We start from the raw sequence: 55,140 nt of genomic DNA on the forward strand, positions 1-55,140 counted from the left end.
TTTGAATCCCATAGAGCCTACTTTGCAAAAGTGACTTATCAAACACGGTTCAACTAAATTGAAGAAGAACCACAAGAGTGTACAATCTTGATATGCAAAAGTGTACATTCTTACATGATAAAAGTGTACATTCTTGTAGTTATTGATTATCAGTGCTTTATGGCAAGTTTTTTAATCGAATCTTCTGATTTACTTTATAAGTTCCGGTTTCTTGTATATCAGTTATTTTCTAAAGATGTATTCTTTGATATCTTTTCGGCTCTCTTTTTACTTTCTTAACTCCGAATGTTTCGTAAGAGGAAATAAACTACCTATTTTTGTCGCAACACTGTAAATAAAGACTATGACATCTGTCTTAGTAAACTATAAATTAGAACCGACAATAACATGAAAAGCAACTTACTACCATTATTGATGCTCTTTATTGTATCAAATGCAGTCTATGCACAAAACACGACATCTCCTTCTTATACACTAAAAGGTGTACTTCTTGACTCTTTAACTCTGGAAGGTGAACCCTATGCTACCATTAGGATTGTGAAAAAATCGCAGCCGGATAATGCAGTGAAGATGGCAGTTACCGATATGCAGGGAAAGTTTCAGGAAAAGATTAATGCTGCGCCGGGTATCCATACGATTACAATTACCTCTATAGGAAAAAGTACTGTGATTAAAGATTTTGAGGTGAAAGTGAATGAGAAGATTATTGATTTAGGCACTTTGTACACTTCGGAAGCCACCAATGAACTGGGGGGCGTTGAGATCGTTGCACAGAAACCGTTGGTAAAAGCTGATATAGATAAAATAGAGTATAATGTGCAGGATGATCCGGACTCTAAAACCAATACAGTACTGGAAATGCTTCGTAAAGTACCTTTGGTGACGGTGGATGGCGAGGATAACATTAAAGTGAATGGTAGTAGCAGCTTTAAGATCCATGTGAATGGGAAACCGGATAACATGATGAGTGACAACCCCGTGGATGTTCTTAAAAGTATGCCGGCCAATACGATCAAACATATTGAAGTAATAACAAATCCCGGTGCGAAATATGATGCTGAAGGAGTAGGCGGTATTCTTAATATCGTAACGATAGGAGGGAGTGGATTTAAAGGATATACGGCAACTTTTAGCGGTAATGTAAGTAATACGGGAGGTGGTGGAAGCTTGTACACTACTATAAAAAAGGAGAAGCTGACCCTTTCTGCACGTTATAATTATAGTGCTAACAATAATCCTCGTAGCTATTCAAGTTCTACTCAGCGGCAGAAACAGGGGTCTACCAATAAGGAGACGGTAATTTTGTCTGATGGCTCCAACAAGGGAAAAGGCAATTTTCAGAGTGGTAACCTGGAGGCAAGTTATGAGATAGATACTCTGCGTCTGGTAACAATGGGATTTGGCATGTATGGAGGCAATAATGATAGCAATGGATATAACGAATCAATAATGAGAAATGCTGATCCGGCTTCTTCGGAAAGTATTTATTATTCATACAAGAACGATAGTGAAAGTGATGGTTCGTGGTATTCTATCCGTGGGAATGTCGATTATCAGCGTACATCAAAAAAGGTAAAGGAGCGTATGTTCACCTTATCTTATAAAGTGAGTACGCGCCCTCGTACCTCTAATTCAAAATTAGGCTATACCATTAATCATGTTGAACCCGATTGGGAAGATTATGTGAATACTGTTCTTGACGGACATAGCTCTGATGAAAAGCAGAATAGTTCGGAGCATACTTTTCAAGCAGATTATACGACTCCGATAGCCAAAATACATACGCTTGAAACAGGTGCGAAATATATTATTCGCAATAATAAAAGTGATAATAACCGTTATGACAAGGTAGGTGAATATGATGCGGACCGCAGTAGTCACTACAAACATCTGAATGATATACTGGCCGCATATGCCGGGTATGCTATTAAGGTGAAGAAGTTTTCGGGCAGGGCCGGTATACGTTATGAACGTACTATGCAGGATGTGAAATATACAGAAAAGCCGGAAGAGAGTTTTAATGTGAATTTTGATGATTTTATACCTTCGGCAAGTTTGGGTTTTAAAATTACAGAAATGTCGAATGTCCGTGCAGGTTATAATATGCGTATCTGGCGACCAAGTATCTGGTACTTGAATCCGTATTTGAATGATGCTAATCCATCTTATATAAGTCAGGGAAATCCATCGTTGGAAAGCGAAAAGAGTCATTCTTTTAATATTAGTTATAGTAATTTTACGCAGAAGTTTAATATTAATATGGCACTAAACTATTCGTTTAACAATAATGGTATAGAGCGGATAACAACTCTGATGAATGATAATGATATTCCTGGATTGAAAGAACATACAGGCAAGGAGGTACTTTATTCTACTTATCAGAATTCGGGTAAGAATAGTAATCTTGGATTAAGTGGTTATGTTAACTGGAATGCTTCGCCTAAAACGCGTGTTTATATGAATCTGTGGGGAAATTATTCACGCATGGAGAGCCCTTCTCAGGGATTGAAGAATAGCGGATGGAATTTATTTGCATATGGTGGAGTACAGCAAACATTGCCGCTGGAGATCCGGCTGAGTATAAACGTAATGGGAAGTACTCCTTATGTTTCTTTGCAAGGCAAGGGAAGTAGTTATTATGACTACAGTATTAGTGTAAACCGCTCTTTTCTTAAGGAGAAGCGTCTGACAGTGAGTGCTTTCGCCGGAAATTTCTTTAAGAAATACATGACGAATAAAAATATGGTGAACGGAGATAACTTCTGGCAGGAGAGTGCTTACCGTTATTCCCGTCAACGTTTTGGTATGAGCATAAGTTACCGGATTGGTGAGCTGAAAGCCAGTGTGAAAAAGGCTGCCCGTACCATTGAGAACGATGATGTAAAAGGTGGTGACGGCGGCGGTGGTGGTCAAGGTGGGGCAAATTGAATAACAGAAATGCCTGCATTTTTTCGAAAAATGCAGGCATTTCTGTTATACGGTACAATCCTTCTGATAGAATCAGGTAGTAATTACATATCCTGACTCATCTTATTTTGTGGCATACACGGAGTATGGGGCTGTTCTTCTTTCTGTATATTTATTTTTTTTGCCATTTCAAATTTTACTTTCAACTCCGTCTTTTCTTCTATCAACCGTTCGATTTTTAAATCCTTCTCCCGTAGATATTGAATTAATTCCGCTAATGATGGACTGTTTTCGGTTTTCGTAGTTGTTTTTTGCTTGATCATCTCTCCTTTTCCGGTTATTAACCATTCTGCATCGATCCAAGTAAATGTTTGAAGTATCTTGGCCAGAATATCAAATCCCGGCTTATTTCTTCTTTGTACAACTATTCCTCTAATTGTTTGATCTACAACGCCTATCTTTTTCGCAAAAGAAGATACATTCAGATCTGAGTAGTTTATTATTTCTTGTAATCTATCAATTATATCCATACTATATTAAAAAAATAATCAATTAATTGTTTTGTTATATCAAATAAATGTTTGATATTTGCGCCGTAATAGGGCTATGCTACGGCTAAATTACTAAAAAAACGGCATTGATAATACATGTCGTCCAACTTTTAAATGATTGATGAGTAGCTGTTTGGGAAGAATTTACACAATAGCGGCATATACGAAACTTAGTGTTTAATAATATATTATTAATGTAATTTTTTAACTTATGAGAAAAAAGTTTGTAACTGTAGCGCTCTTAGGAACGCTAATTTTTACATCTACGAATTTCGTTGGATGCAAGGATTACGACGATGACATCAACAAGCTGCAAGAACAGGTTGATGCTCTGAAGTCTATTTCTATTTCAGATTTAGCATCTCAATTGCAATCACTGAAGGATGCCAATGGCAATCTGAGTGTCGCAAATGCTAAGATGGAAGCTGCTATTGCTGAGATTAAGACCAACATTGAAGCATTGAAAGAAGCAGATAAGACTCTCACCAGTCTGGTGAATGGGAAGGTGGATCAGGCTACTTATCAGGCGGCTATTAAAGAGCTGAATGAGAAATGTACTGATTTGGCTAATAAAGTAGCTGCTTTGGCTTCTTTGGAAACTGCCGTTAATGATTTGAAGGCAAATAAGGTTGACAAGTCGGTGATTGACGAGTTGAAAAAGACGATAGAGAAATTGCAGAGCCAAGATTCGGATTTTGCTACCAGAATCAGTAAACTGGAAAATACGGTTGAGAGTCTGAATACTGTGTTGGCAGGTAAGGCTGACCAAACTACAGTTGCTGCATTGTCAACAGCTATCGACGAGTTAAAGAAAAGTGTTGCTGGGGTTGATACAAAAATAGCAGCTGCACTTGATCCGATTCAGAAAAGCATAACTAAATTGCAGGAAGATCTTGCAAAGAAAGCGGATGCTGCTACCGTAGCCGCTGATATCGAAAAGGTGAAGTCGGAAATGACAGCTGTTACCGATGCTCTTAAAACAGAAACCGCTGCTAATCTGGCTGCTGTGAAAGGTGAACTGGCAGGTAGAATTGCTGCTTTAGAAACAGCTAAAGGACAGATGGATGTTCAGATCGGTAAGCTGGAAACAGATATTACTGCATTGAAAGAGCGTATTACTAAACTGGAAAATCAACCGGCTACAGATCTTAATGCTGTGAAGGCTGATATTGCAGCTAATAAAACAGCAATTGATGGTGCTTTGAGTACAATCGGTAGTATTCAGGGGACGATTACCGGCATTGAGGATAGACTTGATGGGCTTGGAACAGAAGTAGGAGCTGTAAAGAAATACATTGATGAGGCCAATTCTACATTGAATACTGCTATTACTACAAAAATTGCTACTGATATAGCAGCTGCTGTAAGTAGTCTGCAGAGCGAATATGCACAGGCAGATGCTGAACTTGCCGGACGTATTGAAACATTGGAAGGGCTTGATGTATTTGATAAATCTGACTACGACGAATTAAAGCAAAACTTCTCTTCTTTGAAGGAAACTGTAGGTAATGAAGAGTCCGGTTTGATTAAGCAATTGAATGATCTTGAGGTTACAGTTAGTAATTTGATTACGGATGCTCTTGCAAAGACGGGCCCTGGTACTATTGATCAGACTATTGCTAATAAGATTCAGGCAACTCTGGAGAACAGTGCCGTTATCAAAGCTGCTATTGAGGCTGCAATTTCTGATGTAACAGGCAAGGTTGATAAGATAGACCAGGAGTTGAATTCTGTATTGGAACGTATCCAAAGTATTGTATTTGTTCCTCAGTATAAAGATGCAAACGGTACTACCATTGTTCCTGCCTATACTATTAATGGCGTAAATGGTACAGTAGAAATGACATTCCGTATTGCTCCTGCTGAAAAAGTGGCGGATCTTGTTAAATTAGCACTTGCTAAACCTGAGATCTTCTCATTCTATCAGGAAGATGCATTGGAAACAAGAGCTACAAGTGAAAGCTCATTGAAAATTGTTGCTGGTGGTGTTAAAGTCGGAACCAATGCAGGTACAATTGTAATTAAGGCTAAAGTGAGTGATGCTTTAGTTGATAATCTTTATCCGGTTGCTTTGAAACTTGCTACATCTAAGGAATATGGTACGGAAGAAGAACCGAACAGTAGACCTGTAAATGACGTTACAACTGATTACTTTAATCTTCGTGTTAAGGGTATCACTAACGGAACTTATGCTCTTTCTCCTTCAGCAAAAGAGATAGCATATACAGATGTTGAAGAGAAACCTGTTAGTCTGTTTAAAGTAAACTATACGGATGGAAGCAGACCGTTGACGCTGGCTGAATGTGGATTTACTCAGAATCTGGAAGTATACTCTATCTATTGTACAGCAGAAAGCAGATGGGTGGTGTTGGCTTCTACAGCTTCAGCTGACGTGAACGCAATTAAGGCTGAATTAACGGCTAAAGGATTTGAAGTAACAAAAGCTGCTGTTAAATTGAAATCAGTGAACATTAATAATGTAGGTAATGAACTCAAGGTTAAACTGGTGGATAACAACGTATTTGGAGTTAATACACAAAGTGTACCTAATAAGCAATTCGAGGTAACTTATACTGTGACCAATAATACAGAAGGTGCTACTATTGCTTATGGATCAATTGCTAAAAAGGATCTTCAAACAGGGTCTTCTAATGCATTTACTGAGAAAAACGGTGCATTTATGTGGTCTGATAATGCTTCTAACGCGGCGCAAACCTTTATCATCAAGGCTAATAAAGCTAATAACTTTACAGATCAACTTATAGCCGGTGCTACTGCACAAGAGATTTTAGATGCTATCAAGAATCTGGCTTCTGCTAAGATTGAACATAAAGTGGGTAATGCTCTTGCAACTGCTGCTCAACCTACATTTAACTTCGATGTTGATGCTGATAAGATAACGGTTACTTTGCCTGCCAATGCAGAGCGTAAGACTTATGCAATGAGTACGATTTACCATACTGATCTTTATGGTGATATTACACTGACTGCTACTTTGAACCTGTCTTATCCTACAGCTGCTGACTTGTTGAAACATCAGGAAGTACGTTGGACGGATGCCAAGACTTATTTCTTGGAATATGATAAACCGGCCGGTGATGCTGCATATCTTATCAATAATGAATTGAGCATTGGTTACTTCTACTATTCAAATGATGTAGACTATATCTATGAGTTAGTTCCGACTAAAGACTTGAATGGTGACCGTACCATTGATGCAAGAGACATTCCTACAGGTGTGACATTGGATGCTGACGGTAATATTGAATTTACTGAATACGTTGATTTGTCAGAATTCAAAGTTAAACTTTCTGCGAAAATTGCATCGAATGTGGCTGCATCCGAAGAATTCAGTATCAAGATGTATTATCCGTTGAGCGAGCAGATTTCTTCAAAGGATCTGACATATAAGAAGGCTGATATTCTTCTTGGCAATACGCTGGATGTTGCTACTGCTCTTAACTTGAAGGATCGATTTGGAACAGATGTTATCACAAAAGGTGCGATTGTAACTTACGGTAAGACTGTATATACTATGGTAACAGGAACTAAACCTGCTTCAGAAACAGGACAAGTAACTTTCCCTGAAACAGATCGCGTTCGTTACATCGTTAAGGATGGTAAAGTAGGTACTACGGATCAGACATTGTCTGCTAAGGAATATTTCAATATTGCTGGTGGTAAATTCTCATTGAAGAAAGACATCAATCTGACTAAGCCTGTAACTGTAGAAGTTGAAGCAGCTGTTGATTATGTTTATGGTACTCAGAAGAGTGCGAAGTTTACTATTACTATTGAGCCAACCGAATAATTCATTTTAATAAATGGAGAGGTCATTTTTAGTTGAAAGAAGATGGCCTCCTCCTTTGGATATATTGTTTGTTTCTGAAATTACTTCTTGTGACAAGCCGTAATTTCCACAATCAGGCTGCTATATTTCATCTCTACCAGATGGCCTGATTGTATTTAGGCAAAAGGGTACTTCCTGTTCATCCCGGAAGTACCCTTTTATATTCATACCTGAATAGAAATGAGCGAAACTTACCACAGAGTATCACAGAGTACTATTTCTCTGATAAAACGCGGATTAACACAGATTAAAAGACTGTATTTCTTTATCTTAGATTTGTTTCCCTTTGCGAAAGTCTGCGTTCATCTGCGTTTCAATAAAGATTTAAACTCTGTGGAACTCCGTGTTACTCTGTAGTGAAATACATTCAAAACTGATGAACGAAGTAACGGCTATACCTTTTCTTTTTTTAAGCTGGCTTGTTGAATCCTAACTTTTTCAATCCTGCCTGAACGTCCGGATGACTCATGAAAAGTTTCCATAATAATCCGGTCCGGTAATTTTCAATCATTACTGCTATTGGTCCTTGATCTATAGCAAGATAGCGCTGCGGGTACCAGTTATCGGTTTCGCTGAATGCATCATAAAAACCGTAAGGGCCAAACACTTTGTCTCCCATGTTATAAAGATGTTGCATTACCTGCAAAGAATACTCCGGTGTATATACAATGGATGACAGGGCAGCAGTAGGAGAGATGACTCCTAAATCTTCCCGTTCATTGGGGGAGTGGGCGGCATAACCATTTACCGAATAACTGGCGGTCAGTCCCCAGCAGTCCGGACCAAATCCTTTGTAATGCTTTGGATTGCGGATGCAGTAAGCGCGGTTGACAAGCGTAAGGTTACGCATTTCATTGAAATAACTTGGGCAGTACTCGTCTTTCAGTCCTACGGGATCAAGCCCCAGGAAGGAATATTGCGCCCAGAAGAGCGGTCCGGCTTCGGTTCCCTGATAGCGTAGATGAAGGTCGATACCCTCTACTTTGTGCGGAGATACAATGGCTCCGTTCTGTGCCCATCCTTCGTGATATACAGCGGCAGGAACACCGTGGGTGGGTGATGCTGCAGCAAGTATGTACATTATGAGGCATTCGTTGTAGCCATGAACAGGGAAGTCCATGTCCCAACCGTATTCCGGGCTCCAGTGCCAGTAGAGCACGTTCTGTCCTCCTTTACGGTACCAGTTCCAGTCTACCTCCCGCCAGAGTTTATCAATTCTTTGTGCCAACGCTTTTTCCTGCGGAGTTCCGTCTATATAATACTGGTGTACTGCAAGTAGCCCTTGCATGAGGAATGCTGTTTCTACCAGATCCCCGCCATTGTCTTTTTGTCCGAAGGGTTTCACCTTTCCTGTTTCACCCTGCCACCAGTGCGGATAAGCACCTTTGAAGCGGTCGGCACGTTCAAGGAAGGAAACTATTTTCTCCATACGTGCCAATCCGTCTGTGCGTGAAACGTAGCCACGGTCTATACCTGCCAGGATGGCCATAATACCAAAACCACTACCACCGGAAGTGACAATGTCCGGTCCACCGGCGGGATACTTACCGTCCATATGGATACGTTCGGGAGCAAGACCACTGTTGGGCTCGGCTCCCTCCCAGAAATAGAGAAAGGTACGTCGCTGAACTGTATCCAGCAATGCGTCTGTAGTCAGACTGTCGGTGAGAGAAGCGTCTTTCTTATCACCTGATTTTTTATTGTTCTGACACGCCCCTGTTACCAGTAAGAGGCAACAGAAGAGTGTATAAAAAGAGATATGTTTCATGTCTTTGTTAATTGAAAATTGAAAGTTGAAAATTGAAAGTTGCTGTGCAGCGTGAAACCTTGTTTAGTTGACAGTTGACAGTTGACAATTGACAGTTGCTATGCAGCGTGATTGCGCAGCCAGTATACAGCGCAGCAACTGTCAATTGTCAACTGTCAACTGTCAATTAAACGAACGCTCGCCGTTTGTACATCTCTGCTATTAGGCCCTATCATTATGCTGAAGTCTCCGGGTTCTACTACATATTGCAGGTCGTAGTTATAGAACTTCAGCATTTCGGGTGCTATCTTGAAAGTAACAGTGCGTGTCTGGCCGGGCTGGAGATAGATTCTTTCGAATCCTTTCAACTCTTTTACCGGGCGGGTAGTACTACCCACAAGATCACGGATGTAGAGCTGTACAACTTCTCCGCCGGGGAATGCTCCGGTATTGGTAACGTTTACAGAAGCTGTCAGAACTCCCTGCATATTCATACTGGTCTGGCTCAAACTGATATCACTGTATGCAAAGGTGGTATAAGAGAGTCCGAAACCAAATGGATAAAGCGGTTCGTTCGTTACATCAAGGTAATTACTGCGGAATTTCTCGAACCATTTACCGTCATGTAATGGACGTCCTGTATTTTTGTGAGCATAGTACAAAGGTATTTGTCCTACATTTTGCGGAAAGCTCATGGTCAGTTTGCCACTGGGGTTAACGCGACCAAACAGCACATCACCAATTGCATAAGCAGCTTCACTTCCACCAAACCATACATTGAGGATGGCAGGTACGTTGGCTTGTTCCCAGTTCAGAACCAGCGGACGGCCTGTGAACAGTACTAATACGACCGGCTTACCGGTGGCGACCAATGCTTTCAATAACGTTTGTTGTACATCCGGCAGATCCAGATTGGTACGGCTACTGCTCTCGCCACTCATCTCAGAGGATTCTCCCAAAGCGGCCACAATAACGTCTGCTTTGTTGGCCGTTGCTATTGCTTCTTTTAGCAGTTCGGCATCCGTACGGTTGTCACGGTTTAAAGAACGGCCAAACATGGTAGCGCGTTCTTCGTAAGCAGCATCACTGATCAGATTGCTACCCTTGGCATACAGTAGATTGATGTCAGCTCCGTTTTCCATCAGAGGAATATACCACGGTTCATTCGGCTGGTTGAGCGGCATTTCATCCATCCGGCCTACCATTTCGCGGAGTCCTTCAATGAGTGACGGTGAACGGTCCAGTACGGCTGCTACACTCCATGTACCCGGCATATTCGTCCGGGTATCTGCCAACGGGCCGATAACGGCAATCGTTCCGGTTGCTTTCAGGGGGAGAGTCTGATTGTCATTTTTCAAGAGCACAAAGCTTTCTGAAGCAATGCGGCGGGCGGCATCCCGGTGTGAGCGGGTGAATATGTCGCGTGCCGGACGTTTCGGATCACAATATTTATACGGATCATCAAATAATCCCAGTTTATATTTGGCTTCCAGAATACGACGACAGGCGGTATTTAGGGTCATCATAGAAACCTTCCCTTCCTGAATCGACTTTTTCAGTGTACTGACAAAACCGTCACTCACCATATCCATATCTACTCCGGCATTGATGGCACGGGCTGAAACGGTTTGGAGATCACCGATACCATGATCGATCATTTCGGAAATTCCGGTATAGTCAGTTACTACAAATCCACCGAATCCCCACTGACCGCGAAGAACATCTGTCATTAACCACTTATTGGCTGTGGCGGGTACTCCGTCTACTTCATTGAACGAAGCCATCACACTGCCTACTCCTGCTTCAATGGCGGCTTCAAAGGGAGGGAAGTATTCGTTATACATCCGTTGGCGGCTCATATCAACCGTATTGTAATCCCGTCCGCCTTCTCCTGCTCCATAAAGTGCAAAGTGCTTGACGCAAGCCATAATTTCATCATTACGTTTCAGCTGGCTTGACGGCTCTTTTCCCTGATATCCGTTTACCATGGCCCGGGCAATGAGTGAACCGAGGAACGGGTCTTCGCCGGAACCTTCGGATACTCGTCCCCAACGCGGATCACGGCTGATATCTACCATAGGGCTGAAAGTCCATGAGATACCGTCTGCACTTGCTTCGACAGCAGCGATACGGGCCGATTCTTCAATGGCCTTCATATCCCACGTGCATGATAAGCCCAGTGGGATGGGGAAGATTGTTTCGTATCCATGAATGACATCCATGCCGAATAACAGAGGAATACCGAGTCGGGAATTCTCTACGGCAAGTTTCTGTACGTCGCGGATTTTTTCTACTCCTTTCAGGTTGAAGAGTCCGCCTACTTCACCCCGTTTTATTTTCCCGGCGATGTCGCTGCTCTTGGCCTGTCCGGTGGTGATATCACCGGTCACGGGAAGGTTGAGCTGGCCAATCTTTTCATCCACAGTCATCTTCTTCATCAATGCATCGATGAAACGATTCATGTCTTGTGGAGACTTTTGTGCCTGAACGCTGATTGTACCACTCAGGACAATTGCAAACAGAATACTTAGTTTCTTAATTACTTTACTCATATTTGTTTTTATTTATAATTGATTTGAACTGACAGGCTGATAATATCTTCTTTTATCCTATCCGGATATCACTGTATATGGCATATCAGTGTTGATATTTATAACTGTTTTTAGCGTCGCCATATATGACATGCTGATGTACCCTTCAGTGACATCGTGATGTCACCACCAGTAACATCAGGGATGTCATCACCCATGACATCGGGATGTCATTGAAGGTGACATCAGCATGTCACTGAAGCTGCCTTATTTATGTATCTATATCCCTTTAAAGGTAGAACTTTTTATGGGCGTAAGTCTATGAATGATAGGAGATTATTATAGGTTGGGTTTATACCCTTCGGTGTGCTGATACAGCTTGCCTCTTTCTTCTCTATTCTCCCTCTATTTTAAGATTTCATGGACTTTACACTAAATTAATTGATGTCATTAATAGTCAGGATTTTGTACCAATACTCCTTTCGATTTATCTATTTCCGTTTGTGGTAACGGCAATAGTGCATTCTTGGGCTGATAATTCAGCTTTCCTGCTGCATGAAGCACATCAGAAGCAATGCCCCATCGTACGAGATCATAGAAACGGTCGAATTCCATTCCAAGCTCTACCCGTCGTTCGTGCCGGATGGCGTCACGAAGTACAGTCTGATCCATCGATTCTATCTTTGGAAGAATATTCGGATTGTTGCCACGTGCCCGTGCCCGTACCATTTCAAGATCGGCATTGGCTTCTCCTGTCTTTCCCAACTCATTGGCAGCTTCGGCCGCCATTAGCACTACGTCTGCATAACGGATAAGCCGGATATTTACCCAAAAACCTTTATTGGTATATTCACGCCGCAAGGCCGGATCTGTATACGCTTTCTTGTTAAAGGCGCGTCCCATAGCCTGAGATACAGGCGATTCATTGTAAGGGGTATTTGTATTTTCAGGAGTGATCGGATCTGTCTCGTTCTTACGGAAGTAGAGGAGGGTTGCATCTCTACGTGGGTCTCCCGCTTCATAGGCATTATACAACTCTTCTGTTGCCATATTGAATCCCCAGCCAAGATCCCATTGACTTGCGCCACGCACTCCCTGTACTTCACAAAACTGGCTACCTATTACATCGCTGGCGGGCATTGCTGCTGTAGCTGTACATTGTAGTTCGAAAATAGAACCACTGTTATTCTCACCTTCGTCTGTAAATATCTTCTCGTAGGGAGTATTCAGATTATAAAGTCCGCTTGACATGACATCGTTGGCGGCTACATAAAGGCTGTCCCAATTATTGCGCATCATGAACGTACGTGCATGGAGTGAACGGGCGGCACCCCAGGTAAGACGACCTAAGTATTCTGTTGTCCATTGTTCCGGCAGTAGCTTTTCGGCTCCGGCAAGATCCTTATCTATTTGTTTGTAAAGATTCTCTGCGGTGGTTTTGGGCACATTTGCCTCCGAAGAATCATTCACTTTAAAAGTGATCAGAGGAACTTCGCCGAAAGCACGTACCAGGTTAAAGTAGCAGTAGGCACGGAAGAACATCGCTTCTCCGCGATTACGGAGATCTTCTTCCGTCAGCTTGCCGCTCGCTTCACTCTCTTCAATAGAGGTAAGGATGTCATTGCACTGGAAGATGATTGCGTAATTCTGACTCCAGTATCCACCCAATAAACCATTGGTAGGTGTGTAGATGAAATCGTCGTACATTTCTGCAATGTCCGAACCATCACTGCTTATACTGCCTTTTTGGGCATCTTCACTTCGGAAACTATGGATGGCGAATGCCGGTGTCCCTGCAGTTATGTTAAAGTTACGCATCATGGTGTAAACATTGTAAATCTTGCCATTTACCAATGCGTTCGGATCGTCGTCTTCTGTAAATTGTCCTTGTGGACTACGATCTAAAAAGTCGTTACAACTTGTCAGTGTCATCGCCCCGATAACTAATGACAAGGATAATATATAAATATATAGTTTCATAATTGCTTTCTTTGATTATTATTTAATTGACAATTGACAGTTGACAATTGATAGTTGCTATGCAGCCTGATAGCGCAGCTCACTTTCAACTTTCAACTTTCAATTTTCCATTCTCAAAAGGTTAAGTTGATGCCGAAAGTGTAAACGGCGGGCACAGGATAACTACCGTTATCTACTCCGAAAGCAATGGCGGAACCGCCTAATTCCGGTGTATATCCGGTATTATGCTTCCATGTTTTCAGATTCTGAACATTGAAGTATACCTTCAGCGCCTGCATGCGTGCTTTGGCAATTAACGCTTTATCAAAAGTATACGCCAGTTGCAGGTTGCGGATACGGAAGAAACGTCCGCTTTCAACGTAGTATTCCGAGTTTTCACGGTTAATGGAATGCTTCGTATTCAGCAATGGCTGGCTGTTTGATGTGCCTTCTCCATGCCAACGGTCGAGTCGCTGCGCCATATAGTTGAATTGAGCAAAGGTATAGTTATCCCAGGTACGGTATATCTGATTGCCCCCTTGTCCCATCATTTCGACGCTGAGGTCCCAGTTCTTGTAAGATACTCCTAAAGAAATACCGTAGGTGACGTCCGGCGTCGGATCGCCAATCATGGTACGGTCTTCCGGGGTAATCTTGCCATCACCGTTCACATCCTTGAACTTCAAATCACCCGGAGTTACGGTGGCCAAGGTATTGGTAGGAGAGGAGGCTATATCTTCCGGTGACTGGTACACGCCATCTACCTTGTAACCGTAGAAGTAACCTATCGGATAACCGGCCATTGTATAACTTTGACTCTTATCTCCGGCGATGATAGAATATCCTTCCTGTACCAGACTTTTTACTTTGTTGCTGATCGTAGTCAGGTTTGCACTTACTGAATATCCCCAATCCCCGATCTGATCACGCCAGGTTGCTGCCAGTTCTACACCACTGTTTCTGATTTCTCCCAGATTACCGATGCCCGGGATAGTACCGGAGATACCCGGAACTTCTGCAAGCAAATCTTTCGTATTCTTTTTATAGAATACTCCTTCCAGATGTAACCGGTTGCGGAGCATATTCGTTTCGAATCCCACTTCCCAGGCTTCCACCTTTTCCCAACGGAGATTGGGATTAGGCAAATATGCCAGTTGGTATCCCGGATAGATGATGGACGGTTTACCGAATATAGCCGAATATGCATTTTTCAGTAGCGGTTCGGCCGGATAGGCGGTACTCAGATTCTGATTACCCAATGTACCCCATGAACCCTTCAGTTTCAGCATGTCCAGCCAACTGATATCTTTCATAAACTCTTCTTCACTCATTAGCCAGCCTGCACCTACCGAGTAGAAATTTTGCCATTGGTTGCCTGTATATGAAAAGGCGGAGGAGCCATCCCGACGGAACGAACCGTTGAACAGGTATTTCCCTTTGTAATTGTAGATGACACGTGCCAGCATGGATACGGTTGTTCGTTCCCATTGCGTACTCCCATTGGTGGCAGTGGCTGCATCTCCGATACTGACAAACCATTTGTCCGGATCGTTGGGGATAACGAGTCCCACTCCTTGTTTGCGGGCGCCATCCAGTCTGCTCAGTGAATTGTAATAGGTGGTAAAACCGGCAGTGGCTGTCAGATTATGTGCACCGTCAGCGAAACTATTGGTATACGTCAGTACGTAATCGCTCTGTACTTTTGTTTCGTTCTGTTTGAACTGGCTCACCTCTGTCTTTCCAGTTCCCAAAGTTGAAACATTACCCTGCACGGTAGGGTCATATACTTTGATAATTGGTGTGTAAGTTCGTCCGTTGTCCGAAGCATAATCCATAGAGAATGTGGCACGGGCTGTGAAATGTTTCAGGAAATCAATTTCACCATATATACTGCCCGAAGCACGGTAGTTTTCAGCTTTGGTAGTATTGGCTTTCAGATCTACATCCACCATCGGGTTGTTCATCTGTGCTTTCTGAAATTCCGGCAGGGCTGTGTAAAGGCCATACTCTGTATTGTATACAGGGGCAACCGGTGTGGTACGTATAGCGCCCAATACCTGTTTGGCATCGGCGGGTAAGATACGTGCGCCGTTCAGTTGGAAACCAACCTTGAAAAAGTCTGTTAGCTTATACTCGTTACTTGCATTGATGGTTACTTTACTGAACTTCTCATGCTTGATATTGCCCTGTTCGTGGGAATAGCCTACACCCAGATAGAAGCTATGCTTCTCGGAAGCACCTGTAATGCTGATATTGTTATTGGTAATGAATCCGTTCTGGAAGATTTCGTCTTGCCAGTCTGTATTAGCGTTCCAGTTGCTGAAGTCAAAAAGAGCAGTCTCTTCATTGGTCAGCTGTTCATTGTATAATTCTTTAAACTGGTCGGCATTGGTCATCGCTATTTTGTCCACAACTGATTTCCAACCGAAAGAAGTATTGATATTTACTCTGGTTTGTCCTTCTTTTGCTTTTTTAGTGGTGATAATGATTACACCGTTCGCACCACGTACACCGAATATGGCTAATGAAGAAGGGTCCTTCAATACCTCCATTGATTCAATATCTTCCGGATTAAGGAAGTTTATATTGTCGTTGAAGAGTCCGTCTACAATATACAAAGGTTTGTAGCCGTTGATAGAATTCGTTCCGCGGATACGTATTTCAGGATCATCACCGGCGCGTCCGTTATTGATAATCTGTACACCGGCAATCTTTCCTTGCAGAGAAGAAAGTGGGTTGGTAGCGGGCTTGTTAGCAATTTCTTCACCTTTTATATTGGTGATAGAACCGGTAAGGTCGCGTTTTTTAGCACTACCGTATCCTATGACTACGGTCTCACCCAGCATCTGTGAGTCGTCTTTCATCACAACGTTGATTACCGTTTGCAGTCCCACAGGAATCGTCTGTTTCTGCATACCTACGTATGAAAATTCAAGTACATTATCCGGAGTGACAGAAATAGAATAATTTCCATCCAGGTCAGTGACCGTTCCGGTGGAAGTACCTTGTATCAGTACTGATGCCCCGATCAGGGGTTCATTCAGCGCGTCGGTTACTGTACCTGTCACTGTTCTTGTTTGGGAAAACAGAGATGACGAAGTCAGTAACAGACAGGCTATGGCAAGGATATTCCTTAGCCAGGAGGTTCTCTTCTCTTCAGGAAGATGTTGTAAAGGTCTAGGTCTCATTGCGTTAAATTTTACTATTTACATGAACTACTTTATTAGAATACTCTCTTGGGCCTTATTGTCACATTAAGTGGCGACGAAAATATTAAAGTGAACAAACAAGTAGTAAAAAAGATTAGGATAAGAGTGTTAATCGTGATTTTTAACAGTGGGAAAGAGGACGAAGATGGGGAAGGTGAGATGGCTTGAATCTGATCGGAATGAGCAAAACTCACCACAGAGTAACACAGAGTTCCACAGAGTAGTATTTCTCTGATTGAAACGCGGATTAACACAAATGAACGCAGATTAAAAGACTGTAGTTCTTTATCATATATTTGTTTCCCTTTGTGAAAATCTGCGTTAATCCGCGTTTCATCAAAGATTTAAACTCTGTGGAACTCTGTGTTACTCTGTGGTGAAATACACTCAAATCCGTTCGAATAGTAATCACCGCTTGGCGTACTTCCCTGTGCGGGAAGCACCTCTTTTGCATGCTTCATACATTGCAATATGTTTTCTTCATTTCCGCAGAATGGACCTGATTTTTCTATTTTCAGTGTAGACATTGCTGCGGCAAAGCGTCCGGCTTCTTCGATACTTGCTCCTGCAACCCGCTGGTACAGGTAGCCAATTGTATATGTATCGCCGCATCCGGTGGCATCTGTCACTACATTTGGCTTGTATGCCGGAATCTGATAAAAGGTTTTTCCGTCGAAGATAACCGAACCCATGCTACCAAATGTGAGCAGAACTTCTTTTACTCCCCATTCGTGGAGTCTGTGGGCAGCTTCTGTTACATTGTCATATCCGGTTAATACTTCCATTTCGTGTTCATTTACTTTCAGGAAATGTACGTATTTCAGTGCTTCCCTTTTATTGGCCCAATCCACCGGATAGACGTGTGTATCGCGTACCTCACGCAGGTATCCTTGAGAATCAATAGCAACCAGCCCTTTACCGGCAAGATGTTTGATGACATCTATCGAAAAATCATCAGCCAGCAAAGACCCCAGATGAAAAATATCCGCTTCGATGTTCTCAAGTTGTTGTACGGTGAATGGATCTGCTTTGGCGAGTACTCTTTGGGTACGTTCATCCTGATTTTCGCCATATATGTTTTCGAAGTAAACGGAATATTTGCTGGGAAGGGTGGTTACATCAATACCGGCATCACGCATTTTGTCTATAACGTTCAGCTCACTGTCTCCTACTGCAGTAACCAATTTATAATCAACATCGTTCAGATGCCGGATAGCATATGAACAGTAATAAGCAGTTCCTCCTGGCATGAATACCGTGGATTGAGGCGTTACTACCTTATCTAAAGTGATGTGTCCGATGCAACAAAGAGTATGTTTCTTCATTTTAATCTTTGGTTAAATGAAAAAGCCTTCAAGAGTAGTTCTTGAAGGCTTTTTAGTGTTTGTGCGGCTGAAGGGACTCGAACCCCCACGTCGCGAGACACCAGATCCTAAGTCTGGCGCGGCTACCAATTACGCCACAGCCGCAAAATCCGTGACTAATTTTTTCTTTAGCGGTGCAAAGATAGATATATTTTTTGTTTTGCCAAACGAAAGATGAATAAAAGTGTTTATTTTAGTAATTTCCGTGCTTCTTCTATAATCGTATCGAGTCCATTGACTTCATCTTTGTAGTTTATATCTACTTTTACATCCGGATCAATTCCCCACTCAATGTGGTTCATGTTTTTGTCAAAGTGCGGGCTGGCAGAAAAACGGATCGTCCAGCCATTAGGGAGTTCGGATGAAAAAGGCATGCCTGATCCTCCTCCGGTTTTATCACCTACGATTGTTACATTAGGAAGACATCTCATATGATTTACGAAATCGTTGGTAGCACTGTATGAATGCCGATTGGTGAGTACGGCTACTTTCTTTTGCCAGCGAATACCTTTGGCAGGTTCCAGATAGATAGCATATGGTTTTGAGAAGTCATTGTGTCCTGGACCTGTTTTATGACAGATATACCCTGTTAGTATTTTCTTTTCTGTAAATCTCGAAGCTATTTTTGCCGAGTTTGTTGCATTCCCTCCGGAATTTTGGCGGACATCAATAATGAGTCCTTTGCAGTTAGAAAGATAAGAGAAAACCCTGTCTAAATCATTATTATCAATACCTTCGGAAAATTTTTCATAATAGATATAACCTATTTTATCGTTCAGTATTTTATATTTGAAACCGGCTGTCTGTTGATAGTTTTGCCCCAGATAATAGTTGCTTTCTATCGTTGCTTCACTAAAATTACGTGGTGAGTCAAGCCAGAAGTCAAAGTGGGTTTGATTGTCAGTAGAAGTTAAGTTGACATGTCCGTCCTGGAGTTCGTACAACATATCGCTGAGTACCTGAAAGAGATCCCGGTCATCCATTTCCGGCTCAATAAATTTACGTTTCCTTTCTCCGATTTTTTTCCAGTCTATGCCTTTATAGTCCAGAAAGCAATATCGCTCGTCGATGATTTTCCAGAGTTGTTCAAAGTTTCCTGCTGGGTCATTGGTGTACTCTTCTTCCCCGATGCAGGCGGTTAACCCACTCAGGCAACAGAATATAAGCACAACTTTAATCCACCAGTTTCTCATCTTTCCATTTACAATTTACAAATTACAATTGTCTACGCTATCACTCTGCATAGTACTTCTCCCCTTTCCATTCTCCCTTTAATACGCTCTTATTGAAGCCGGCAATGGTGTTCCGTTTTTGTTACGGATCAGATACAGGTCTTTTACGAATCCTACCATGAATACGTGTGAATATGTATGTGTCCGGATATCATTAACATCCGATTGCTGTAAATCTGCTATATAACTGAAGCGCATCTTTGCATAGCGAATCGGGAAGTCTATGGATAACATTTGTCTCATGGAGGGTTGGTTGTGTAGTGAAGTAAATTGTACTACTCCGCTGGAATTACCCAATGTGAATATTTCGTAATAAGATTGACCGTAGTGAGGTGAAAACATAACTCCTATTACCGGCACATTGACTTGATAGCGAAATGTGAGTGGATAATTTTTTATTTTAGCATGCCAGATTGCCATGCCGGAAGCGTCGAGATTGAGAAATGCCCGTGCTGATGCCGGGTTATTGGTATTGCGCAGATTGTATACAAACCCTCCGTTAATGTCTGCCAAAGCACCTGCCAGCAGTTTAAAGTTTTCTGTGATACGGAATTGGTAATGCAATCCATAATTCCAATTCACTAATCCGGCAAAGGTATTATTGTTATCTACCCGGTTATGTGTATATCCAATGTTTGCCTGAAAAAAGTTTTGTACGGATACTTTTCCATTAAGTAACTTAGTCATACGCATTGTTTCCCGTGAGATACGAAAGTCGATACCTTTATATTCCTGTGGCGACAGATAGGTGTCGAATATATTGGTATAACCTATTCCGTACATAGTGGCACGGGTCACATAGCGGTTGGCTTGCAACGAATCTACCTGAGCATACAGTCCATGGCAGAGAGCCAGCAGACAATATCCGGTTAGACCAATCTTTAACAGTATCTTCTTTTTCATTGACAAACCTTTATTTAGTTGAAAATTGAAAATGGAAAGTTGAAAATGGGAACCGATTTTATGACAAGGTATAATACAGTTGCCCTCATTTTCAACTTTCAACTTTCAATTTTCCATTATTCAAACAGCTTCATCTGTCCAGTCATCTCGTCCAGAATATCCCCTTCACTTTTGCCGTGATCCGGATCGAGAATCTCTTTTTCCTCCTCTGTCTCCTCTTCTTCTTTAGGGGCGGGAGGTTCAGGGAAGCGTGTCGGTTCCAGTTCGTTGATCGTTTCTACCGTATAAGTAGTGATACGTTTACCTTTTGCCTTAAAGCCTTTGACAGCTATAAATTCATCGGCATCTATCACCATCGGATCTCGGAAACTGTCATGACCGCTAAAGATGACTTCCAGACGTGGATAATATTCATCAGTCAACAGAATCAGTTGATTCGCTTTATTTTCTCCCAGATAATTTTGTTTGCGGGAGGCACTTTCAAAGCAGAAACGTTTCAGATATGGATAGTTCTGCTGATCAGCGTCGTATAATACGGCTGTCCAAACTTTGTTGGAATCAAACTTCTCAACGATACTTACATTGTTTTCGTAATGGTTGCTCACATCGAAGTTTGTTGTATAGAACTCGCCTGTATTGAGAACTACCAGGATAGAGTCGTCGCTCTGGAACTCTCCCAGATATTCACCTCGTCCGTCATAGTTGAGGCGTAGTACATCCCGGTCGAACCAGACTTTACGTCCCCCAAGCGTAGAACCTCCGCGTTGCTTTAAGGCTATCTTGTGTACCGGCAGACGAGTCAGAATAACTCCCTGTGCCTGGCGACTCTTAATACCAATCTCGCTGAAATCCCGTTCGAAGATGATGCGACGTACGCGTGGGTTCGGTTTCAACGTTACTTTTATGATCTCGGCTTCTCCGTTAGGGTTTGCACTGAAATAAGTGATCCGTGATTCGGGAGTACCTTGTGTTACGTCATATTCGCGATCCCGTACGATGGAGGTTACGGCAAAACGTTTTATATAGGTTGTTCCCTCTTTTCCGTCGCGGTAAGTTACATTATAGATCGTTCGTTTATCATTCTTCTTGAATACATTGACATACAGTATGTTTTTACCTACGAACTTTTTGTCGGCTACAGGAGTGATCATATATTTACCATCTCTGTAGAAGATGATTACGTCGTCTATATCCGAACAGCAGGCTACGAATTCATCCTTCTTTAGTGCTGTGCCGATAAATCCTTCTTCTCGGTTGATGTATAGCTTTTCGTTAGCTTCCACCACTTTGGTTGCTTCGATGGTATCAAAGTTACGTAGTTCTGTACGGCGAGGGAAATTCTTACCATATTTTTCTTTCAACATCTGGTACCAGCTAATAGTGTATTCTACGATATTGGCCAGATGATTGTCTATTTCGGCAATCTCCGATTTCATCTTAGCAATATTTTCCTCTGCTTTGTCTGAGTTGAACTTTAGGATACGTCCCATTTTGATTTCCATCAGTTTCAGGATGTCTTCCTTGGTTACTTCCCGTACGAATTGCGGATAGAAAGGAGTTAATCGGTTATCAATATGTTCGCACGCAGCATCCATATCTTTGGATTGTTCAAACTCTTTATCCTTATAAATACGTTCTTCAATAAATATCTTTTCGAGTGAAGCAAAGTGGAGGCTTTCCTGTAACTCACCTTTGTGTATTTCAAGCTCCTGACGAAGAAGGTCGAGTGTATTGTCCGCCGACTTTCTTAGTACATCACTGATAGCCAGAAAGTGTGGTTTATTATCATCGATTACACAGCAGTTGGGTGATATGCTTACTTCACAATCGGTAAAAGCATACAACGCATCAATGGTTTTGTCCGATGAAGTTCCTGCTGCCAGGTGTACCAATATCTCTACGTTGGCAGAGGTGTTATCATCTACTTTGCGTACTTTGATTTTCCCTTTATCTACGGCTTTCAGAATGGAATCGATTACTGTTGTAGTGGTTCTTCCATAAGGAATTTCCGTAATCGCTAATGTTTTGTTATCAATCTTATTGATTTTGGCACGTATCTTCACAGAACCACCCCGTTCGCCGTCATTATACTTGGATACGTCTATAGAGCCTCCTGTTTGAAAGTCCGGGTAGAGTTTAAAGCTTTCTCCATGCAGATAACTGATAGATGCGTCACACAATTCATTGAAGTTGTGTGGCAATATTTTAGAAGAAAGTCCTACTGCGATACCTTCTACTCCCTGTGCCAATAGTAGCGGAAATTTAACAGGTAAAGTAATAGGCTCTTTGTTTCGTCCGTCGTAAGACAACTTCCATTCCGTTGTTTTTGGGTTGAATACTACGTCGAGTGCGAATTTAGAGAGACGGGCTTCGATATAACGTGGAGCAGCTGCACCGTCACCGGTGAGAATGTTACCCCAGTTACCCTGACAATCCACTAGCAAATCTTTTTGCCCCAGCTGTACCAGTGCATCTCCGATAGAAGCATCTCCGTGTGGGTGAAACTGCATGGTATGTCCCACGATGTTTGCCACTTTGTTGTAACGTCCGTCATCCAGTCTCCTCATGGAGTGTAGTATACGGCGTTGTACAGGCTTCAGTCCATCATTGATATGGGGGACGGCACGTTCCAGAATAACATACGAAGCATAGTCCAGAAACCAGTTCTGGTACATACCTGTGAGTTGATGTTTTACGCTTTCGTTGTGGGAGTCCGCCGGCTTATAGTCTGAATGTTCTTCCGTTATCTCGTTGATTTCGTCACTCATATGGTTAATATTCCTCTTGTTTTAACAACAAATTATCTTTTTTACATCATTATAGAACGATGTGCACGCAAAAATACGAATTTTCTCCAAAAAAATCATTTACTTTGCGAATTATTTCCGAGTGTGATTTACAGGCAGATATCGGAATCGTAAATTGTAAATGATTAAATTGTAAATAAAACAATGGCACAAGAAGACGTTTTTAAGAAATTGGTATCACATTGCAAAGAGTATGGTTTTGTATTTCCTTCAAGTGATATTTACGACGGACTGGGAGCTGTATACGACTACGGCCAGATGGGAGTTGAACTCAAAAATAATATTAAGAAATACTGGTGGGACAGCATGGTATTGCTGCACGAGAATATTGTCGGCATTGACTCTGCAATCTTTATGCACCCCACTATCTGGAAGGCTTCCGGACACGTTGATGCATTCAATGACCCGTTGATTGATAACAAAGATTCTAAAAAACGCTATCGTGCAGACGTACTTATCGAAGACCAATTGGCTAAGTACGACGATAAAATGAATAAAGAAGTAGCTAAGGCTGCTAAAAAGTTTGGTGATGCTTTTGATGAGGCACAGTTCCGCAGTACAAATGGCCGTGTCCTTGAACATCAGGCTAAGCGTGATGCGCTTCATACCCGTTTTGCAAAAGCATTAAACGATGGTAATCTTGACGAACTCCGTCAGATAATTATTGACGAAGAAATCGTTTGTCCTATTTCCGGTACTAAGAACTGGACAGAAGTCCGTCAGTTCAACCTGATGTTCTCTACTGATATGGGATCTACTTCGGAAGGTGCAATGAAAATATACCTTCGTCCGGAAACAGCACAAGGTATTTTCGTGAACTACCTCAATGTACAGAAAACCGGTCGTATGAAAATACCTTTTGGTATTGCACAGATTGGTAAAGCTTTCCGTAATGAGATCGTAGCCCGTCAGTTCATTTTCCGCATGCGCGAATTCGAACAGATGGAGATGCAGTTCTTTGTAAAGCCGGGTACTGAACTGGAGTGGTTCCCAAAATGGAAAGAAATGCGTTTGAAATGGCATAAAGCACTTGGTTTCGGTGATGATCATTATCGTTTCCACGACCATGATAAGCTGGCTCACTACGCTAATGCCGCTACAGATATCGAATTCCTTATGCCGTTTGGTTTCAAAGAAGTAGAAGGTATACATTCACGTACTAATTTCGACCTTAGCCAGCATGAGAAATTCTCCGGAAAGAGTATCAAATACTTCGATCCTGAACTAAATGAGTCATACACTCCGTACGTTATCGAAACTTCTATCGGTGTGGATCGTATGTTCCTCAGTATCATGAGTGCTGCTTATTGCGAAGAGCAACTCGAAAACGGTGAAAGCCGCGTGGTATTGAAACTTCCTGCAGCTCTTGCTCCGGTGAAGTTGGCCGTAATGCCTTTGATAAAGAAAGACGGACTGCCCGAAAAGGCCCGCGAGATTATTGATAGTCTTAAGTTCCACTTCCATTGTCAGTATGACGAGAAAGACAGTATCGGAAAACGTTATCGTCGTCAGGATGCCATTGGTACTCCATATTGTGTAACGGTTGACCATCAAACGCTGGAAGATAACTGTGTGACTTTGCGTAATCGCGATACCATGCAGCAGGAACGTGTAGCGATCTCTGAATTGAACAATATCATTGCTGACAGAGTAAGCATCACTTCGCTTTTGAAAACTTTACAATAAATCCTTGACGAATGAATAAGAAAATCTATTTATTACCAATCCTATTGCTAGCACTTGTCTTTACTTCTTGTGAAGAAACGAAAGAAGTGAGCAGATATGATAATTGGCAGGCACGAAATGAGGCGTTTATCGACTCTTTGTATAATGTTTATACTACGGAGGCCGATCATGGTGGATTGGATAGCATTCATCTTATGTCTGCTCCGGGTGCCTGTATCTTTTATAAGGAGCTGAAACCGATAACGAATGATCCAAAGTTAAATCCGAATCCGACAAATCTGGATGAGGTTATCGAAGGATATGTTTCTCAAGATATGCAACCTTTTTATACAGATAGTGTATATATGTATTATAAAGGTACTTTAATTATCGGAGACCGATTTGATGGATTCAAAGGTGCAAACCCTACAGCCTTTGACTCTCCGAAGAAATTCAAAGTAACAGGTGTAATTACTGGTTGGACTGAGATGCTTCAGCGTATGAAAGTAGGAGAGCGAAGGTTAGTTTACATACCTTGGAACTATGGTTATGGTTCCAGTGGTAGTGGTAGCATTTTAGGGTATTCCACATTGATTTTTGATATGCAGTTGTATAGTATCGAAAATCGTAGTTCGAATTCGCTGTCGACCTTGGCTGTAGAAGAATAGATTTCTATATATAAAGGAAGTAGCCTGTTTCTCATAGTGATGAGGGACAGGTTTTTTTTGTTGATAAACGAAGCTTTAGGCTTTTATAGAAGAGTTTTTATGGAAACAGGTAATCATACTTGTCATACCTTACTTCAGGACGACTGTAGGAAAAAACGGTGAATTTTTGATTTCTCTTAATTGGAAAGAGTTTACTATAGAGTGTTATTTGTCCGATTTTTAATGATAAGGTTCAGTGTGGCTTCGTAACTCAAATCTGTACAGCATAGAGTCTTGTTCTGATTTGATAAAAAAGGGTTATAGTGAAAGAAAATTAGTGATAGATGTTTTACGGCATATTTCCTAACTTTTCTTAGGAGTAGTATGTTATATTTAATAGAATACACCCTTGATGTAATCTGCATTACATGTATTCACTGTAATTATTTCTATTTTTATATCGTACTTAAATATGAATGCCCATGAAAGAACTCATCAACCATCTGGAAGAATTAAACAGAAAAGCAGAAAACGGCGGCGGAGATGCTCGGATTGAGAAACAGCACTCAGTAGGAAAGCTGACAGCCCGTGAACGCATCGATTTACTTTTGGAGAAAGGATCGTTTATCGAATTGGATAAACTTGTGACGCATCGTTGTACCGACTTTGGTATGGAGAAACAGAAGATACCAGGGGATGGGGTAGTTACCGGTTACGGTATGATAGGCAAACGATTGGTTTATGTTTTTGCTCAGGACTTCACAGTGTTCGGAGGGGCACTTTCGGAGACGTATGCCAAAAAGATCTGCAAGGTGATGGATATGGCCATGCAGATGGGTGCCCCGATAATCGGGCTCAATGATTCCGGGGGTGCCCGTATTCAGGAAGGGGTTCGTTCGCTGGCAGGATACGCTGAAATCTTTCTTCGTAACTCGATGGCATCGGGGGTAATACCGCAAATCAGTGCCATCATGGGCCCATGTGCCGGTGGTGCTGTGTATTCTCCGGCTCTGACCGATTTTATCCTGATGGTGAAGAATTCCGGTTATATGTTCATTACCGGACCGGACGTAGTGAGGAGTGTGACACAGGAAGAGGTGAGTAAAGAAGAATTGGGTGGAGCTGCTGTACATACTTCTATATCCGGTGTAGCACATCTGGCTGCTGAAAATGATATTGAATGTATCAATTATATTCGTGAATTAATCTCCTTCCTGCCCGGAAATAATATGGAAGAACCTCCATTTGTTGCTACTTCCGATTCGCCCACGCGGCTCACACCAGAGCTTTCTATGCTGGTACCTACCAATCCGAATCAACCCTATAATATAAAGGAGATGATCGAGGCAGTAGCCGATGACAATAGTTTCTTTGAACTTCAGGCAGAGTATGCGGCGAATATTGTCATTGGTTATATTCGTCTGAATGGGAAAACTGTGGGAGTGGTGGCTAACCAACCGCTGGTACTTGCCGGTACATTGGATATTGATGCTTCTGTCAAGGCGGCTCGTTTTGTCCGCTTCTGCGATGCTTTCAATATTCCGCTACTGACTTTGGTGGACGTACCGGGTTTCTTGCCGGGAGTTGACCAGGAATATGGTGGCATTATTCGTAACGGTGCCAAGTTGCTATATGCTTATTGTGAGGCTACCGTACCTAAGGTGACGGTTATCACACGCAAAGCTTATGGTGGTGCCTATGATGTAATGAGCTCCAAACATATCCGGGGAGATGTGAACTTTGCTTTTCCTACGGCCGAGATTGCCGTGATGGGGCCGGATGGGGCTGTGAATATTCTGTTCCGTAAAGAAATAGACAAAGCAGGAGATCCTGAAGAGAAACGAAAAGAGCTTCAGACTGAATATCGCGAGAAATTTGCAAATCCTTATCGGGCTGCCGAACTCGGTTATGTGGATGAAGTGATTGATCCGGCTATTACTCGTATGCGGTTGATCCGTAGTTTTGAGATGTTAGCTAATAAACGCCAGTCCAATCCACCCAAAAAGCATTCTAATTTACCGCTTTAATATTGTAGGAGGAAACATATTATGATAAAAAAAATATTAGTAGCCAACCGTGGTGAGATTGCTATGCGTATTTTCCGTACCTGCCGGGTGATGAATATTGCTACGGTAGCGATTTACACACGGGTAGACCGTGGAGCGTTGCATGTGCGTTACGCCGAAGAAGCCTATTGCATTTCTGATTCACCGGAGGATACCTCTTATTTGAAACCGGAAAAGATTCTGGAAATAGCCAAAAAGACTGGGGCTGCCATTCATCCGGGCTATGGTTTCTTGTCGGAGAATGCTGATTTTGCCCGTCGTTGTGAGGAAGAAGGAGTGATTTTTATTGGTCCGAGTGCTGATATAATTGCCCGGATGGGTATTAAGACGGAGGCGCGGAAGATCATGAGAGAAGCTGGCCTACCCATTGTTCCGGGCACAGAACAGCCGGTTCAGGGCATTGCCGAAGCTAAAAAGGTAGCAGCAGAAGTCGGTTATCCGATTATGCTGAAAGCATTGGCAGGTGGTGGCGGAAAGGGAATGCGACTGGTGCGTTCCGAAGAAGAGGTTGAGATGGCTCTTCGTCTGTCCCAATCCGAAGCCGGAACTTCATTTGGAAACGATGCGGTTTATATAGAGAAGTATATCGAAAATCCCCATCATATCGAAGTGCAGATATTGGGTGATAAATATGGGAATGTAATTCATCTGTATGAACGTGAATGCTCCATTCAACGACGAAACCAAAAGGTAATAGAAGAGTCTCCTTCTCCTTTTGTGAAAGAGGAGACGCGGAAACGGATGTTGAAGGTGGCTGTAGAGGCTTGCAGGAAAATAGGATATTACAGTGCCGGGACTTTGGAGTTTATGATGGATAAAGACCAGAACTTCTATTTTCTTGAAATGAATACCCGGCTTCAGGTAGAACATCCGGTAACGGAAGAATGTACCGGTGTTGATCTTGTACGTGATATGATTCTTGTTGCTGCCGGCAATCGCTTGCCTTATCATCAGGAAGATATTGAGTTTAGAGGCGCGGCCATCGAATGTCGTATTTATGCCGAAGATCCGGAAAATAACTTTATGCCGTCGCCGGGAGTCATTACGGTACGTGAAGCTCCCGAAGGACGTAACGTTCGCCTGGATAGTGCCGCCTATGCCGGATTTGAGGTGTCATTGCATTATGATCCGATGATTGCCAAGCTCTGTTGCTGGGGAAGAAACCGTGCTTCTGCCATATCAAATATGGCCCGTGCTTTGCGGGAGTATAAGATACTGGGTATTAAAACCACCATTCCGTTCCATCAGCGTGTCTTGAAGAATGCCGCTTTTCTGAAAGGGGAGTATGATACTACGTTTATTGATACTCGGTTTGACAAGGAAGATTTGAAACGGCGTCAGAATACCGATCCTACCGTAGCTGTAATTGCAGCTGCGCTGAAGCATTTTGAGAAGGAAAAAGAGGCAGCGTCGAGGGCTACTACTCTTCCGGTGGTAGGAGAATCCCTTTGGAAATATTATGGTAAACTGCAGATGACTGCCAATAACTATTAAAAACATCAGAGATTATGAGTACAACATTAGCAACCTATTATGCCCGGCTTCTGGATATGCCCGACAATGAGTATAAAGTTGAGATTCTTGAAGATGGCCCTGTGAAGAAAATAGCTGTCAATGGAAAAGTGTATGAGGTGGATTATAACCTTGGCGGTGATTCCATTCATTCTATAATCATTGATCATCATTCTCATGGAGTGCAGATTTCGTCTTCCAATTCTACATATACTATCATGAACAAAGGAGAACTTTATCAGATAGAACTGAAAGGCGAAATGGAAAAGATACACAATTCCCGTAATGCTGCCGAATCTGTGGGGCGTCAAGTAGTTCAGGCGCCAATGCCCGGAGTGATATTGAAAACATATGTAAAGAAGGGAGATGTAGTGCAGCGAGGAGACCCGCTTTGCGTACTGGTAGCTATGAAGATGGAAAACGAAATCCGTTCGCTAACGGACGGTATAGTCAAAGAGATCTTTGTAGAAGATACGGCAAAAGTAGGGTTGAACGACCGTATTATGGTGATTGAGTAATAATGTGCCAATATGCTAATGTGCCAATGCCTTTCGGCAGTACAGCGCAGCATATTGGCAAATTAGTATATTGGTACATTATTAAAAATAATTTCTTTCATATGTAATGTAGATTACACATTTATTAGCTTTTATTTTGCTCCTTTGCACAAGTAAAGAGAATATGGGTTCTGTTAACCGGCCGGTAGTATACTTAATATTTAGTGTCTTATGAAAATAAAAGAGATTATTCATTGGCTACTTCCTTCCAGGCGCTGGAAGATGGTAGCCATTGCCTTGTCCGGTCTGATTATCGGGGGAGGGTTGTTTTTCTTGTATATGCTCCGGGCGCATACCTATCTGGGCGACGACCCGGCCGCTTGCGTCAATTGCCATATCATGGGACCCTATTATGCTACTTGGATGCACAGTTCTCACGGACGGGATGCTACGTGTAATGATTGTCATGTACCTCATGAGAATCCGGTAAAAAAGTGGGCGTTCAAGGGCATGGATGGTATGCGTCATGTTGCGGTGTTTCTCACTCGTGGCGAACATCAGGTAATAAAAGCAAATGATGAAAGTGCAGAAGTAATCATGAACAATTGTATCCGTTGTCATACACAGCTCAATACCGAGTTTGTGTCTACCGGGCGTATCAATTATATGATGTCTCAGGTAGGAGAAGGAAAGGCCTGCTGGGATTGTCATCGTGATGTGGCACATGGGCAAAACAGCCTTTCTACTACCTCGGATGCACTGGTTCCTTATCCGGAATCGCCAGTGCCGGAATGGCTTCGTAAAATGATAAATAAATAAATTCATAAATAGATCTGTCAATTATCCTGTTTTCAATTGCTGTATGAATAGCATTGGTACATTTGGCTTATTGGCACATTAGCACATTATCAATATGGAAAAGAAATTAAAGGCATGGCAAGGATGGCTGTTGTTTGGTGGAGCAATGGTTGTTGTATTCGTTTTGGGACTGGTGGTCTCTTCATTAATGGAACGCCGGGCAGAGATAGTCAGTGTATTCAACAACAAACGGGTAGAGATTAAAGGTATCGAGGCTCGTAATGAGGTTTTCGGAGAGAATTATCCCCGGCAATACGACACATGGAAACAAACTGCGCAGACTGATTTTGAAAGCGAATTTAATGGTAGTGAAGCAGTAGATGTACTTGAAAAACGTCCTGAAATGGTGGTTCTTTGGGCTGGATATGCTTTCTCTAAAGATTATACAACTCCACGTGGACATATGCATGCCATTGAAGACATCACCCGAAGTCTTCGTACCGGTGCCCCGATGGATCCTCACAGTGGTCCGCAGCCTTCTACTTGCTGGACTTGTAAAAGCCCGGATGTACCCCGTATGATGGAAGCGCTTGGTGTTGACTCTTTTTACAATAACAAGTGGGCTGCTTTTGGCAATGAGATTGTAAATCCCATTGGTTGTGCCGATTGTCATGAACCGGAGAATATGAAGCTACACATCAGCCGTCCGGCGTTGCGTGAGGCATTTGCCCGTCAGGGAAAAGACATTGATAAGGCTACCCCGCAGGAGATGCGTTCATTGGTATGTGCACAGTGCCATGTGGAATATTACTTCAAGGGTGACGGTAAGTATCTGACTTTCCCCTGGGACAAAGGCTTCACAGTGGAAGATATGGAGGCATACTATGATGAGGCTGATTTTGCCGATTATACACACGCGCTGAGCAAAGCACGTATCCTCAAAGCACAACATCCCGACTATGAGATTTCTCAGATGGGTATCCATGCACAACGTGGCGTATCATGTGCTGATTGCCATATGCCGTATAAGAGTGAAGGGGGAATGAAGTTCAGCGATCATCATATACAAAGCCCGTTAGCGATGATTGATCGTACTTGTCAGGTGTGTCATCGCGAGAGTGAAGAAACACTTCGTAATAATGTATACGACCGTCAGCGTAAAGCAAATGAAATCCGTAACCGTCTGGAACAAGAATTGGCAAAAGCTCATATCGAAGCTAAGTTTGCATGGGATAAGGGGGCTACAGACCTGCAGATGCAGGAGGCACTGAAGCTGATTCGTCAGGCACAATGGAGATGGGACTTTGGAGTCGCTTCACACGGGGGTTCTTTCCATGCTCCGCAGGAAATTCAACGTATTCTGGGTCATGGCTTGGACAAAGCTTTGCAGGCGCGTTTAGCTATTTCTAAGGTTTTGGCTAATAATGGATTTACAGGTGAAGTACCAATGCCGGATATTTCTACCAAGGCCAAAGCACAGGAATACATCGGTCTTGACATGAAGAAAGAACATGAGAATAAAGATAAATTCCTGAAAGAAGTTGTTCCGCAATGGCTGAAAGAGGCAAAGGCTAACGGGCGCTTAATTAGTTGAGAGTTGAAGGTTGCTACGCAGTGTAAGTAACTGACTCTCCACTGTATAATAACTAACTTTTAACTAAGTAATACATTACAATTAAATGCTTATTTAGCAGGTTATTATTGAAACGCAAATAAACGCAGGTTTTCTGTAAGGAATATTGTTTTCAAGCATAATGCAGCAATCTAATTCGCGAAAATCTGCGTTTATTTGCGTTTCAATAAATATTAATCAGCAGTATATTCATACTGCATAGTAACTTTCAACTTTTAACTCTCAACTTTCAACTTAAAAAAGATGTGGCAAAAACCATGGGGATATAAAGAAGGGTTTGCTGTTTGCGGTGGGCTCTTTCTTGTGGGTACTCTCTGGCAGGTAGCGCTCGGAAAGTGTACGCTTTCTTTGCTCGCCTGGCCGGTGAATATTTATGCGGGAGTAGTCTATGTACTTCTGTTACTTGTATTGTATATTTTCTTTCGTAAGTACTACTTTGTTCGTTGGATGAGCAGTTATCAGGCAGCTGTCAGCGCTATGATTTCTTTAGTGGTGATAACGGTTATTATGGGGTTTACCCGTCAGTACCGTCCGGAAGTTGCCGTTACAGGAATTGAAGGTTGGCTGGGATTCTCGCAGATGCTTTCCGCTTGCTCTTTTGTATTACTCTTCTTCTGGTTTGTTACATTGCTGGGGATGGTCATTCTCCGGCGGATCCATCACTTTAAAGTACGTGATATTCCTTTTCTGTTTAATCATCTCGGATTATTTTTAGCTCTGACCGGTGCTGTGTTGGGAAGTGCCGATATGCAACGGCTTGAAATGACTACTCAAACGGGTAAGGCAGAATGGCGGGCGTTTAATAAACAAAAAGAGATGCTGGAATTGCCATTGGCGATAGAGCTGCATGATTTCACTATTGATGAATATCCACCCAAACTTATGTTGATAGACAATGAATCGGGAAAAGCACTTCCGGCAGGACAACCGGTGAATGTGCTGATAGAAGATGATTTCAGCAAAGGAGAATTGCAGGATTGGGAAATTGAGGTAACGGAAAAGTTGCCCATGGCGGCCAGCGTAGCTACCGAAGACACCGTTCGGTTTGTAGAGTTTCATTCAATGGGGGCAGCGTGTGCAATCTACGTGAAAGCTCAAAATACAATGAGTGGTGAGCAGCGTGAAGGGTGGGTGAGTTGCGGTAGCTTTATGTTTCCGTACAAAGCGCTTCGCTTGAATCAGAAAGTAAGTCTTATTATGCCCGAACGCGAACCGAAACGTTTTGCATCCGAAGTAACCGTTTATACACAATCCGGAGAAAAGGCAGAAGCCACGATTGAAGTAAATCGACCTTTTGAAATAGAGGGCTGGAAAATATATCAATTGAGTTATGACGAGTCGAAAGGACGTTGGAGTGATATCAGCGTGTTCGAGTTGGTTAGTGATCCCTGGTTGCCTGTGGTTTATACGGGCATATGGATGATGATAGCCGGTGCTGTCTGTATGTTTGCATTGTCACACAAAAGAAAGGAGGAGAAAGTATGAGTTGGGATCTTTTCGGATGGTTTGCTGCTGTGTCTCTTTGTCTTTGGGGCTTTGGAGCTCTCACTGCCTGGAAAGGTAAGTCAATGGGTTGGGTACTGGGACCTACATTGGCAGGATTGCTTGTCTTTTTTACCTTTATCCTTGGGATGTGGATTTCATTGGAGCGTCCACCCATGCGTACAATGGGGGAGACCCGTTTGTGGTATTCCTTTTTCTTACCATTGGCAGGTATCATCACTTATGTTCGCTGGCGCTATAAGTGGATACTCAGTTTCAGCTTTGTATTGTCACTGGTGTTTATCTGCGTCAATCTTTTTAAGCCTGAAATTCATAATAAGACACTGATGCCTGCTTTGCAAAGTCCCTGGTTTGCACCGCATGTCATCGTATATATGTTTGCTTATGCCATGCTTGGGGCAGCCACGGTAATGGCAGTTTATCTGTTATGGATAAAGAAGAAACCGGCAGCCGAACGGGAAATGGAACTTTGTGATGATCTGGTGTATGTGGGGCTCTCGTTTATGACCCTGGGGATGCTTTTCGGTGCTTTGTGGGCTAAAGAGGCATGGGGACACTACTGGAGTTGGGACCCAAAAGAGACGTGGGCAGCTGCCACATGGATAGGTTATCTGTGTTATATTCACTTCCGACTTCATCAACGCAGGAGCCATCGCAAGGCACTCGCCGGATTATTGGTTTGTTTTCTTTTACTTCAAATGTGTTGGTATGGCATCAATTATTTGCCTTCGGCACAGGGAACGAGTGTACATACTTATAATTTAAACTAATATTGTATGAAACTGACTGCTATTATTTTAACCGGATTAGTACTGTGCTCTTCTGTTGTCTGTGCACAGGAAGAGAAGAACGAGTTTAGTATTGATGCACAACTGCGTGCCCGCGGTGAATATCGCAATGGCGTACTTAGTCCGCGTGATGACGGACAGTTGCCTGCCTTTTTTATAAACAATCGTGCCCGTTTTTCACTTGGATACAAGCGGGATCGTCTGCAAATGAAGCTTTCTGCCCAGCATGTAGGTGTATGGGGACAGGACCCTCAGATAGATAAGAACGGACGATTTATTCTCCATGAGGCATGGGCAAAGCTGGACTTAGGGAAAGGTATCTTCGCACAGTTGGGACGCCAGTCATTGGTATATGATGATGAACGTTTGCTGGGTAGTCTCGATTGGAATGTGGCGGGACGTTTTCATGATGCATTGAAGTTGGGATACGAAGCCGGGAAGCACAAAATGCACCTTGTCCTCGCTTTCAATCAGAATGATGAAAAAACGATAGGTGGCAACTATTATGATCCTTCTAAAGCACAGCCTTATAAAACCATGCAGACTTTATGGTATAACGGTCAGTGGGCTAAGAATTTCAATGCCTCTTTGCTTTTCATGAATGTAGGCTATGAGACCGGAACGCCCGAAAAAGGAAAAACGAATTATATGCCTACCACCGGAACTTATCTCACCTATACTCCAGGTAACTGGACGTTAAACGGAAGTGCATACTATCAGTTTGGTAAACGGAAAGTGGGCGATGAGGTGAAGAAGGTTTCAGCCTATATGTTCGGTGTGAAAGCGGGATATAAAATCAATCAGCAATGGTCCGTCAGCATATTGACCGATTATCTGAGCGGTGATCCGGAAAGTAGTAAGGCGTCTACATTCGATCCGCTTTATGGCACTCATCATAAGTTTTATGGTGGTATGGATTACTTCTATGCTTCTGCTTACAATAAAGGTTTGTGGGACAAGCAGCTGAGTGTTGACTTTAAACCCACTTCCCGTTGGGCCCTGTCACTAAATTATCATCACTTTTCTACTACTTATGACGTAACAGTAGAGGGAGATGAAGGACGTAGTCTCGGATCAGAATTCGACCTGCAGGTAGATTACACAGTGATGAAGGATGTGAAACTGACGGTTGGTTACTCAACCATGCTCGGGACGAAATACATGGATGTGGTGAAAGGTGGTAGCCATGATGCCTGGCAAGACTGGGGATGGGTCTCCCTCAATATCAACCCACGTATTTTCTTTGCTAAATGGTAGGACTGTAACGGAAAAAGAACTATTTTTGTCACAAACCAAAGAGAAGCACTGTGGTAAAAATCGATTTTACAGATGAGTATAAACAACTGCTGTGGCAGATACCTCTTTTCCGGGACTTAGATGTGAATGTAAAACATCGTCTAATGGACGAACTTGAATTTACATTGTACAAGGTATCCCGTAAAGAGGTGGTGCTGCAACAAGATACGCGTTGCAATCATTTGTATGTGCTGCTGAAAGGCGAGCTGGAGGTTAATATCATCGATGTAGCCGGCAATCTGGTAAAGGTAGAAGAGATCATCGCACCCCGCGCCTTTGCTACTCCGCATCTGTTTGGCGAAAACAATATTCTGCCTGCCACCTTTACCGTAAGTAAAGATTCTATTCTTCTGATGGCCACCCGTACTTCGGTTTTCAAACTGATAAGTTCCGTGCCACAGTTACTCCATAGTTTTCTTTGTGTGACAGGCAACTGCAATAAATGTACCGTTACCCGTTTGCGTATCCTCTCTTATAAGAACCTTCGCAGTCGTTTCGTTTATTATCTCATGGAGCATCGCACCTCTGCCAATATCGCTTTATTGGAGCATAACCAGGTACAACTGGCAGATTATTTAGGAGTAACCCGTCCTGCCCTGTCAAAAGAGATCAATAAGATGATAAAGGAGGGGCTTATCTCAGTAGACAAGAGAGAGGTTACCTTGTTGAATGCGCAAGGATTGAAGGAGTATATTTAAAGATATTTCTTCAACTTCCTACTCCATATCTGATACCCTTCTTCCGTCAGATGTAATCCGTCTGTCGTCAGTTCCTTTCGTAGAATATTTGTTCCCTTTTCTGCAAAGAGAGGGAATAAGTTGATAAATGGTATTTTCCGGGAAGTAGCGAGCGTTTCCAGTTTTCGGTTAATTTCCGGTACGATGTCTGTTTTACCGATCATTGTTTTGTATTTACATACGGATTCATTGATAGGGAGCAGGCTTTGCAGATATAGTTTGGTATCGGGTGATTCTCTCTGTATTCTGTCTATCAGGAGGGTAATTAGAGTCACGACACTGTCTGCTGTGAGGTCATGTGATACATCATTGATGCCTATCAATAAAAAGAGCTTTGCCGGATGCCCGGGGAGAATCTGGTGCAGACGGTCGTATACACCCATTGCTTCGTCTCCGATGATGCCCCGGTTACGTACATGTTTCTTTTTTAGTCGTACTCCCCAGTCTTTGCCACCTTCGGTGAGGCTATTGCCCAGCATGACGATATCTTTGGGGCTGATGGCCGGCTCATCTTCAAATTCGAGAAAGCGTTTGTAGTAATGTTTAGTATATGTCCGTTCGGTAGGGTAGATAGAAGCAGCAACGGCGTTGGCTACCAGTGAACGAAGCCGGGTTACTTTACCTTTGTCATCCGGATGTACGCTGTTGGTCAGCAGAATAACGGCAGTGTCATTGTCGGGATCAATGGTTATGGAAGTACCTGTATATCCAGTATGTCCGTAGGTGTTTGGTCCAAACAGATCACCGTTATTAGATGCATATGGAGAAAAGAGATCCCATCCTAATGCGCGTTCCAGACCGGGGATATGCCGGGGAATACTTCTCATTGTTTTTACTCCTAATGGACTGAGGATACGATGTCCATTATATTCTCCGTTGTTGAGTAACATTGCAGCGAGTATAGCCAGGTCATTGGCATCGGAGAAAACACCTGCATTACCCGAGACACCTGCGTTCATGATACGTGCCAACGGATCGTGAACAATTCCTTTGAGGATACTGCCGTCCTTTTGCTTTTCGGTAGGAGCACACCGTTCCAATGTTTCTCCGGTAGGACAATAATCGGTATGTTGCATACCCAACGGATCAAAAATATGCGTTTTTGCAAAATCACGCAGGCTTTGTCCACTGACTGTTTCAATGACATGTTGCAGGGCAATATAGTTGAGGCAGCTGTATTGGAAGTCTGTCCCCGGCTTGAAATTAGTTTTGCAACCGGAAATGTATTCTATGAGCCCTTTAGGATTCGGAGCGCCATATTTAGCCGTTAATTCCTTAACTGGAGCGTAAGGTGGGAGTCCGGAAGTGTGTGTCATGAGGTCGGCGATACGGATATCTTCGGAGAATTCCGGAATATAGAGATTGACACGGTCTGTAAGCCGGAGTTGACCGCGTTCAATGAGAATCATGGCACTGATAGCGGTTGACATGGCTTTGCTCACGGAAGCCATGTCAAATACGGTATTGACATTCATCGGTTCTGTATCAGGGAGCAGTTGCTTATTTCCATAGGCTTTCAGATAAGCCAACTTGCCATGGCGTACGATGGCAAGTACAGCACCGGGAATTTCTTTGTTGTTTATAGCTGTTTCAATAGCTTTATCAGCATATGTAAGTTGACGGGAGTTCATACCTGTTTGTTCGGGAGCTACGCGTTGTAACGGTTGCCCCAAGGCCTGGAAAGAGAGAAAGAATAGGCTCAATATTAGGAAGGATGTTTTCATATGAATACGTAGTTTAGATAAAGTTGGATAAGATAAGGGTGGTATTATTGAAACGCGGATTTATCCGGATTTTCGCAAAAAGAAACAGATGTAAAAGAAGGAATTACCGTCTTTAATTCTGCGTTAATTCGCATAAATCCGCGTTTTATCAGATAAAAGTAATACTCTATGAAACTTTGTGGCCTCTGTGGTGAACTAAGTTTTGTTTATTGTCCCGCTTTGTAAGCGTCTACGGCTTTTTTTACCGAACCATGCATCAGCAACAGGGCTTTTGCCTGATCATAATCCAACCCAAGTTCTTCAATGATCATACGTGTGCCACGGTCTACCAGTTTCTGATTGCTGAGCTGCATGTTAACCATTTTGTTACCTTTCACACGTCCCAGCTGAATCATTACAGAGGTAGTGATCATGTTCAGGATCATTTTTTGTCCTGTACCCGATTTCATACGTGAACTTCCTGTCACATACTCCGGTCCTACAATCATCTCAATAGGAACATCGGCTTCTGCTGCCATGGGTGAATCGGGGTTACTGGTGATGCATCCGGTTAGAATCCCGTGTTCGCGCGCAGCATGCATGGCTCCGATGACGTAAGGAGTGGTACCCGACGCAGCAATACCGATAACCGTGTCTTTATCATTGATGTTATGTTCCATCAATTCTTCCCAGCCACGGGTTGTATTATCTTCGGCATTTTCTACAGGGTTACGAAGGGCTGTGTCTCCACCGGCAATCAGTCCGATGACCAATGTGGGAGGCATACCGAAGGTTGGAGGTATTTCCGAAGCGTCAAGTACTCCCAGGCGTCCGCTTGTTCCGGCACCCATATAGAATATACGTCCTCCCTGCTTCATGCGAGGCACGATCTGGCTTACCAGTTTCTCTATTTGCGGAATGGCCTTTTGTGTGGCAAGCGCTACTTTCTGGTCTTCCGTATTGATATCTTCCAGTATTTCCCGGATAGACTTTTTCTCTAAATCGTTGTAGAGCGAAGGTTGCTCTGATATTTTGATAAACATTGGGTAAATTATGATTTATGAATTATGAAATGTCATCAGGCCTTGCATGGGGCTTTTGACGATAACTCCTATTTGTACTCCCAGTTCTTGGGCGGCTTCGTGTAATACCTCCTGATAATGGTAGGCAACGGAGCCGATAAAATGTGCCGGATAATTCTGATAATCATACTGCATCACGTTACGTTTCAGGAAAGCCTTGAAACTGCCAAGAACGAGTGCATGCACAGATGGCTCGTGAATGTTCTCTGCCAGAAACGGAGAAAGGCTTGCCAGGAAACGGTTTGGGAACGGCTGACGATATACGCGGTCGATAATTTCGGGAGGTGTCAGGCCGGTTTTTTTCATAAACTTTTCTTTCAATTCCGGTGTCATCTGGTTTTTCAGAATGTCGCCTATCAGAAGTTTTCCTAATACAGCACCACTACCTTCGTCTCCCAAAATGAATCCTAACGGGGAAACATTGTTCACAATCTTTTCGCCGTCATAGAAACAGGAGTTCGAACCGGTTCCTAAAATACAGGCGATGCCCGGTTTGTGTCCACACAAACTACGGGTGACAGCCAGCATATCCGTATTGACTTCAATGCCATTCTTGACGTTCAGATGGAGAGAGAGTGCATTGTGCATCATTGGCACCTTGTCCGGCACACATCCTGCTCCATAAAAGTAAACAGCGTCGAGCGCATTGGTTTCCAGGTGGGGGAGTAGTGCAGTAGCTATCTCATTCCCTATTTCTTCCTCTGATTGAAAGAAAGGATTCATACCTTTCGTTACTATCTGTCGGACGAGTTGTCCTTGTCCTACAACGCACCAATCGGTCTTTGTAGAACCACTATCTGCTATTAATATCATATCTTTATATATATTTTTTTCTTATACAATAGGTAACCGATACTCCAGTTGAGTATCACAAATAGAAGGGCGAATGCTAATGAGCCGGGGTAATCGCCCAATAGAGGCTGAAGAATACCGCTATAGATGTAACCATGCAGGCTGGTTGTTGCTCCATCCAGTGTAACTCGTATGCTGCCCAATAAGATAGAAAGTACAGCTGCCAGTACATAGATAAAGAGTGGATTTACGCCAAACGATTCAAAGAACCGGCTCCACGATTTATAGCCTTTTACATCGATAATCCAAATAAGTAATGCCAGGAAACTGGAACCCAGTCCGCAAGTGACAATGGCGAAAGTAGGCGACCATATTTTCTTATTGATCGGACAGCCGTAGCTGAGCAGGAATCCTAAAAAAGTAAGAATTGTTCCGATAAGGAACAGGCGTTCGAGCTTTTCGTTGATGTCCTTTACTTCCATTAGCAGTTTGCCAACGCAGAAACCTATCAGCACGTGTGCAATGGCCGGGATAGTACTTAACAGTCCTTCGGGATCAATACCGTTATCCTTGTACATATGTGCTTCACCAAGCACAGCACGGTCAACGACGGAAAGTATGTTCGTGTCGTTATATTCGAACCCATTACCAGTGATAAGCAGGATAAAATAACCTGCCAACAAAGTTACAATCAGATAGGGGATATATTTGTGCTTCATCGTTAAAGCGATGATAGCAGTTGCGCCATAGCACAGTGCTAAGCGCTGCATCACTCCTAAAATACGAATATGATCGAAGGTCCAGACTGATTGCCCAAGCCGTGATAAAAAAGAGATTTCTTCACCGGAAAGAGAATTCCAGGTGCGGCAAAACATAGAGAACCAGGCAATACCCAGACCAATGGCAAAGATGACGATGGTGCGTTTAAGAATCTTCAGGGCGGCTGAGTGACTGAATTCAAAGTTATACTTCCGCAGGGAAATGTAAGTAGATATTCCCATGATAAACATGAAAAAAGGGAATACAAGATCGGTTGGTGTTAAACCATTCCACTTAGCGTGTCCTAACGGGGCGTAGACGTATGACCACGAACCGGGGTTGTTCACCATAATCATTCCCGCTATGGTGATACCTCTTAATATGTCGAGGGCTAAGAGGCGTTTGCTGGTTGTTTTATTCATTTCTAATGGCTTTATGTGTTAAGTTTATATTTGGGGTTAACGGGCTTTAGTACATTCGTCTACCAGATAGGCGATAGACACATAGGCAATACCTGTGTTGGTAGCCAGGCCAATTTCGCAGGTACGACTATTGGAATATCCGGTTTGTATTCCCGCCTTTTCCAATTGCGGACGCAACTTGCGTAAAGCATAACTGTTGACTTCCGGGTGGGTGAAACCTTTGTCTCCGGCAAAACCGCAACAACCTACCTCTTCGGGTATGACGACTTGTGTGGAACAGAGCCGTGCCAGGGAAAGCAGGGTGTCTGCCAATCCCATTCTACGCATAGAGCAAGTGATATGAACAGCTACCGGACGGTTGATGGGGGTGAATTCCAGTTTATCACGTAAAAAGACATAGATGAATTCTGCTGGTTCATACAACTTCATTTTCTTTATGGTTTCACGCATACGGTGAAGGCAAGGGCTCTGGTCGCACAATACCGGATATTTTCCATTTTCGGAAGCCTCCCATAAAGAAGCTTCCAGCTCTGCTGATTTTCGGTCGGCAATATCCGGCATGCCTTTGCTCTCCCAAATCGTACCGCAACACAGTTTCTCCATATCTTTAGGAAAGATGACTTCGTAACCCGCTTTTTGCAGGAGGGATAACATCTTATCTACGAGAGGTTGGCTTTCACGTGATTTACCGGGTAACCCCATTGTCTGGTTGATACAACTGGGAAAATAAACAACCTTATTTAATTGAAAATTGAAAGTTGAAAATTGAAAATTAGCTGCGCTATCGCCCTGCATATTCTTTCCCTTCTCCATTCTCCCCTCTCCCTTCTCCCTTCTCTTATAGCTTTTAGGCATAGCCGGAGTCCATTGTGGGACACCCAAGACATTGTGCATCCCTTTGGTGAGGGAAGTCATAGCAGAAGTTCCTAATACGGAATGGGCTGCATTTGCGAGGGTTAACATCGGACGCAGACAGCTTTTTATACCGGCAAAATGATTGGCGGCAAAGTTTCCTACAGAGTAGCCAAAGCTATTTTGCGGAAGCTCTTCCTGACGGATGTCGTGCGTCAGGTCACCTGTGTTGATACCCATAGGACAGGACATTGAACAAAGGCCGTCTCCGGCGCAAGTCTGGTTCCCGGGGTAGCGGTATTGTTTTTGTAGAGTGGCGAGGCGTTCGGGATCATTACCGTTTTGTTTCAGCCTGGATATCTCACGGCGTAATACAATGCGTTGACGTGAAGAAAGGGTAAAACCACAAGTCAGGCAATTGACTTCACAAAAACCACACTCGATGCATTTGTCTACATGTGGATTCGTGAGTGGTAACGGCTTGAAGTTTTTGATATGGCACAGCGGGTCATCATTAAAGATAACACCGGGGTTTAGCAGATTTTGCGGATCGAAAAGCGTTTTTATCGCTTTCATAATCTCATAAGCTTTTTCACCCCATTCGTATTTTACGAACGGTGCCATATTACGTCCCGTACCGTGTTCGGCCTTTAGTGAACCGTCGTATTTATCCACCACTAATGTTTTGACATCATTCATTAGTTCTTCGTAGCGTTTTACTTCGGCATCGGTACTGAAAGACTGATTAATGATGAAATGATAGTTACCTTCGAGGGCATGTCCGTAAATACAGGCGTCATCATATCCATGGCGTGCAATGAGTTGCTGCAACTCAGCTGTTGCCTCGGGTAAGTCTTCTATGTGGAAGGCTACGTCCTCGATGAGGCAGGTTGTTCCCGGTTGACGGGTTCCTCCCACAGAGGGGAAGATCCCCGAACGAATGGCCCAGTATTTGGAGTATTCTTCCGGTTTATCTGTAAAACGAACCGGTATATAAGTATTGAAGGATGCTAAAGTCTCTTCTATGGCAGTTATGTTTTGAGCAAGTTCTTCTTTGCTATGTGCTTTAGTTTCTGTAAGTACAGCTGTTAGTCCCTCACCAGTCGAATCGTTGACGGATGCCAGAGATTTCCAATCAAGCAGTTCGGCACCTTTCACAATCCATTCACCTTTTTCGTTGGTGAGTTTCTTCATTGCCACCACCGCCCGGCATGCTTCTTTGATGTCGCTGAAATAGAGCATTGCACTGGCTTTGTGAGGATAATCATACTCCGTTTTCATAGTTACCTCTGAGAGGAAAGCCAATGTACCTTCCGAACCTACCATTAAATGTGTGATAATATCAAACGGGTCATCGAAGGCGATGAACGGTAGTAGATTTAATCCGGTGACGTTTTTAATAGAGTATTTGTAACGAATGCGTGCGCTCAACTCTTCATCTGTACGAATCAGGTCGCGTAGTGTCTGAATTTGTGTAATGAATCCGGCATGTCTCAACAGGAACTCTTGTTTGCTGATATCACTGCCGGTATCCAGTATCGTTCCGTCCACAAACACAATGCGTGCCGACAATAACATTTTGTCACTATTGGCATGTGTACCACAATTCATACCCGAAGCATTGTTCATTACGATACCGCCGACCATGGCACTTTTTACAGAGGCCGGGTCGGGAGCAAACTTACGTCCGAAGGGCTGTAACAGTTCATTAACACGTTGTCCGATAATACCGGGCTGGAGGGTTATTTGTTCGTAATCGGAGGAAATACTGTATTTCTCCCAGTGTTTTCCTGCCACTATAAGGATAGAGTCACTGATGGCTTGCCCTGATAAACTGGTCCCCGCTGCACGGAAAGTTACCGGCAACAGATGACGGGTTGCCGCACATAATAAATCCGAAACCTCCTGCTCATTGGCGGAGCGGATTACAATTTGGGGAATGAGGCGATAAAAACCTGCATCCGTTCCCCATGCCAACCGGCGAAGTTCGTCAGTATAAATTCTTTCTTGCGGGATGAATTGTGAAATCTCCTGCAAAAATGCCAAGTGCTTACTTCCTTTATTCATTTCTACTTGTATAAATAATATTTCTTTGACAGTTGGCGGAAACTATCCACGTCTTTATACCAATAGTCGCGGATGTCTTCCCAGCGATTACGTTTACTGAACCGTTCGCGTATTTCGTTTGAACCACTTACTTTATCAAACATGTCAAAACGTCCTTTATCTGCATGGTCAAATATAGCATATTCCGGATAGAGAGTGGCTATTTCCTGCATGACAAGGAATTGTATCTCACTCAACACAGCTTTCCGATAGTCCATGATATGCACTTGTACGCCTTGCAGATGTTCGCCTTTGCCTACAGAATAGAACGGTTTAAGATGTAGCGGGCGGAAGATGACTCCGGGCAACTGCAACTTATTCAGATTATCTGCCAGTTCTTCAGCTTTCACCCAAGGAGCAGCAAACATCTGAAACGGAATAGTATAGCCCACTCCGATAGACATATAACCGAGTTCTCCAAGTATTCCCGATACAGGATAGAAGAAGGCAGAGTGCGGATGCGGGATGTGCGGAGAGGAAGGAATCCATTGTAAACCTGTTTGAACATAATCCATTTTACGTTTCCAGCCTTTCATTTTCACCACGTGCAGGTTGCACTGCTTGCCTAACATCTTTTCACCGTTCAGCATCAGGGCCAACTCACCACAAGTGAGTCCGTAAAGGTACGGAATCTTAAATTGACTAACAAAAGAAATGTATCCCTCTTCTGTCAGGTTACCTTCAATTTTTTCCCCTCCTACCGGATTGGGGCGGTCAAGTACGATAAATTCCTTTCCATTTTCGGCAGCAGCTTCCATAGCTACCCCCATAGTACTGATATAGGTGAAAGAGCGGCAGCCGATATCCTGTATGTCGTATACAAGCACGTCGATGTCTTTCAGCATTTCCGGAGTGGGTTTGCGTGTTTTCCCATAAAGAGAATAGACGGGCAGTCCGGTAGAGGAATCGGCTGAATTATCGACTTTATCTCCGGCATGGACATCGCCCCGTACACCATGTTCGGGGCCATATAATGCTACCAGATTCACATTGGGGGCTTCGTGAAGAATGTCAATCGTAGATTTCAGCTGGTTGTCTACACCGGTAGGATTGGTGATCAGTCCTACACGTTTACCTTCGAGGCATTTGAAGTTCTGTTCTTTCAGAACTTCAATGCCCGTCTTAATTTTGATTTTCTGTGCCTGTGTGGTGAGGGCCAGCAGGCAACAAGTGCTAAGAATAATAAATCGAAATTTGTTCATAAGTTTTTCTGTTTCGAATCGTTATTGTTTTTCGGGGGTTTCTATTTCTGTAACTTCTTCTTTTTTACCGTAATTAGGGTCAATCTTTATAAATGCGCAAACAGCAATGGTTGCTGCACAACAAATCATTACCCAGATAAAGAATTTCTCGTAACCGATATGTTCCTGTAACCAACCGGCCATCATGCCTGGTAACATCATACCCAGTGCCATGAAAGCAGTACAAATGGCATAATGTGCCGTCTTGTGTTCGCCGTCCGAATAATAAATCAGGTAAAGCATATAGGCTGTAAATCCAAATCCATAACCAAACTGCTCTATAAATACACAAATGTTAATGGTAAGAAGGTCTTGTGGTTGGAAATATCCGAGATAGACAAATGTAATACAAGTTAGGGAGATGCTCCATGCCATGGGCCATAGCCATTTCTGTAATCCTCCTTTGGCTGCACAGATTCCTCCAATGATTCCTCCGAGGGTAAGTCCGATAATACCGATAGTACCATATACCCAACCCACTTCGGCCGTGCTCAATCCTAAACCTCCTTTTTCAATAGGGTCCAGCAAAAAAGGATTGATGAGTTTTACTAATTGGGCTTCAGGCAAACGGTAGAATAACATAAAGAGTATGGCAACACCTGCTTGTGGCTTTTTAAAGAAAGAAGTAAAAGTAGCAAAGAACTCTTTGAATATATTACTTGCCGTGACATTGCCTACTGCTGGTTTATCAGCGGAAGGATGTGGAAGGATATAGCTGTGATACAAATAGAATGCAATAAATAATCCCGCAAGAATATAAAATGTGATACTCCATGCCATGGCTATAGTAGAAGTCCGTTTTTCCAGCTCTCCTGCCAGTACAACCAGAAGTCCCTGCCCTGCTATAGTGGCAATGCGATAAAAAGTGCTTCGTATTCCGACATACATGGCCTGGTCTCGCACGCTTAAAGCCAGCATATAAAATCCGTCGGCAGCTATGTCGTGTGTTGCCGAGCTGAAAGCCACTAACCAGAATATAGCGAGAGTTATCTGAAAGAAATTAGGCATGGGAATAGTAAAGGCTATTCCGGCCAGTCCGGCTCCTACGAGAATCTGCATGGTCACTACCCACCAACGTTTTGTTTTTAATAAGTCAATAAAGGGACTCCAGAAAGGTTTGATTACCCAGGGAAGGTATAGCCAACTGGTATATAGAGCAATATCTGTATTAGAGATACCTAACTTTTTGTACATAATAACTGAGATAGTCATTACGGCTACATAAGGCAGTCCTTGTGCAAAATAAAGTGTTGGTATCCATGCCCACGGTGATAGTTTCTTATTTTTCATAATGATTGTTTTAATATCGTTTTTCAATAGCAGCTCCAATATAATAATGTAGCAGAATTGTGTCATAAGTATATCCCTGCTCACCCATTACTGCGGCACCAATCTGACAAAGACCTACACCATGCCCCCAGCCGGCACCGGTGAGAATGAATTTGCCCGGAATAGTATCTTTTATATCTGTTTTATCAATGACAAATGCCGAACTGTACAGATGAGAAGGTGACAATGTCCTTCTGATTTCAAGCTCCTTGCCAATGGTCATTGTTTTCTTTGTACCAATGATTTTAAGTTTTACGATTCGGGCAGACGTTCCGCGTTCAACAGGAATTAAGTCGATTATCTGTCCATAATCAATGCCGGAACGTTTGAAGATAAGTGCCGCTAATTCTTCTTGCGTGTATTCTACTTTCCAGCGATAAAAATCAGTAGTTTCCTGATCGTAATTGTTTAGCACCTGGCTGAGTATCTTATTTTCTGTCGTATTGCAGAAAGCTTCCGGAGAGTTTCGTATCCACTTTTCTGCTTCTGCTTCCATGCGAAGATCGGGTAGGAGAGCCGTTGTCTTGCTATCCCGTTGTTTGACGAGATAAGGATGTTTCACATCTTCCCAGCAATATTGGAACTCTTCGAAAGCGCCTCCGCAGCATTTAGAGAAGCGGGCATCGCAAATTTGTCCGTTATAGGTCAGCACTTGTCCGCGGGTAGCATGAATGGCTTCCTTCACGATTTCGGTAGATGCACGGGTGATTCCCTGATAACGCTGGCAATGATCGTCGGCACACACATCAAAGTGAGTATGGTCTTCCTGATCGTACCACTTTATTAGTTGACAGTTGACAGTGGACAATTGACAATTGGCTGCGCTATCATGCTGCATAGTAACTGTCAATTGTCCACTGTCCACTGTCAATTGTCCACTGTTAATTGTCAATTTATTAAGTAGCCAGCTGCGTGAAATCACTGCATGTGCTTTCAGTAATTCCAGAGAAGCGTTGGCACTCATTTCCGAGGAGATGACACTGACTAAATAATCTTCTACGTTTACGCGGTTGATACCGGTGAGGGTATTGTTTTCTATGATAATTTTCAGGGCTCCCTGGAAACGTTGGTTTTCTTTTCGTTCCCAGTGAAAATTGATACCGATGGTGACATCCTGCAATTCGAAAGAGTCTGTAGCCTCGTACAGAGGTTCAAACAGTAGTTCTTCATAATGATGGTTTCTCCAAAGAATTTTTCCGTCATCGAAAAGAGCGGTTTGTTTCCCACTTACTTCTTCGCCGTTCATGCGATAGGTATTCAACAGGGTGAATTCTATCTTTTGTCCGGACAGGATACCTACATGTACTTTAGGCTCTTTCATAACTGTTCTTTTATGCGTTGTCTTAATTTGTGAAATTCGTCTGTACTGAGACAGACTTCTCCGAGGATTGCCGCAATGTCTGTTGCCGTTAGTTTCTCAAAATCTTTTTCCAGTGGGGTGATGAATACTCCTCCCATATCTACGGATGCCGGACTGATAAGAATATTGGCATCTCCTTCGGCTGTGTAGCAGGAAGGACGGTGTTTGGAACGCGGGAAAATGCAGACTACCCATTGTCCACCTTCAACCCAGGTAAGCAGATTCATCATTGGCTCTTCCTCACCCGGTTTCTGTTCCATGGCGTTGTATACTACATTGAATAGGGTGATGGCATCTTCCCGGTTGGTTGCTTCCAAGACTAATGTATTACGGGGGGCATCGTCCAGATAAGATAGTGTAGCTGTTTGGTAAGTCACAATTTTACCGGCCTTCTTATTTTTCCACTCTTGTTCAAGAGGGAGAAAACCTTTGTTTCCTGCCTGGAAGTGCACATGGTCGGGGGCGGATGCTCCGCATTTGGGACCGTTGTAGAAAACTACATAGTCCTGGGCATAAGTTGCTAAGTTCAGCATGTCGCCAAAGCGATTTTTAATACGCTGGTCCACATGCTCTAAAGCCGGTACAGTCAGATGTTTCGGAAAGATAGGAAACGGATTGACCAGTATCTGGTAATTCTCTTTGAACGGAAGTCCTCTTTGTACAGCCGGTAGATTGGCGGGACAAAGGAAGCATTTTCGTTCCTGTATAGACTTTGTATCTACTTTAGCTGCCGAAGAAACGATGCGTGCAGGATTAAACTGTACTTTATAGTGCGTACCGTTCACATCCAGTTCTTTTACTTTGACCCGGCTTAGTGCTGTATAATTGTTTTTTGCCAGCTCCCATGAAGAGAGCTGGTCACTGAATAATTTTTCTATTTTTAATTTTGTATCCATCCCTATTATTACATTTGACGACGATTCATTGCTATACGGGCTTGTAATTCCCAGGTACGAATACGGTCTTTATACAAATTGTGCCCGTTCATTTTCACTACATCCAGTGCTGCATCCGAGTTGTCATCCCAACGGCGACACAGATAGACTACATCGTATACACGTCCTATCTGGTATTGGCGGGAGAAGTTCAATCCTAAGGCATAATCTTCCCCATAACTGGTGTTAGGAACTTTGATTTCGCGTAATACCGGGGTATAGAATGCGCGTGGAGCACCCAAACCGTTGATGCGTAAAGCATTGTTACGTCCGTTCTCGGGAGTCCATTCTTTATGATCGATAATGCCTGGGGCGATCCTGTTCATATTGAAGTCCGTCATCATGTATGTACCTACCACCATTGCACAATTCTGTTCATAGAATGCCTGCACCATTGTTGTCAGGGTATTTTCATCTTTATACACATCGTCGCTGTCCAGCTGTACGGCAAACTTGCCACATTTCTCATGATGTACACCCAAATTCCAGCAACCGCCTATACCCAAATCATTCCGTTCGGGGACGATGTGGATGAGGCGCTCGTCGGAGGTAAATTCACGAATAGCATCTGTCGTTCCGTCGGTAGAGTGATTGTCGATGATGATGAGGTTGAATTTGAACTCAGCTTTTTGATTTAATACCGATCGTATGGCATCTTTAATCGTACGGATACGGTTGCGTACCGGGATAATGACAGAAGCTTCATATTCAAAATTACCAGCACTGAATTCGATTTTTTTGAATTCGGGAGCCAGATAGCCACCTATCTCTTTCAGATGTTCTGTGCAGGCTTGTTCCATTTCTATTTGTAGTGCCCGGTTTTTAGGGTCTACATAGTCGAATATTTTTTCACCACTTTTGCGGGTATCGTTTTCCACTTCGGAGTACAGGTATTCGTTAATGTGAACCAATGCTTCCTTTTGTGACAATTTCAGGCGTAGATCATACAGTCCGGCAAACTGATAATCAGCTTTCATACGACTCACTGCTTCTTTCAATGCACTGGCTTTGTATAGTAACACCGAACCGAAGTTGAAGTCATCACGGAGGCTCCCCGGCTGATAGTCTATCACCGGTGCATTCTTTTGAACACCTTCCGCCACCTGATAATGATCGGCATACACCATACCTGCATTGCTGTCTTCGGCAATATGGATCATACGTTCGAAGGCGAACATACCTGGTGACAGTGTTGTATATTTGGTATAAAGCAGGGTATAGTCCGCATCGGAATGTGCAGCAACAGCGCGCATTGTTGCACTGGCATTAAGTGCAGACACGGTTAATATTTCACAACCCGGAAGGGGGGTGGCTGTCGTTTCTGTTGTGAGCAGATAGATTTTCTTTATCAGATCGGAACTTTGTAAGCTCTGAACTGTTTTTTCAGCTTGCGCTGCATTTGCAAAAGGGATAAAGCAATTGATTGTAGTTTTCATATCTTAGTTCTTTATTATTATTTTTATTCTTTCCATTCCAATAATCCGGTTTCGCCTCCGGTTGCGGTGAATAACACCTGGTGGCGGTTGATAGGAACAACCGTACTGATAAGCGAGTTACCTACTTTATGCTTCCATAGTATCTTGCCTGTCAGTGGTTCCAGTGCAAAGATAAGTCCTCCTTTGGTGCTGCCAAACATCACTCCGTCTTTTTCTACTTGCATGGAAGGGGCATGCTCATAGCCAAAACCGACGTTGGAACTCCACAATTGATCCGGTTTATCGCCTTTCGTTGAAAAACAGACAATGCTGTCATTCATTGTTTTACTGTATATCCGTTCTTTATCGGCAGATAGACCGATTGTTTCGCGTACGGTGGACTGGAAAGTACGCCATACGGTTTCTCCGGTTTCTAAGTCAATGGCGGTCATGGCACGTTGAGGATCGGTAATGAAAACTTTGCCATTTGCTGTTACCGGCCATACTGCCGCAGGAGAGAAGTGCATGCGGGTCAGCCCGCCCGTCCATTTCCATAACTCTTTACCTTCTTTTTTACTCAAAGCATAGAGTGTATTGTCCCATGCACCGAAGATCACTTTGTCACCTTCAACGAGTGGACGGGTTTCTATATAGCCTTTTACACCTGTATATGCCCATATGAGTTTCCCGGTCCTGATGTCAATGGCACGGAAGGTATGATCACTGGCACCTATGTAGGCTATTCCGTTGTCTATCGTTACAGCTCCCAGCACCGGTTCTCCGGCTTCTATTTTCCAGAGTAATGTTCCGTTATCGGCATTCAAACCATAAATATGTTTATCTGCAGAGCCAAATACAACGATACCATCGGCTGCGGCAGGAGTACCAACAATACGGTTGCCGGAATGGAAACTCCAGAGCTTTTTCCCTTTTTTCAGGCTGTAGGCGGTTAAGATGCCCATGTCATCGCCAACGAAAACCTGTTCTTTCTCTATGACCGGTGAACAATAGATACCCACACCCGTTTGTACGAGCCATTTTTCTTTTACCTGTGGATATTCTTTGTTGACAGAGAAATCGGGATACTTGTCTGTTGCTCCTTTCGCATCGTAGTACGATTTTGTTAAAGAGAGTGCGCACCACTTTTTAGGTTGTTCACCAATTTTCTGTTCATAAACGAATACAGAATCGGGAGTTATTTCATAGACACTGTATCCGCCTACCGGATCTTTTCCCCGCAGATTGGAACGGTTGATAATTCCCGGAATACCGTCATAAGAGAAAAACTGATTTTTGTGATAATGCCCACCCATGAACGCACGGATGTTAAAGGGGCGCACTGCATCGGTTACGTCATACCAATTGTCCACATCTCCTTTTAACAGCGGATAGTGAGTAACTAAAAATACAGGCTTTTCTTTTCCTGCCTTTTTCAGTTCGTCTTTCAACCATGTAATGTCCTGAGGCACTACATGTCCGTCTGCCATGCGCATTAACGGGCCGGAGTTGAATCCTAAAAAGAGAAAGCCTTTGTGTTCAAATTTAAAACGCTCTCCGCCAAAGATATGTCCGAAGTCGGTCACGCCGCTTTCACTCCATTTCGTTTCATGGTTTCCGGGAATGATGTAATATTTCACCTTTAGTTGCCCGAGGGCTGTTTTTACTTTCTTCATAGAGGCACGATCTCCTTCTTCGGTTATATCTCCGGTTACCAGTACAAAATCAATTCCTTGTGTCTTGTTTACCTGATTGATGGAGTTTTGGAGATCTTCAAAGGCTGTCCCCTTATTCGTGACATGAATATCTGTGAGAAGAGCGAAACGAAAATGCTCTCCTACCTGCGCCTGAATTGTAGTGTACACTACAAATAGGAATGCGATACAGGTATATACTTTTCTGTTCATCTGAGTGTATTTTTTGTTTTGGATTAAAATAATTTGTTATTTGCTCTTTTTTATGAGCAGGCAGAGTCCGATAAAAGTAAAAAGTGCATTGAATATCAGCAATTCATAGCTGAACTGATACCCGTTGAACCATCTCTCTGAGTTTTTCTGTAATATGAAGCACAGAATGGGGGAGGCAATGGCTACCCAGGGAATATACTTGTCGCGAACCTGTTTTTTGGTGAAAATGCCAAAGGCGAAAAGTCCCAGGATGGGGCCGTAAGTATAGCTGGCAAGAATATAAACGGCATCAATCACGCTTGTGTTATTCAACAGATTGAATACAAAGATAACAACCCCCATCGTTATTGCCATACCGATGTGCACACGTTTACGTATCTTTACCAGTTCATTTTCCGCTTTATTTTTAGCGCCTAATATATCGACTGTAAATGAGGTAGTCAGGGCGGTCAGTGCCGAACCGGCTGCTGAATAGGCTGCTGAAATCAGACCGATGATAAACAGAACTCCTACGATGGCAGGAAAATAGTCACCGGTAGCTATCATCGGGAATAACTCATCACTCTTCTCCGGATTTTCAATGCCTTGCCGGGCTGTGAATATATAGAGTAATACTCCCAACATAAGGAATAGTAAGATGACGAAGAATTGAGAGATGCCACTGGTGATCATGTTTTTTTGTGAATCTTTGAAATTCTTGCAGCTTAGGTTTCGCTGCATCATGTCCTGATCCAGTCCTGTCATGGCAATCATGGTGAATACTCCTGCCAAAAATTGCTTGAAGAAATAACGTTTGTCGTTCACGTCATCAAAGAAAAACATGCGTGAGAAGTCATTTTCGGATATAGTAGCAATCATACTTCCGAAACCCAGGTTAAGATCGGAAGCAATGTAATATATACATAGTACTACAGATACTACCAGACAAAATGTTTTTAATGAATCTGTCCAAATTAATGACTTTACTCCTCCACGGAAAGTATAGAGCCAAACAAGAGCTACGGTGATAATCACATTCAGTATGAACGGGAGATGGAAAGGCTCAAAAACAAGTAGTTGTAGTGTGAGGCAAACAAGGAATAATCTTACGGCTGCTCCCAGCATTTTTGAAATAAAAAAGAACCATGCACCTGTCTTATAAGAAGAAATTCCAAATCGGTTTTCAAGATACTCATAGATGGATACTAAATTCATCCGGTAGAAAAGCGGTATCAAAACAAAGGCTATAATAATTTGTCCTGCAACAAAACCAAGTACCATCTGTAAATAAGAGAATCCGCTTGCAGCAACCATGCCCGGTACCGACACAAATGTAACTCCTGATATACTCGAACCAATCATGGCAAATGCTACTACATACCAGGTTGATTTACGATTTCCTACAAAGAAACCTTCATTATCGGCTTTTCTGCCTGCAATGTATGAGATTGTGAACAGGATAACGAAATAGGCTGCAATAGTGATTAAGATGGCAATTGGACTCATGGGGCAATTTACATTTTTATAGTTTAACAATTTAAGATAAAAAACAGAGAGAAACGGCTATTCTTCATATAAAAGGTAAGGTCTGCGTTGTACTTTAAACTTTTCTACGTCTTCTTTCCACATTGCTTTAATCTCATCGGCATCTTTTCCTTGTTCGATCATTTTACGAACATAATCCGTACCTATCAGTCGTTCAAAGAATGGGCGGAAAAAGTAATCATCCATATTCAGGTTTCGGTAAGCGTTAATAAGGTAGCTCAAATCTACTCCTTTTTTTCTTATTTCTTCCTCACTTAACTCACTTAAATTCACACCGTGGCAAAGCCTGCCAAGTTGGGGAGGGCTTTTGGCTCCTGATGTGCTATGTGGCGTAAAGCTGTAATTGTATCCTGTCATATTGGGGTGACCGTATACCTGAAAAGGCAGTTGTGTGCCTCTTCCTAAGCTGACGGGAGTTGCTTCAAAATAGCAAATAGACGGGTAGAGGTATACTGCTTTCATATTGGGTAGGTTAGGAGAGGGAGGGATAGGCAGCTGATACATTGTCTGGTGGGTATAGTTTTTGCATTTTATTACTGTAACGTCACAGATACGGGAAGCCGGCAACCAGCGTTCACCATTAACCATGAGTGCTAATTCTCCCAAAGTCATCCCATGTACTACCGGGATAGGAAGCCAGCCAACTCCCGATTTATATTTCATATCTAAAATAGGACCGTCTACATAATGCCCGTTTGGATTGGGACGGTCCAGAATCAGCATTTTACGGTTATACTTCGCGCAGGCATCCATCAGGCGTACCATAGAGGCATAATACGTGTAAAATCGTAAACCTACATCTTGTATATCGACTATCAGCAAATCGAATTTGCGCATGGATTCCTCACTTGGTTTACCCAATTGGCCATCATATAACGAGAGAATAGGTACCCCTGTTTTTTGATCTACCGAACTTGAAACGTACTCTCCTGCATCTGCATTACCACGAAAACCATGTTCCGGAGAGAAAATTGCAACTACATTTATCTTATTCTCTAATAATACATCCAGCAGGTGCTTATTTCCCACCATACCGGTGTGATTTGAAAAAACAGCAATTCTCTTATTCTTTAATATAGGTAAATAGTCATTCGTTTGTTCTGCACCTACAATCACCCGGCTTTGTTTTGCCTGGCAGTGGAGAGTGATGAACGCTAAAATGACTATAAATAGAATCTTTTTCATAATATATTATATAAGGGAGAGTTCTTTATCTGCAAAGATAATATATGTTTTAATATTAGAAACATATATTTTTATATTTTTGGAATTATAATCAATAATTTGCAAATCGACGATCTCGCGTTTTAAAGCATGTTTTAGTAGAATGTAAACATATTTATTGGATGGGGCAATGGAATGAGAAGGCTGTATTTTATCTCTGTACTTTGTTGAATATAGGACGATTACAATAATGTACACTTTTGTATGATAAGAGTGGTTCTTCTTCAATTTAGTTGAAAAAGACATGTTCCATCACCATCTTAATTCTTAGCAACTCTAATCCTGCCCTT

The 55,140-nt window shown here is 42.9% G+C and carries 33 protein-coding genes, 1 tRNA gene and 2 pseudogenes; 13 read left to right on the plus strand and 23 right to left on the minus strand.

Going from position 1 to position 55,140, the window contains the following annotated elements; translation table 11 throughout:
- Window positions 1-387 precede the first annotated feature (387 nt).
- Window positions 388-2,928 carry an outer membrane beta-barrel family protein gene (locus HCG69_RS18265; RefSeq protein ID WP_221651210.1) on the plus strand — a complete coding sequence of 847 codons (2,541 nt, stop codon included), beginning with the start codon at window positions 388-390 and terminating at the stop codon, window positions 2,926-2,928.
- A gap of 83 nt (window positions 2,929-3,011) precedes the next feature.
- Here the strand turns inward: HCG69_RS18265 and HCG69_RS18270 are convergent, their stop codons facing one another.
- On the minus strand, window positions 3,012-3,437 hold the full coding sequence (locus HCG69_RS18270; protein WP_221651211.1) for a hypothetical protein: 426 nt from the start codon (window positions 3,435-3,437) through the stop codon (window positions 3,012-3,014).
- Window positions 3,438-3,669: 232 nt separating this feature from the next.
- On the opposite strand from HCG69_RS18270, the gene HCG69_RS18275 reads away from it, so the two are divergent.
- Window positions 3,670-7,269, plus strand: a complete 3,600-nt coding sequence (locus HCG69_RS18275; RefSeq protein WP_221651212.1) for an ATP-binding protein — start codon at window positions 3,670-3,672, stop codon at window positions 7,267-7,269.
- Between the two features lie 448 nt (window positions 7,270-7,717).
- On the opposite strand, the gene HCG69_RS18280 is transcribed toward HCG69_RS18275, so the two are convergent.
- From HCG69_RS18280 to HCG69_RS18320, 9 genes and pseudogenes are all read right to left on the minus strand, one after another.
- Window positions 7,718-9,076, minus strand: a complete 1,359-nt coding sequence (locus tag HCG69_RS18280) for a glucoamylase family protein (RefSeq protein ID WP_221651213.1) — start codon at window positions 9,074-9,076, stop codon at window positions 7,718-7,720.
- A 176-nt stretch (window positions 9,077-9,252) separates the two neighbouring features.
- Window positions 9,253-11,607 (minus strand): annotated as a pseudogene (locus tag HCG69_RS18285) (glycoside hydrolase family 3 N-terminal domain-containing protein); the annotation flags it as partial.
- A gap of 429 nt (window positions 11,608-12,036) precedes the next feature.
- Window positions 12,037-13,566: a RagB/SusD family nutrient uptake outer membrane protein gene (locus tag HCG69_RS18290; RefSeq protein ID WP_221651215.1), complete on the minus strand. Its 1,530-nt coding sequence runs from the start codon at window positions 13,564-13,566 to the stop codon at window positions 12,037-12,039.
- A 113-nt stretch (window positions 13,567-13,679) separates the two neighbouring features.
- A complete protein-coding gene (locus HCG69_RS18295) occupies window positions 13,680-16,733 on the minus strand; it encodes a TonB-dependent receptor (protein ID WP_221651216.1) in 3,054 nt (1,017 codons plus the stop codon).
- 461 nt (window positions 16,734-17,194) lie between these two features.
- Window positions 17,195-18,079: pseudogene (locus HCG69_RS18300) on the minus strand (PfkB family carbohydrate kinase); the annotation flags it as partial.
- Window positions 18,080-18,141: 62 nt separating this feature from the next.
- A tRNA-Leu gene (locus HCG69_RS18305) sits at window positions 18,142-18,223 on the minus strand.
- An 83-nt stretch (window positions 18,224-18,306) separates the two neighbouring features.
- A complete protein-coding gene (locus tag HCG69_RS18310; protein ID WP_221651218.1) occupies window positions 18,307-19,311 on the minus strand; it encodes a S41 family peptidase in 1,005 nt (334 codons plus the stop codon).
- Between the two features lie 78 nt (window positions 19,312-19,389).
- Window positions 19,390-20,253, minus strand: coding sequence for a DUF3316 domain-containing protein (locus HCG69_RS18315; RefSeq protein ID WP_221651219.1), 864 nt, complete (start codon window positions 20,251-20,253; stop codon window positions 19,390-19,392).
- Between the two features lie 116 nt (window positions 20,254-20,369).
- The gene (locus HCG69_RS18320; protein ID WP_221651220.1) at window positions 20,370-23,021 is read right to left on the minus strand and encodes a DNA gyrase/topoisomerase IV subunit A; all 2,652 of its coding nucleotides are present in this window, start codon (window positions 23,019-23,021) and stop codon (window positions 20,370-20,372) included.
- A gap of 183 nt (window positions 23,022-23,204) precedes the next feature.
- On the opposite strand from HCG69_RS18320, the gene HCG69_RS18325 reads away from it, so the two are divergent.
- From HCG69_RS18325 to HCG69_RS18375, 11 genes are all read left to right on the plus strand, one after another.
- Window positions 23,205-24,746, plus strand: coding sequence for a glycine--tRNA ligase (locus HCG69_RS18325; protein WP_002558859.1), 1,542 nt, complete (start codon window positions 23,205-23,207; stop codon window positions 24,744-24,746).
- Between the two features lie 11 nt (window positions 24,747-24,757).
- The gene (locus tag HCG69_RS18330) at window positions 24,758-25,393 is read left to right on the plus strand and encodes an FKBP-type peptidyl-prolyl cis-trans isomerase (protein ID WP_221651221.1); all 636 of its coding nucleotides are present in this window, start codon (window positions 24,758-24,760) and stop codon (window positions 25,391-25,393) included.
- A 461-nt stretch (window positions 25,394-25,854) separates the two neighbouring features.
- Window positions 25,855-27,399, plus strand: coding sequence for an acyl-CoA carboxylase subunit beta (locus HCG69_RS18335; protein WP_195348718.1), 1,545 nt, complete (start codon window positions 25,855-25,857; stop codon window positions 27,397-27,399).
- Window positions 27,400-27,420: 21 nt separating this feature from the next.
- Window positions 27,421-28,932, plus strand: coding sequence for an acetyl-CoA carboxylase biotin carboxylase subunit (gene accC / locus HCG69_RS18340; RefSeq protein ID WP_195348717.1), 1,512 nt, complete (start codon window positions 27,421-27,423; stop codon window positions 28,930-28,932).
- A gap of 14 nt (window positions 28,933-28,946) precedes the next feature.
- A complete protein-coding gene (locus HCG69_RS18345; RefSeq protein ID WP_221651222.1) occupies window positions 28,947-29,468 on the plus strand; it encodes a biotin/lipoyl-containing protein in 522 nt (173 codons plus the stop codon).
- A 210-nt stretch (window positions 29,469-29,678) separates the two neighbouring features.
- Entirely contained in the window at window positions 29,679-30,266 is a 588-nt protein-coding gene (gene nrfH, locus HCG69_RS18350) for a cytochrome c nitrite reductase small subunit (RefSeq protein WP_221651223.1), read from the plus strand.
- A 94-nt stretch (window positions 30,267-30,360) separates the two neighbouring features.
- The gene (nrfA, locus tag HCG69_RS18355; RefSeq protein WP_221651224.1) at window positions 30,361-31,839 is read left to right on the plus strand and encodes an ammonia-forming cytochrome c nitrite reductase; all 1,479 of its coding nucleotides are present in this window, start codon (window positions 30,361-30,363) and stop codon (window positions 31,837-31,839) included.
- Between the two features lie 282 nt (window positions 31,840-32,121).
- Entirely contained in the window at window positions 32,122-33,363 is a 1,242-nt protein-coding gene (locus tag HCG69_RS18360) for a cytochrome c biogenesis protein ResB (protein WP_221651225.1), read from the plus strand.
- A complete protein-coding gene (locus tag HCG69_RS18365) occupies window positions 33,360-34,151 on the plus strand; it encodes a cytochrome c biogenesis protein (RefSeq protein ID WP_025867071.1) in 792 nt (263 codons plus the stop codon). The genes HCG69_RS18360 and HCG69_RS18365 overlap by 4 nt, the downstream gene beginning before the upstream one ends.
- Before the next feature lie 6 nt (window positions 34,152-34,157).
- Entirely contained in the window at window positions 34,158-35,426 is a 1,269-nt protein-coding gene (locus tag HCG69_RS18370; protein WP_221651226.1) for an alginate export family protein, read from the plus strand.
- 50 nt (window positions 35,427-35,476) lie between these two features.
- Window positions 35,477-36,163, plus strand: coding sequence for a Crp/Fnr family transcriptional regulator (locus tag HCG69_RS18375; protein WP_221651227.1), 687 nt, complete (start codon window positions 35,477-35,479; stop codon window positions 36,161-36,163).
- Here the strand turns inward: HCG69_RS18375 and HCG69_RS18380 are convergent.
- The 13 genes from HCG69_RS18380 to HCG69_RS18440 form a co-directional block, all read right to left on the minus strand.
- Entirely contained in the window at window positions 36,160-37,926 is a 1,767-nt protein-coding gene (locus tag HCG69_RS18380; protein ID WP_221651228.1) for a serine hydrolase, read from the minus strand. The two genes, HCG69_RS18375 and HCG69_RS18380, sit on opposite strands and share 4 nt — an antisense overlap.
- A gap of 206 nt (window positions 37,927-38,132) precedes the next feature.
- Complete coding sequence (gene murQ / locus HCG69_RS18385) at window positions 38,133-38,948, minus strand: N-acetylmuramic acid 6-phosphate etherase (protein WP_221651229.1); 816 nt, start codon at window positions 38,946-38,948, stop codon at window positions 38,133-38,135.
- A gap of 15 nt (window positions 38,949-38,963) precedes the next feature.
- The gene (locus HCG69_RS18390) at window positions 38,964-39,800 is read right to left on the minus strand and encodes an ATPase (RefSeq protein WP_221651230.1); all 837 of its coding nucleotides are present in this window, start codon (window positions 39,798-39,800) and stop codon (window positions 38,964-38,966) included.
- Window positions 39,797-40,960 (minus strand): acyltransferase family protein, encoded by a 1,164-nt coding sequence (locus HCG69_RS18395; protein WP_221651231.1) that lies wholly within the window; start codon window positions 40,958-40,960, stop codon window positions 39,797-39,799. Before HCG69_RS18395 ends, HCG69_RS18390 begins: the two co-directional genes overlap by 4 nt.
- 36 nt (window positions 40,961-40,996) lie before the next feature.
- Entirely contained in the window at window positions 40,997-43,879 is a 2,883-nt protein-coding gene (locus HCG69_RS18400; RefSeq protein ID WP_221651232.1) for an FAD-binding and (Fe-S)-binding domain-containing protein, read from the minus strand.
- A gap of 2 nt (window positions 43,880-43,881) precedes the next feature.
- Complete coding sequence (locus HCG69_RS18405; RefSeq protein WP_221651233.1) at window positions 43,882-45,120, minus strand: exo-beta-N-acetylmuramidase NamZ domain-containing protein; 1,239 nt, start codon at window positions 45,118-45,120, stop codon at window positions 43,882-43,884.
- Between the two features lie 21 nt (window positions 45,121-45,141).
- Window positions 45,142-46,449: an MFS transporter gene (locus HCG69_RS18410; RefSeq protein WP_221651234.1), complete on the minus strand. Its 1,308-nt coding sequence runs from the start codon at window positions 46,447-46,449 to the stop codon at window positions 45,142-45,144.
- A gap of 10 nt (window positions 46,450-46,459) precedes the next feature.
- Window positions 46,460-47,809 (minus strand): SpoIID/LytB domain-containing protein, encoded by a 1,350-nt coding sequence (locus HCG69_RS18415; protein WP_221651235.1) that lies wholly within the window; start codon window positions 47,807-47,809, stop codon window positions 46,460-46,462.
- Complete coding sequence (locus HCG69_RS18420) at window positions 47,806-48,744, minus strand: DUF4922 domain-containing protein (protein WP_221651236.1); 939 nt, start codon at window positions 48,742-48,744, stop codon at window positions 47,806-47,808. The genes HCG69_RS18415 and HCG69_RS18420 overlap by 4 nt, the downstream gene beginning before the upstream one ends.
- A gap of 8 nt (window positions 48,745-48,752) precedes the next feature.
- The gene (locus tag HCG69_RS18425; RefSeq protein WP_221651237.1) at window positions 48,753-50,219 is read right to left on the minus strand and encodes a glycosyltransferase family A protein; all 1,467 of its coding nucleotides are present in this window, start codon (window positions 50,217-50,219) and stop codon (window positions 48,753-48,755) included.
- Between the two features lie 23 nt (window positions 50,220-50,242).
- On the minus strand, window positions 50,243-52,102 hold the full coding sequence (locus tag HCG69_RS18430; RefSeq protein WP_221651238.1) for a PQQ-binding-like beta-propeller repeat protein: 1,860 nt from the start codon (window positions 52,100-52,102) through the stop codon (window positions 50,243-50,245).
- A 36-nt stretch (window positions 52,103-52,138) separates the two neighbouring features.
- Window positions 52,139-53,587, minus strand: coding sequence for a sodium:solute symporter (locus HCG69_RS18435; protein ID WP_025868141.1), 1,449 nt, complete (start codon window positions 53,585-53,587; stop codon window positions 52,139-52,141).
- A 57-nt stretch (window positions 53,588-53,644) separates the two neighbouring features.
- Window positions 53,645-54,811, minus strand: coding sequence for an exo-beta-N-acetylmuramidase NamZ domain-containing protein (locus HCG69_RS18440; protein WP_221651239.1), 1,167 nt, complete (start codon window positions 54,809-54,811; stop codon window positions 53,645-53,647).
- Between the last annotated feature and the right edge of the window lie 329 nt (window positions 54,812-55,140).

This window comes from Bacteroides sp. K03, assembly GCF_019734355.1.
In the GTDB taxonomy this organism is placed as follows: domain Bacteria; phylum Bacteroidota; class Bacteroidia; order Bacteroidales; family Bacteroidaceae; genus Bacteroides; species Bacteroides nordii.

What these genes read in the sequence shown, in the direction of transcription:
- HCG69_RS18265 (WP_221651210.1), top strand. Translation starts at nt 388, where the DNA reads ATGAAAAGCAACTTACTACCATTATTGATGCTCTTTATTGTATCAAAT.
- HCG69_RS18345 (WP_221651222.1), top strand. Translation starts at nt 28,947, where the DNA reads ATGAGTACAACATTAGCAACCTATTATGCCCGGCTTCTGGATATGCCC.
- HCG69_RS18330 (WP_221651221.1), top strand. Translation starts at nt 24,758, where the DNA reads ATGAATAAGAAAATCTATTTATTACCAATCCTATTGCTAGCACTTGTC.
- HCG69_RS18415 (WP_221651235.1), bottom strand. Translation starts at nt 47,809, where the DNA reads ATGAAAGAGCCTAAAGTACATGTAGGTATCCTGTCCGGACAAAAGATA.
- HCG69_RS18420 (WP_221651236.1), bottom strand. Translation starts at nt 48,744, where the DNA reads ATGGATACAAAATTAAAAATAGAAAAATTATTCAGTGACCAGCTCTCT.
- HCG69_RS18440 (WP_221651239.1), bottom strand. Translation starts at nt 54,811, where the DNA reads ATGAAAAAGATTCTATTTATAGTCATTTTAGCGTTCATCACTCTCCAC.
- HCG69_RS18410 (WP_221651234.1), bottom strand. Translation starts at nt 46,449, where the DNA reads ATGAAAAATAAGAAACTATCACCGTGGGCATGGATACCAACACTTTAT.
- HCG69_RS18280 (WP_221651213.1), bottom strand. Translation starts at nt 9,076, where the DNA reads ATGAAACATATCTCTTTTTATACACTCTTCTGTTGCCTCTTACTGGTA.
- HCG69_RS18320 (WP_221651220.1), bottom strand. Translation starts at nt 23,021, where the DNA reads ATGAGTGACGAAATCAACGAGATAACGGAAGAACATTCAGACTATAAG.
- HCG69_RS18430 (WP_221651238.1), bottom strand. Translation starts at nt 52,102, where the DNA reads ATGAACAGAAAAGTATATACCTGTATCGCATTCCTATTTGTAGTGTAC.
- HCG69_RS18270 (WP_221651211.1), bottom strand. Translation starts at nt 3,437, where the DNA reads ATGGATATAATTGATAGATTACAAGAAATAATAAACTACTCAGATCTG.
- HCG69_RS18400 (WP_221651232.1), bottom strand. Translation starts at nt 43,879, where the DNA reads ATGAATAAAGGAAGTAAGCACTTGGCATTTTTGCAGGAGATTTCACAA.
- HCG69_RS18395 (WP_221651231.1), bottom strand. Translation starts at nt 40,960, where the DNA reads ATGAATAAAACAACCAGCAAACGCCTCTTAGCCCTCGACATATTAAGA.
- HCG69_RS18335 (WP_195348718.1), top strand. Translation starts at nt 25,855, where the DNA reads ATGAAAGAACTCATCAACCATCTGGAAGAATTAAACAGAAAAGCAGAA.
- murQ (WP_221651229.1), bottom strand. Translation starts at nt 38,948, where the DNA reads ATGTTTATCAAAATATCAGAGCAACCTTCGCTCTACAACGATTTAGAG.
- HCG69_RS18275 (WP_221651212.1), top strand. Translation starts at nt 3,670, where the DNA reads ATGAGAAAAAAGTTTGTAACTGTAGCGCTCTTAGGAACGCTAATTTTT.
- nrfH (WP_221651223.1), top strand. Translation starts at nt 29,679, where the DNA reads ATGAAAATAAAAGAGATTATTCATTGGCTACTTCCTTCCAGGCGCTGG.
- HCG69_RS18325 (WP_002558859.1), top strand. Translation starts at nt 23,205, where the DNA reads ATGGCACAAGAAGACGTTTTTAAGAAATTGGTATCACATTGCAAAGAG.
- HCG69_RS18295 (WP_221651216.1), bottom strand. Translation starts at nt 16,733, where the DNA reads ATGAGACCTAGACCTTTACAACATCTTCCTGAAGAGAAGAGAACCTCC.
- HCG69_RS18380 (WP_221651228.1), bottom strand. Translation starts at nt 37,926, where the DNA reads ATGAAAACATCCTTCCTAATATTGAGCCTATTCTTTCTCTCTTTCCAG.
- HCG69_RS18405 (WP_221651233.1), bottom strand. Translation starts at nt 45,120, where the DNA reads ATGAACAAATTTCGATTTATTATTCTTAGCACTTGTTGCCTGCTGGCC.
- HCG69_RS18425 (WP_221651237.1), bottom strand. Translation starts at nt 50,219, where the DNA reads ATGAAAACTACAATCAATTGCTTTATCCCTTTTGCAAATGCAGCGCAA.
- HCG69_RS18290 (WP_221651215.1), bottom strand. Translation starts at nt 13,566, where the DNA reads ATGAAACTATATATTTATATATTATCCTTGTCATTAGTTATCGGGGCG.
- HCG69_RS18315 (WP_221651219.1), bottom strand. Translation starts at nt 20,253, where the DNA reads ATGAAAAAGAAGATACTGTTAAAGATTGGTCTAACCGGATATTGTCTG.
- HCG69_RS18360 (WP_221651225.1), top strand. Translation starts at nt 32,122, where the DNA reads ATGTGGCAAAAACCATGGGGATATAAAGAAGGGTTTGCTGTTTGCGGT.
- HCG69_RS18390 (WP_221651230.1), bottom strand. Translation starts at nt 39,800, where the DNA reads ATGATATTAATAGCAGATAGTGGTTCTACAAAGACCGATTGGTGCGTT.
- HCG69_RS18365 (WP_025867071.1), top strand. Translation starts at nt 33,360, where the DNA reads ATGAGTTGGGATCTTTTCGGATGGTTTGCTGCTGTGTCTCTTTGTCTT.
- HCG69_RS18435 (WP_025868141.1), bottom strand. Translation starts at nt 53,587, where the DNA reads ATGAGTCCAATTGCCATCTTAATCACTATTGCAGCCTATTTCGTTATC.
- nrfA (WP_221651224.1), top strand. Translation starts at nt 30,361, where the DNA reads ATGGAAAAGAAATTAAAGGCATGGCAAGGATGGCTGTTGTTTGGTGGA.
- HCG69_RS18310 (WP_221651218.1), bottom strand. Translation starts at nt 19,311, where the DNA reads ATGAGAAACTGGTGGATTAAAGTTGTGCTTATATTCTGTTGCCTGAGT.
- HCG69_RS18370 (WP_221651226.1), top strand. Translation starts at nt 34,158, where the DNA reads ATGAAACTGACTGCTATTATTTTAACCGGATTAGTACTGTGCTCTTCT.
- accC (WP_195348717.1), top strand. Translation starts at nt 27,421, where the DNA reads ATGATAAAAAAAATATTAGTAGCCAACCGTGGTGAGATTGCTATGCGT.